The sequence below is a fragment of the Pseudomonas sp. SWRI179 genome, assembly GCF_014268705.1.
GTDB lineage: Bacteria > Pseudomonadota > Gammaproteobacteria > Pseudomonadales > Pseudomonadaceae > Aquipseudomonas > Aquipseudomonas zanjanensis.
The window spans coordinates 1-57,207 of record NZ_JABWRA010000042.1 but is presented as its reverse complement, the minus strand read 5'-3'; the positions used below and the strand labels follow the sequence as shown (position 1 = coordinate 57,207).

The window sequence follows — 57,207 nt, the reverse complement described above, 5'->3', positions numbered from 1 at the left end:
TGTGGTGGAGAAACTCAAGCCGTAGAGACGGATATCTTCGGGATACTCGACAAAATAATTCGAGTTGCCCGCGACCAGCAAAGGCGCCAACCTGGCGAACACAGGTGGCAAGCTTGCTGCAGCGTCATAAACAGACTGTGACGCGCCGGTGGCACTGAAAATTGGCGCGCGGCTGTGGTAGTTCATGAAGTACGCACCGAACTCGGTGTCCAGCGGCTCGAACATGTACTTCAACGACGCGCCCCACTGGCCGCTGTCGCGGGCGTCACGGTCCGGGCCACGCCGTACCAGTACACCTTCTTCGTTGATGTCGACGCCCTGACCTTCCAATATCGGGAGAACGACGCCCGGGAACGGAATGCTGGAGCGCTTGTTCAGCACCCGAAGGTTATCGCTGCACCCATCAGCAATCACATCCGGCTGGGAGAAGAACGTGCCGCAGTTATCCACCACGGTCTGGTCCCACTCCAACTGGTAGAACGCCTCGGCCGACAGGTTGTCGGTCAGGCTCTGGGAAACGTAGAACATGTTCACCGGGATCAGGCCTTCCTTGACCTCGGCGCCAGGACGACGGAACGCGGACACGTCGACCGGGTTGATGGAGTTGATGCCACCCTGGATGAAGGTACTTTCACCCCAGCTGACCACCTGCTTGCCCAGGCGGACCGAGCCCGGCTGATCGGCAATGGCGTAGTTGTGGTAGATGAATGCGTCGAGGATCTGCCCGCCGGAAGACTGGGCGCCTTCCTTGCGGTTGCTGTCGCTGATGTCCTTGTACAGGCGGTGTTCGTCCTTGAGTTCGAAGTCGTACCAGTACTTGCCGCGCACGAATACGCCGGTATCGCCGTACTTCAGTTCCAGGTCATGGATGCCCTTGAAGATCTTCGAGAAGGTTTCCCCGCGCTTGAAATTCAGGTGGCCGTCATCGGAGGTCTGCGACAAACCCTTGCCGCCATTGTTGACGCCGATCAGGTCCTTGTTGGCGTTGGCCGTGGACCAGCTCGCGCCGACGGACAGGGACGAGTCGAACTGGCCTTCGATTTCACCGATGTTGAAACTGACGCCGAATGCAGGCCCGGCGAGCGAAGAGGCGAGACTGACCGCCAGAGGCAGTTTTGCCCGGCGCCAGAACGTGGTTGCTGAGGTCATCGACGCTACTCCATGTGCATTATTGTTATGGCAATGGACATTTCAAGAACACTTCGGCGGCAGGGAGCGGCAGCGTCCCGACATCCGTCGAAGTCGCATCGCCCTTTCGTGCGTGCGCCCCGTTCTTGAGAATCCGTGAGCGGACTATAGCCAGCAGGTAGTACGGCTTGATCCCTCTAAAGTGTGATTTGCAGCCCTCAACCACTCTGGAACAGTCCTTTCGCCAGGCCGACAGATGCCGGCACGGCAAGGATGGCTGAAATTTTCGGTTTGACAAGGCAAGCGCTTGCTTGGTGGGGCTGCCGTGCCCTTTCGGGCACGGCAAAAAGGCCTAGAGCGTGGACAGGAAGGTACTGTTGTTGCGCTGCCATTCGGTGATGTCGACGCGAATACGCTTCTTGTCGAGCTTGCCGACGCTGGTCTTGGGAATTTCCGTAACAAGAGCGATCTGGCTCGGGATCGCCCACTTGCTCAAGTGCCCCAGCTCGACGAACGGCTTGAGGTGTTCCTTGAGCTCGCGAGCCCCGATCTCATGCCCTTCGCGAATCACCAGCAAGGCAAACGGCCGCTCGCCCCACTGCGGATCGGGAATGCCAACCACTGCTACTTCGCGTACCGCCGCGTGACGGCTGATGAGGTCTTCTAGGTCCAGGGAGGAGATCCATTCGCCACCGGTCTTGATCACGTCCTTGATGCGGTCGCGGATGTCAATGAAGCCCATGTTGTCCAGCGTGGCGACGTCACCGGTGTGCAGCCAGCCGCCGGCCCAGAGTTCGGCGCCCTTCTGCGGCTCGTTGAAATAGCCTTCGGTGAGCCACGGCGCGCGCAGCACCAGTTCGCCCTGGGTCTCGCCGTCGGCCGGCAGGAAATTCCCCTCGGTGTCGACGATCGCCGCTTCCACCAGTGGCCCCGGCACCCCGGCCTTGATCCGGTAGGTGGTGCGTTCGTCTTCGCTGCCGGCCATCAGTTCCGCGTTGAGGTGGGCGCAGGACACCAGCGGGCCGGTTTCCGACATGCCGTAGGCGGCGGTGAGCTGGATGCCCCGGGCCTTGGCCGCTTCGTACAGGCTGCGGTTCAGGGCGCTGCCGCCGATGACGATTTTCCAGCCGCCGAAGTCGGTGTCCTGGGCGCCCTTGGCGTTGAGGACCATTTGCAGGATGGTCGGTACGCAATGGGAAAAGGTCACCTTTTCCTTGCGCCACAACTCGACCAGGAATTCCGGATCGTAGCGGCCCGGGTAGACCTGCTTGAGCCCGAGCATGGTCGCCACGTAGGGCAGGCCCCAGGCGTGGACATGGAACATCGGCGTGATGGGCATGTACACGTCGTTGGTGCCCAGCAGCCGCACGCTGTCGATGGAGCCCATGATGGTCGCCACGCCCATGGTGTGCAGCACCAGTTGCCGATGGGTGAAGTACACGCCCTTGGGGTTGCCCGTGGTGCCGGTGGTATAGAACGTGGTGGCGACGGAGTTTTCGTCGAAATCCTGGAAATCGTAGGTGGGGGCGGCGGCGGCCAGCAATTGTTCGTATTCGCCCACCAGGTTCGGCAGGTCGGCGGTTTTTTCCGGCAGGTCGGTCAGCAGCAGGGTCTTGTCCACCGTGGTCAGGTGCCCGGCTATCGCCTGGTACAAGCCGACGAACTCGCTGTTGACCAGCACGAAGCGGTCCTCGGCGTGGTTCATGGTGTAGACGATCTGCTCTGGTGAAAGGCGCACGTTGATGGTGTGGATCACCGCGCCGATCATCGGGATCGCGAACATGCATTCCAGGTAGCGATGGCTGTCCCAGTCCATCACCGCCACGGTATCGCCGGCCTTGACCCCCGCCTCGGTCAACACGTTGGCCAGGCGCGCGACCCGCTCGATCAGCGTCGGATAGCTGTAGCGCAACTGGTCACGGTAGATGATCTCGCGGGTTTTCTCGTAACGCGTGCCGGACATCAGCAGCCGCTTGATCAGCAGCGGGTATTGATAGGCGCCTTCGGCGGGAGGAATAACGCGAGTCTGCAACATAAGAGTCCCTTTTCTGACTGCACGGTCTTGGCTGGAAGTAAGCACTCTAGAGCGCTTATACACGGATCAAATCAGCCAAAGGAATGATTTGATCAGCGCGCAAATACTAGCCTTGAGCCATACCTGGGACCGTAGGAGCTGCCGAGTGCAACGAGGCTGCGATCTTTCCCCTGCCAATTGAATCCAGAGCGAAAAAACAAAAGATCAAAAGATCGCAGCCTTCGGCAGCTCCTACACAAAGCGAGAGTGCGTGGATCAGTGCGACTCGGTAAACGCCAGCTTCACGCCAATGGCGACGAGCACCGCGCCCATGGTCCGGTCGAACCAGTGGCCCATGCGCGCGAAACCGGCGCGTACCCGTTGCTGGCTGAACAGCAGCGCCACCAGGCAGAACCAGACGGCCGTCGCCACCGCCAGGTACACGCCGTAACCGGCCTGGATCGCCAACGGTGTATGCGGGTTGATCACCACGGTGAACAGCGACAGGAAAAACAGCGTCGCCTTGGGGTTCAGGCCATTGGTGACAAAACCGGAAATGAACGCGCCGCGGGCGGTACGCTCACCGATCTCCTGGTGCAGGTTTTCCTCGGCCGGCTTGGCCGGTTGCGCCCGCAGTGCCTTGAAACCGATGTACAGCAGGTACGCGGCGGCGGCCCACTTCAGCGCGTTGAACAGTACGATCGATTGCGACACGATCAGGCCAATGCCCAGCAATGAATAGCCCACATGCAGGAAAATCGCCGTGCCGACACCCAGAGCCGTCCAGGTCCCGGCGCGCCGGCCATGGGTCACGCTTTCGCGCACCACCACGGCAAAATCCGGCCCGGGGCTGGCGACGGCCAGCAGGTGGATCAGGGCGACGGTGAGGAATTCGGTGAGGTACATGGAGGGGCTCCTTACGACAATCTTTTGTTGGATGACATCCCGTGGCGAGGGAGCTTGCTCCCGCTCGACTGCGCAGCAGTCGCTTGCCTTGTATCGGGGCCTGCTGTGCAGGCCAGCGGGAGCAAGCTCCCTCGCCACAGAAAGCCTGCTTGCCACGGGTGTTCGCCGCCATGGCTGTAACGCATCTGATAGGCTCGCCACATTACGCCTTCGGTTCTTGACATAAAAGGTACAGCTGATGACGAACACCGCCCGCGCCGTTTTCCTCGACCATCCTTCCCTGGACCTGGGCGACCTGGACCTGGGCCCGCTGCGCTGCTGCTTCAGCGAACTGCAACTGTTCGCCCGGACCACGCCAGACCAGGTGACCGAGCGGCTCAAGGGCGCCACCGTGGCAATCACCAACAAAGTCGTGATCGATGCCCAGGCGATGGCGGCCAGCCCGGACTTGAAGCTGATTTTGATCAGTGCCACCGGCACCAACAATGTCGACCTAGCGGCGGCCCGCAGCCACGGCATCACCGTGTGCAATTGCCAAGGCTACGGCACGCCATCGGTGGCCCAGCACACGATCATGTTGTTGCTGAACCTGGCGACGCGCCTGGCCGACTATCAAAAAGCGGTGGGTGAAGGCCGCTGGCAGCAAGCTTCGCAGTTCTGCCTGCTGGACTATCCGATTGTCGAACTGGAAGGCAAGACCCTGGGCCTGCTCGGCCATGGCGAGTTGGGCAGCGCCGTCGGGCGGCTGGCCGAAGCCTTTGGCATGCGTGTGCTGCTGGGGCAGATCCCCGGGCGCCCGGCCCGCCCCGACCGCTTGCCGCTGGAGCAATTGCTGCCACACGTCGATGCCCTGACCCTGCACTGCCCACTCAATGAGCACACCCGCCACTTCATCGGCGCCCGCGAACTGGCATTGCTCAAGCCCGGTGCTTTCGTGGTCAACACCGCCCGTGGCGGCCTGATCGACGAACAGGCGCTGGCCGAGGCCCTGCGCAGCGGCCACTTGGGCGGCGCCGCCACCGACGTGCTCAGCGTGGAGCCGCCGGTCCAAGGCAATCCGCTGCTGGCCGGCGATATTCCACGCTTGATCGTCACCCCCCACAACGCCTGGGGCAGCCGCGAGGCGCGGCAACGGATCGTTGGCCAAATGAGCGAAAACGCCCAAGGCTTTTTCAGCGGTACAGCGCGGCGTGTCGTCAGTTGATAAACTGCCGCACTTTTTTTCAAGGAGCAGACCATGGATCCGCGCAGTGAAGTACTGCTTCGTCAGGCCGAGTTATTCCAGGGTTCGGTGTTGTTGGCCGGCCTGCCCGCCGACGACCTGCTCGGCCGTTTGCCCGAGGCCCATGGCTGGTGCTGGCATGCCGGCGATCAGGCAGCGCTGGATGCTCGTTTCCCCGAGCGCAGCCACTTTGGCGTGAACGTCCCCGAGCATGGGTTCGACACCGCCGTGGTATTCCTGCCCAAGGCCAAGGACCTGACCGATTACATCCTCAATGCCGTGGCGGCGCGCCTGGCTGGTCGTGAGGTGTACCTGGTGGGGGAAAAACGCAGCGGCATCGAAGGGGCGTCCAAGCAGCTCAACCCGTTCGGCAAGCCGCGCAAGCTCGATAGCGCGCGGCATTGCCAGCTGTGGCAGGTCACGGTCGCGAATGCGCCCGAGGCCAAGCCGCTGGAAAGCCTGGCCCAGACCTACGAACTGCCCCTGGCCGAAGGCCCACTGACAGTCATCAGCCTGCCCGGGGTGTTCAGCCATGGCCGCCTGGATCGCGGCAGTGCGCTGCTGTTGGAACACCTGGATAAACTGCCCAGCGGCCATCTGCTGGACTTCGGCTGCGGTGCCGGGGTGCTGGGGGCGGCGGTCAAGCGACGCTACCCGCACAATACCGTCACCCTGCTGGACGTGGACGCCTTTGCCGCCGCCAGCAGCCGCCTGACTTTGGCCGCCAATGGCCTGGAAGCCGACGTGCTGACCGGTGATGGCATTGACGCCGCTCCGATGGGTTTGAGTGCGATCCTGAGCAACCCACCGTTCCATGTCGGCGTGCATACCGATTACCACGCCACGGAGAACCTGCTGCGAAAAGCGGCCAAACATCTGAAAAACGGCGGCGAACTTCGGCTGGTTGCCAATAGTTTCCTCAAGTACCAACCGTTGATCGAAGAGCATCTGGGCGTGTGCGCGATCAAGGCCGAAGGCCAGGGCTTTCGCATCTACCGGGCCAAGCGTGGCTGACATGTTTTAGGAAACAGCACTTGCCCAATCGGATTTGCCTAGGCAGAATCCGCTCCGTCCTAGGGGAGTAGTCTCCCGCGAGCGCCATGCTCGCCCGGCATACGTCAACATACTTGGTCAGCAGACCATGGCGTATGCGGCCCAAGCGTCCACGCAGATGGTCGCTGGGTTTGACAAGACCTATGACACGCACACCTTACCCGGGGCGGGAAGGCTGTACGTGTCATAGCCGTGTCGACCCGCCCCTTTAGGAATTCCCTGATGCTGGACTCACTCCTGGTACCCACGGCGATCGTTGCGCTGGCCGAAATCGGCGACAAGACGCAATTGCTCGCGCTCATCCTGGCGGCACGCTTTCGCAAACCCTGGCCGATCATCGCTGGCATCGTTGCCGCGACCCTGGCCAACCATGCGGCGGCCGGCGCGGTCGGCGCCTGGGTCAGCGGTTTTTTCTCCGACGCGGTCCTGCACTGGATACTGGCGGCCAGCTTCGCGGCCACGGCACTGTGGACCCTGGTCCCGGACAAACTGGACGATGAAGAAGCCAACACGGCCCGTAAGTTCGGACCGTTCCTGACCACGCTGATTGCGTTCTTCCTGGCGGAAATCGGCGACAAGACCCAGATCGCCACGGTGATGCTCGCCGCGCAATACCCGGAGCTGTGGCTGGTGATCATCGGCACCACCGTGGGCATGTTGATTGCCAACGTGCCAGTGGTCCTGGCGGGCAATTTCGCCGCCGAGAAGCTACCCCTGACCCTGATCCGCCGCCTGGCCGCCTCGGCGTTCTTCGTCCTGGCGATCGTGGCGGTGTACAAGGCGATGCAGAGCAGTGGGTGGGTTTGAGGCTGTTGTGGCGAGGGAGCTTGCTCCCGCTCGGTTGCGCAGCGACCGCAAGCTTTTGGGGCCGCTTCGCCCGAGGCGTCGGACCGGCCCAGCGGGAGCAAGCTCCCTCGCCACAAAAAACAGTTTCACCACATGACGGTGGTTACTTCTTGGCCTGCTGATACAGCGGCATCACCTTCGGAATCGCCGCCTGCAACGAAGCGATACGGCTGCCCGACGACGGGTGGGTGCTCATGAATTCCGGTGGCGCGCCTTCCGACGCCTTGGCCATCTTGTTCCACAAGGTGATCGCGGCGTTCGGGTTATAGCCGGCGCGGGCGGCCAGTTCGAGGCCGATCAGGTCGGCTTCGTTCTCGTTGCCACGGCTGTTGGGCAAGGTCATGCCGTAGTTGGCGACGGTGTCGGCCAAGGCCAGGCTGTCCTGGCCGAGGCCGAACAAGGCACCGGCGCCCTGCTTGGCCATTTCGATGCCGTAGGCCTTGGACATCGCTTCGCGCCCGTGCTCGCGCAGGGCGTGGGCGATTTCATGACCGATGATCGCGGCGATCTCATCGTCGGTGAGCTTCAGCTGATTGATCAAGCCGGTGTAGAAAATGATTTTCCCACCAGGGCCGCAGCTGGCGTTGAGCTCGTCGCTCTTGATCAGGTTCACTTCCCAGTTCCATTGCGCCGAATCCGGACGGAACACCGGCGCCTGGGCGATCAGTCGACTGGAGATGGCCTGGACGCGCTTGGCATCGCTGCTGGTCTTGTCCAACACGCCCTGGGCACTCGCCTCGCCCATCGTCTTTTGATAGGACTGGGCATACATCTGGTTGACCTGGTCGGTCGACAGCATGCTGAACATGTACTGCTTGCGCTCCACACCCACGGCTCCGCCGCTGGTGGTATTGACCGACTGGCAACCGGCGAGCAGCAGCGCCGCGCTCAGAGCACTCACCATCAATGTCTTGTTCATGTAAAAGAAGCTCCCTGGAAACGTGGGCGTATCCTAGGCCTTGATTTGTATCGGCGCCAGATACACAGCGAGGGGATTACGGTTTTTTTGGACAGAACCACCGCGCCCATTTGCGACACCCACCTAGCCAAAACAGTCACCCGACGAACAGCGCCTCATGCCGCGCCACGGAAACGCCGATAAAGATCCCAGACGTCATTTCCGCGTCCGGAGTCTTTATGAAATTCAGATCGATCCAGTTTTCCGTGGCCGCCCTGGCCGGTGCCATCGTGCTCAGCGTGGTCGGCGCCCTTGTGCTGTACGCGCTGTTTGCCGGTGCCCGCACCCAGGAGATGGTGCAACAGCGAACCAAGGCGCAGTTCGAACAACTCATCGAACAACGCCTCAGTGCCTTGGCGCGCACCCAGGCCAGCCTGATCCAGCGGGAACTGGAAGCCCCGCTGTTGCTCGCCCGCGGCCTGGCCACCCCGAATGCCTTGATGGGCATGAACGGCGCGGACGGCAACCCGCAACTGAAGGTGCCCCGCGAGCAGATGATCAGCCTGCTGCGCGAAACCGTCGTACGCAACCCGAAAATCCTCGGCGCCTACATCGCCTGGGAGCCGAATGCCATCGACCACGACGACGCCAATTACGTGGACAGCCCGGTGCTGGGCATGGAAACCAACGGGCGTTTCCTGCCTTGGTGGTTTCGCAACCAGGACGGCTCCCTGGGCCTGGAAAAGCTCGCCGATGTGACCGATCAAAAACTGCTCTCCACCGGCATTCGCGCCAGTGAGTACTACCTGTGCTCCCAGGACAGCAAGAAAGCCTGCGTGATCGACCCGGCGCCCTACCGCGTCGGCAGCACGATGACCATGCTCGCCTCGTTCATCGAACCGATCATGATCGAGGGCAAGTTCCAGGGCATCGTCGGTGCCGACCTGTCGGTGAATTTCATCCAGGACATGCTCGTGGCCGCCGATGGCAAGCTGTACGACGGCGCCGGGGAAATGGCCTTGCTCTCAAGCAACAACCGGCTGGTGGCCTTCACCAAGGACCCGAGCAAACTCGGGGAAAAGGCCAGCGACCTGCTGGACGCCAACGAACTGGATAACCTGACCAAACTGGGCGTCGGCGAAGTGCGCTACGACATCGACGAAGCCCATGGGCATATCGAGGTGTACATGCCGTTCGGCATCGGCGAGACCAACGCCCGCTGGACGCTGATGCTGCAACTGCCGCTGAGCGCGGTCATGGCCGACCTGCAAGCCTTGCAGCAAGACCTCGACCATCGGCGCCAGACCGATATCTTCGGCATGGCGATGGTGGGCCTGGTGATTGCCGGGATCGGTCTGCTGGTGATCTGGCTGGTGGGCCACGGCATCGCCCGGCCACTCAAGCAAATGGTGGCGATGCTCGATGACATCGCCCAGGGCGAAGGCGACCTGACCCGTCGCCTGGTGAGCGACCGCGCCGACGAACTGGGCGCGATCGCCAGGGGCTTCAACACCTTCCTGAGCAAGTTGCAGGGCATGATCACCCAGGTGGTGACCTCGGTGCAGAGTGTCAGCGATTCATCGGAGCACACCGCTGACATCGCGATCCGTACCAACCAGGGCGTGCACAAGCAGATGACGGAGATCGATCAGGTCGCCACGGCCGTGCACGAAATGACCGCCACTGCCCAGGACGTGGCCCGTAACGCGACCCAGGCGGCCCAGGCGGCCAGTCATGCGGACCAGGCCGCCAGCCAGGGCATGCAGATCGTGCGGGACACTTCCACCTCCATTGGCGCCCTGGCCGTGGAAATCGGCAAGGCGGTGGGTGTGGTGCAGACCCTGGCCAAGGACAGCGAGAACATCAATGCGATCCTCACCGCCATCCGCGGGATCGCCGAGCAGACCAACCTGTTGGCCCTCAACGCAGCCATCGAAGCCGCCCGGGCCGGTGAACAGGGCCGTGGTTTCGCGGTGGTCGCCGATGAAGTGCGCAACCTGGCGCAGAAGACCCAGCAGGCGACTGAAGAAATCCAGGCAATGATCCAGCAACTGCAACAAGGCACCCGGGATGTGGTTCGGGTGATGGAAGACAGCCAGCATCGTACCGATGAAAGCGTGCAGCATGCGGCGAAAGCGGCCCAGGCCTTGGAAACGATTACCCAGGCGGTGTCGGTGATCAACGACATGAACACCCAGATCGCCAGCGCTGCCGAGGAACAGAGCGCCGTGGCCGACGACATCAACCGCAACGTGATCAACATCGGGCAAGTGGCAAACGAAGTGGCCAGCGGTGCCGACGAATCCAGCGCGGCCAGCGCCGGCCTGACCAAACTGGCAGAGCAGCAGCGGCGGCTGATCAACCAGTTCAGGGTCTGATCCAAAGGCCCCATCGCGAGCAGGCTCGCTCCCACAAGGGATTTGCGGCGGTACGCAGATTTTGTGTACACCGCAAAACAACTGTAGGAGCGGGCTTGCTCGCGAAGGCGTCAGTTCAGCCTACATTGAAGTGCCTGACACTACGCCTTCGCGAGCAAGCCCGCTCCCACAGGAGGGATTTGCGGCGGTACGCAGATCCTGTGAACACCACAAAACAACTGTGGGAGCGGGCTTGCTCGCGAATGCGTCAGTTCAGCCAGCATCGAAGTGACTGACACTACGCCTTCGCGAGCAAGCCCGCTCCCACAGGAGGGATTTGCGGGGGAGTGCAGATCTTGTGTACACCGCAAAACAACTGTGGGAGCGAGCCTGCTCGCGAATGCGTCAGTTCAGCCTACATTGAAGTGCCTGACACTACGCCATCGCGAGCAAGCTTTGCTCCCACAGATTCCACAGGCTCAGCGCAGGGTTTCAGAGTTCGCCGAGGGCTTCGATCAGGGCCTGGTTCTGCTCCGGCGTGCCGATGCTGATCCGCAGGAATTGGGCAATCCGCTCCTGCTTGAAGTGCCGCACGATCACACCCTGCTCCCGCAATTTCGCCGCCAGCCCTGCCGCGTCGTGCCGGGGGTGGCGGGCGAAGATGAAGTTGGCCGCCGAGGGCAATACTTCGAAGCCCTTCGCTTCCAATTGATCCACCACCCACTCACGGTGTTCGATGACCCATCGGCAGGTCCGGTCGAAATGCTCGCGATCATCGAACGCCGCTGCGCCGCCGACATTCGCCAGGCGATCCAACGGGTAGGAGTTGAAGCTGTTCTTGATCCGCTCCAGCGCTTCGATCAGGTCCGGATGACCCACCGCCAGGCCCACGCGCAGCCCCGCCAGCGAGCGGGACTTGGAAAGGGTCTGGGTCACCAGCAGGTTCGGATAACGATCCACCAGGCTGATGGCCGTCTCGCCGCCGAAGTCGATATAAGCCTCGTCCACCACGACCACCGAATCCGGGCTGGCCTTGAGAATCCTCTCGATCGCCTCCAGCGCCAGCAGGCAGCCGGTCGGCGCGTTCGGGTTGGGGAAAATGATCCCGCCGTTGGGTTTGGCGTAGTCGGCCGGGTCGATCTGGAATTGCTCATCCAGCGGCACCGCCTCGAACTGAATACCGTACAGGCCGCAATACACCGGATAGAAGCTGTAGCTGATGTCCGGGAACAACAGCGGCTGGTCGTGCTGCAACAGGCCGTGAAAAATGTGCGCCAGCACTTCATCCGAGCCGTTACCCAGGAACACCTGGTTGCCCTGCACGCCGTAATAGCGGGCCACGGCGCCTTTCAGCAGGTCGCTGTTGGGATCCGGATACAGGCGCAGATTGTCGTTCAGCTCGGCCTGCATCGCCGCGAGGGCCTTGGGCGATGGGCCGTAGGGGTTCTCGTTGGTGTTGAGCTTGACCAATCGGGTCAGTTTCGGCTGCTCACCCGGCACGTAGGGCACCAGGTTCTTGACGAACGGGCTCCAGAATTTACTCATTTCAGTTCCCCTGCCGTTCAACGGATGGCTCATCAAGAATGCGGTACTCGGCGCTGCGGGCGTGGGCGCTCAGCGATTCGCCACGGGCCAGCACCGAAGCGGTCTTGCCCAGTTCGGAGGCACCCTGCTCGGAGCAGAAGATGATCGACGAACGTTTCTGGAAGTCATACACCCCCAGCGGCGACGAGAAGCGCGCGGTGCCGGACGTCGGCAATACATGGTTAGGGCCTGCGCAATAGTCACCCAGGGCCTCGCTGGTGTGGCGGCCCATGAAGATCGCACCGGCGTGGCGGATCTGCGGCAACCAGGCCTGCGGGTCGGCGACCGACAACTCCAGGTGTTCCGGCGCGATGCGGTTGGCGACTTCGATGGCCTGCGCCATGTCATCGACCTTGATCAGCGCCCCACGGCCATTGATCGACGTGTTGATGATCTCGGCGCGGTCCATGGTCGGCAGCAGCTTGTCGATGCTGGCGGCAACCTTGTCGAGGAACTCCGCGTCGGGGCTGACCAGGATCGCCTGGGCGTCTTCGTCGTGCTCGGCCTGGGAAAACAGGTCCATGGCGATCCAGTCCGGATCGGTCTGGCCGTCGCACACCACGAGGATTTCCGAAGGACCGGCGATCATGTCGATGCCAACCTGGCCAAACACGTGGCGCTTGGCGGTGGCGACGTAGATGTTGCCCGGGCCGACCACCTTGTCCACCCGTGGCACGCTTTCGGTGCCATAGGCCAGCGCCGCCACGGCCTGGGCACCGCCGATGGTGAACACCCGGTCCACGCCAGCGATGCAAGCGGCGGCCAGCACCAACTCGTTGATCTCACCCCGCGGGGTCGGGACGACCATGACCACTTCGGTCACGCCGGCGACCTTGGCCGGAATGGCGTTCATCAGCACCGAGGACGGATAGGACGCCTTGCCCCCCGGCACGTACAGGCCGGCGCGGTCCAGCGGCGTGACTTTCTGGCCCAGCACCGTGCCGTCCGCTTCGGTGTAGCTCCAGGAGTCCTGTTTCTGCCTTTCGTGATAATCGCGCACCCGAGCCGCAGCTTTTTCCAAGGCTTCGCGCTGGGGCACGGTGATCCGGGTCAAGGCCAGTTCCAGGCGCTCGCGCGGCAGGATCAGGTCGGCCATGGACGCCACTTGCAGGCCGTCGAATTTCTGGGTGAACTCCACCAGGGCGGCATCGCCACGCTCGCGCACGGCCTTGATGATGTCCAGCACCCGCTGATTGACCGAGTCGTCAGACACACTTTCCCAGCTCAGCAGATGATCCAGATGATGTGCGAAATCCGGGTCGGCAGCGTTGAGTCGGCGAATCGAAGTGGGAGCGGTCATAGCGAGGGCCTCATTAATGGCAAATGCTCAGGCGCCCTAAGCTACCAGTCCATTCGCGTGGGCACCTGAGAAAATTGGCTATGACACGGATAGACGGGCGCGACTCAAGGTCGCGCAGGTGAATCAGCCGCGGTGTCGCGATTCCACTGCCTTGCGCAGGGTATCGATCAGAGCCTGGATACGAGCATGTTGCATTTTCATCGACGCCTTGTTGACGACCAGCCGGGAGGTGATGTCAGCGATGAAGTCCTGGGGTTCCAGGCCGTTGGCCCGCAGGGTGTTACCGGTGTCGACCACGTCGATGATCTTGTCCGCCAGGCCGATCAGCGGCGCCAGCTCCATCGAACCGTACAGCTTGATGATATCGACCTGACGACCCTGCTCGGCGTAATAACGCTTGGCGATGTTGACGAACTTGGTCGCCACCCGCAGACGCCCCTTGGGCTCCGGCGCGCCGACTTTACCGGCGGTCATCAGCTTGCAGCGGGCGATCCGCAGGTCCAGGGGCTCGTACAGGCCCTGGCCGCCGTATTCCATCAGCACGTCCTTGCCGGCGACGCCCAGGTCGGCGGCGCCATGTTCCACGTAGGTCGGCACGTCGGTGGCACGCACGATCAGCAAGCGCACGTCGGCCTGGGTCGTGGGGATGATCAGCTTGCGGCTCTTGTCCGGATTCTCGGTCGGCACGATGCCCGCTTCAGCCAGAAGCGGCAGGGTGTCGTCAAGGATGCGGCCCTTGGACAGTGCGATGGTCAACATGGGAAACGTCAGTCCTTATCAAGGTACTCATGCCCGGTCGCAAGCGGCGCCGGACACACATCGAGGGTGCAAACACCCTCGACCTGAAACGAATTCAACGGGCACATCCGTGTGCCCATGCAGCCGGAACTAGCCCGGTACGCGGCGGATCTTGGCGCCGAGCATCTGCAGTTTTTCTTCGATGCACTCGTAGCCACGGTCGATGTGGTAGATGCGGTCGATCAGGGTATCGCCTTCGGCAACCAGGGCCGAGATGACCAGGCTGGCCGAAGCCCGCAGGTCGGTGGCCATGACTGGCGCACCCTTGAGCTTCTCGGTGCCCGTGACGATGGCGGTGTTGCCTTCGACCTGGATCTTGGCGCCCATGCGGTGCAGTTCATAGACGTGCATGAAGCGGTTTTCGAAGATCGTCTCGATCACCGCGCCGGTGCCTTCGGCAATGGCGTTGAGGGAGATGAACTGCGCCTGCATATCGGTGGGGAACGCCGGGTACGGCGCGGTCCGCACGTTGACGGCCTTGGGCCGCTTGCCGTGCATGTTCACTTCGATCCAGTCTTCGCCGCAGGTGACTTCGGCACCGGCTTCCTTGAGTTTTTCCAGGACGGCTTCGAGGATGGTCGGATCGGTGTCCTTGACCTTGACGCGGCCACCGGTGACGGCAGCGGCCACCAGGTAGGTGCCGGTTTCGATCCGGTCCGGCATCACCTTGTAGGTAGCCGAATGCAGGCGCTCGACGCCATCGATGGTGATGGTGTCGGTGCCGGCGCCGCTGATCTTGGCGCCCATGGCGATCAGGAAGTTCGCCAGGTCGACCACTTCAGGCTCCCGGGCGGCGTTCTGCAGCACGCTGCGGCCCTTGGCCAGTGCGGCAGCCATCATGATGTTCTCGGTACCGGTCACGCTGACGGTGTCGAAGAAGAAGTGTGCACCGCGCAAGCCACCTTCCGGCGCCTTGGCCTTGATGTAGCCGCCTTCGACGTCGATCACCGCGCCCATGGCTTCCAGGCCACGGATGTGCAGGTCCACCGGACGCGAGCCGATGGCGCAACCGCCAGGCAAGGCGACTTCGGCTTCACCGAAACGGGCGACCATCGGGCCCAATACCAGGATCGATGCGCGCATGGTTTTCACCAGCTCGTACGGGGCGATCAAGGTCTTGATGGTGCGTGGGTCGATCTCGACGCTGAGCTTCTCGTCGATCACCGGCTCGATGCCCATGCGGCCGAACAGCTCGATCATCGTGGTGATGTCGTGCAGGTGCGGCAGGTTGGCTACAGTCACAGGACCGTCGCACAGCAGGGTCGCGGCCAGGATTGGCAGGGCGGAGTTCTTTGCCCCGGAAATACGGATTTCGCCATCAAGACGAGCGCCGCCGGTAATAATCAGTTTATCCATAAGAATCTCGAGGCCCTTGGGCTCAGGTGCGCTCGGCCCAGGCCGCGCTGCTGAAAAATTTCATCGTGACCGCGTGGATGCTGCCATCGGCGATCCATGGGTTCAAATGGGCATAGATGCTCTGCTGACGCTTCACTGGACTCAACGCCGCCAGTTCATCGCTGATTACGTTCAGCTGGAAATTGCAGCCTTCGCCTTCAACCTCCACCTGCGTACCAGGCAGCTTTCCTTCAAGGAAGCTCTTCACTTCTACAGCCTGCATGCTCAACCTCAATCGGCGCCCTGTGCGCGCGGGTCGCACATCATACAAAAAAGCCCCGCGCCTGCGAACCCCGCGAAGCAGGACTCTGACAGAGGGGCTTTTCCAACAATGTGGGTCAGGGGTGCACCAACAGCTCGGTCAGCTCGCTGACCTGGGCTATTTCGCGCATGTCTTCGGGCATCCCACGGATGCTCCACGTTTTGCCGGCCGCCTTGGCGTCCCGCATGAAACACAGCAGCAGCGACAAGCCGACACTGCTGGACTTCTGCACCGCCGAGCAGTCAATGACCACCTCGGCGCCGCCAATGGACTTGATCAGCGCCTGGCCCTGCTTGCGCAGGGCCGGCCCAGAGCGGTAATCCAGCACGCCGCTGAGCAGCAGCTCACCGGCCCCGCCCAGACGAACGGCCGATTCACTCACCGACTCGATCATTGTTCCTGCTTCTCTTTGGCTTCTTCGGTCACTTCCTTGGCCTTGGCGACTTCACCGGCCCAACCGTCGATGGTCTTGTCCAGGTCGTTGCCATTGCGCTGCATGGCGTCGGCGAACTGATCGCGGAACAGCTTGCCGATGTTGATGCCGTTGATGATCACGTTGCGCACCTTCCACTCGCCGTTGATCTTCTCGAGCGTGTAGGACACCGGGTAGACCGCGCCGTTGTTGCCCTTGACCTGCATGTCGACGCTGGTGCGAGTGCCGCTTTCATCCTTGGCCGGGGAAACGGTGATGCCCTGGTTGTTGTACTCCAGCAAGGCGTTGCCATAGAACTGCATCAGGCTGCGCTTGAAGTTCTCCTGGAAGCGGGTCATCTGCGCCGGGGTGGCCTTGCGCGAGTACTTGACGGTCATGATGCTCTTGGAGATGCCATCGGCGTCCACCACAGGGCCGACGATGCCGTTCAGCGCGTCATAGAACGCGCTGGGGTCCTGCTTGTATTTCTCTTTGTTGGCGGCAAGGTCCGCCAGCAACCGGGTGGTCGTGTCCTGGATGATGTCATGGGCCGAAGGCGCGGCCACGGCGTTGGCCATCAACGGCAGTGCCGCGAGCAGCACCAACAGGCTACGTCGCAAGATAGAGATCATTCAAAAGCTCCTCATTTGGCGTCTTTGCTAACGGTATTGAGCAGGAATTTACCGATCAGGTCCTCGAGCACCAGGGACGACTGCGTGTCGTGGATGACGCCACCGTCCTTGAGCACGGTGTCCTCTCCACCCACGCTGATGCCAATGTACTTCTCGCCCAGCAGCCCAGCCGTGAGGATAGATGCAGTGGAGTCAGTCGGCAGGTTGTCCACGCGCTTTTCCAACTGCAGCGTCACCCGACCGGTGAAATCCTCGCGGTTCAGATCGATTGCCGTGACCTTGCCGATGGTCACACCGGCCATGGTCACCTTGGCTCTGACCGTCAAACCGGCGATATTGTCGAAGTTGGCATAAAGTTTATAAGTATCGGTGCTTGCCGTCGGCGCCAGTCCACTGACCCGCAGGGCCAGCAGCAACAAAGCCAGGATGCCAGCCAGCAAGAAAAGGCCGACACCGATTTCCAGGGTGCGGTTTTGCATCAGAAATCTCCAAACATCAAGGCGGTCAGAATAAAGTCAAGGCCCAGGACCGCCAGCGAGGCGTACACCACGGTCTTGGTTGTGGCACGGCTGATCCCCTCTGAAGTGGGCTCACAGTCATAGCCTTGAAACACGGCGATCCAGGTCACGACGAACGCGAACACGGCACTTTTGATCACGCCATTGAGGACATCGTCGAGGAAATCGACGCTGTTCTGCATGTTCGACCAGTAGGAACCCTCATAGACCCCCAGCCAGTCGACGGCCACCCAGGAGCCGCCCCAGATCCCCACGACGCTGAAGATCATCGCCAGCACCGGCAGGGAAATGAAGCCGGCCCACAGGCGCGGGGCAACGATGTACTTGAGCGGGTCGACACCGATCATTTCCAGGCTGGACAGCTGCTCGGTGGACTTCATGTTACCGATTTCAGCCGTCAGCGCCGAACCGGCCCGCCCGGCGAACAGCAGCGCGGTCACCACGGGGCCTAGCTCGCGCAGCAGCGTCAGGGCGACCATCTGCCCGACCGCCTGCTCCGAACCGTAGCTGGACAAAATGCTGAAGCCTTGCAGTGCCAGCACCATGCCGATGAAGATCCCGGAGACGACGATGATCACCAGGGACATCACGCCCACCGAGTGCAACTGCTTGACCAGCAGGCCAAAGCCGCCGCCCGTCGAGTTGCGACCGAGCAAGGCGTGCATCAAAAACAGCGAGGAACGGCCCAGCACCGCCACCACGTCGATGCCGGAGCGACCGAACAGGCGAATTCTTTCCAACAGTGATTTCTTGCGCATCAGCGCTTCCCCAGCAGATCGGTACGGTAATCCGTGGCCGGGAAATGGAACGCCACCGGCCCGTCCGGATCACCCTTCATGAATTGGCGAATGCGCGGGTTGTCCGAGTCCGCCAGTTCCTGCGGCGTGCCCTGCCCCAGCACCTGCCCATCGCCGACCACATAGATGTAGTCGGCAATGCTCGCGGTTTCGGCCAAATCGTGGGAGACCACGATACTGGTGATGCCCAGCGCATCATTAAGCAGGCGGATCAGGCGCACGAGCACACCCATGGCGATCGGATCCTGGCCGACGAAGGGCTCGTCGTACATGAGGATCTTCGGATCGAGGGCAATCGCCCGCGCCAGCGCTACACGACGCTTCATGCCACCGGACAGCTCGTCCGGCATCAGGTCGATGGCGCCGCGCAGCCCGACGGCCTGCAATTTGAGCAGGACGATGTCGCGGATCATTTCTTCCGGCAGGTCGGTATGGACCCGCAGCGGGAACGCCACGTTCTCGAACACATCGAGGTCGGTGAACAGCGCGCCGCTCTGGAACAACACCCCCATGTGCTTGCGCGCATCGAACAGGTCGCTGCGAGACAATTGGGGAAGATTCTGGCCATTGACCCAGACTTCGCCGGCGCTGGGACGCAGCTGCGCGCCCATCAGCCGCAGCAGCGTGGTCTTGCCACACCCGGAGGGCCCCATGATGCCGGTGACCTTGCCCCGTGGTATGCGAATATCGATGTCATTGAAAATGCTGCGCGTCCCTCGCTTGAAGGACAGTCCCTTCAGCTCGACCGCGTAGGCGTTGTCGGCACTCATCTAAACTCCTTGCGATGCAGCCTCACATTCGAATGCCTTGGGCAGCCGACAAGCGTCGCTACCGCCGGCAGCGAACCGGCGGCGAACTATATCACTGCAACAGCGAAGCGCCCAAGGCCAACGGCCCCGCCGTTAAGCCTGGCTTAAGGTAAAAAGTCTGATATTACGTCGAACCTTGCAGCCGCCAGCACAAAGCATGACGAACTTACGTGAGGGAATTGTTCATTGCCGCTATAATCGCCGCCTTTTCATCGGGCTATACGATTTCTGACATGAACCAATCCAGCGACCTGATTCAATCGGCACAACGTACCATCCGCCTCGAGCTTGAAGCCGTGCAAGGCTTGCTGGCCCATATCGACGCTGATTTCGTACGCGCCTGCGAGATGATTCTGGCCAGCAAGGGCCGCGTGGTCGTGGTCGGCATGGGCAAGTCCGGGCACATCGGCAACAAGATCGCCGCCACCCTCGCCAGCACCGGCACCACGGCCTTTTTTGTCCACCCGGCCGAGGCCAGCCACGGCGACATGGGCATGATCACCCGGGACGACGTCATCCTGGCCTTGTCCAACTCCGGCTCCACCAATGAAATCATCACGTTGCTGCCGTTGATCAAACGCCTGGGCATCCAGTTGATCAGCATGACCGGCAACCCGGACTCGCCGCTGGCCAAGGCCGCCGAAGTGAACCTCAATGTTCATGTCGAACACGAAGCCTGCCCGCTGAACCTGGCGCCGACCTCCTCCACCACCGCAGCCCTGGTCATGGGCGACGCCCTGGCCGTGGCGCTGCTGGAGGCCCGGGGCTTCACCGCGGAAGACTTCGCCTTTTCCCATCCCGGTGGTGCCCTTGGCCGTCGCCTGCTGCTGAAAGTCGAAAACGTGATGCACGCCGGCCAGGCATTGCCACAGGTTGTGCGCGGCACGCTGCTCAAGGACGCGCTCATGGAGATGACCCGCAAGGGACTGGGCATGACGGTAGTGCTGGAAGCCGACGGCAAGCTCGCCGGGATCTTTACCGACGGCGACCTGCGCCGCACCCTGGACCGCGCCATCGACATCCACAGCGCGACCATCGAGCAAGTCATGACGCCCCACGGCAAGACCGCCCGTGCCGAGATGCTCGCCGCCGAGGCCCTGAAAATCATGGAAGACCACAAAATCAGTGCCCTGGTCGTCGTCGATGGCGAAGACCGTCCGGTGGGCGCCCTGAACATGCACGATTTGCTGCGCGCGGGAGTCATGTAAATGAACACAGATTTGTTGCAACGGGGCCAAGCCATCAAGCTGGCCGTGTTCGATGTGGACGGCGTACTGACTGACGGTCGCCTGTATTTCCTCGAAGACGGCAGCGAGTTCAAGACCTTCAACACCCTCGACGGCCAAGGCATCAAGATGTTGATGGCCGCCGGCGTGCAGACCGCTATCATCAGTGGCCGAAAGACCCCGGTGGTCGAGCGGCGCGCGAAGAACCTCGGCATCCCGCACCTTTACCAGGGGCGCGAAGACAAACTGGTGGTGCTGGACGAACTCTTGGGCCAACTCAACCTAAGCTATGAACAAGTGGCCTATCTCGGTGACGACCTGCCGGACCTGCCGGTGATTCGCCGGGTCGGCCTGGGCATGGCCGTCGCCAACGCGGCCAGTTTCGTGCGCGAGCACGCCCACGGAATCACCACGGCACGAGGCGGCGAAGGTGCCGCCCGCGAATTCTGTGAACTGATCCTGCGCGCCCAGGGCCGTCTCGAAGCGGCCAACGCCGCGTACCTGTGAGCCATTTATGCTGAGCAAAAAGATTCGCACCGTTGTGGTGTTTGCCTGTATCGCGGCGATTTTCGCCGCGGTGGGCTATTGGAACATCAGCCCTGAACGGTTTCTCGACCAGCCTGCGGCCCAAGTCGAGGAAAAGATCGACTGGTACGCGACCAACACCCACACCCTGCAGTACCTGCCCGACGGCAAAGTGCAATATGAGATGACGTCCGACAAGGTCGACCACGTCAAGGCCACTGACATTACGCTGGTCACCAAGCCGGACTTGAACATATTCCGCGGCACCGATTTTCCCTGGCATGTGCAGAGCGAGCACGCCGAAGTCAATTCCGGTGGCACCGAAGTGGAACTGATCGACTCGGTACGCATCGCCCGGACCGACGAAAAAAACCGTGCGACCATCATCACCAGCACACGCATGACGGTATTCCCGCAGCAAGAATATGCGCAGACCGAGCAACCCGTTAGAATCGACGGCGCCGGGGGTGTATCGACCGGCACGGGAATGAAGGCGTATTTGAAGGAAAGCAGGATACACCTGCTATCGAACGTAAGAGGACAGTATGAAGCTCGCTAAAACCCTCCCTATTTTGCTCAGTCTGGGCGCAGCACTGGGAAGCGCGAGCGCCTGGGCTCTTCCCACCGACCGCGACCAGCCTATCCGCATCCAGGCCGACGACGCGCAACTCGACGACAAGAATGGCGTCGCCACCTATAAAGGCGACGTGATCATCACCCAAGGCTCGATGAAGGTCACCGGCAACACCGTGACCATCACCCGCACCCAGTCCGGCGATATCGACGTGGTGACCTCGGTGGGCAACCTGGCCTATTTCGAGCAGATGCAAACCGCGGGCGACACCAAGCCGGTACAAGGCTACGGCGTTACCATCCAATATCACGCCTCCCAGGATCGCGTGGTCCTGATCGACCGCGCCAAGGTCGTCGACAAGGACAACAACGTCACCCAAGGCGAGAAAATCGTCTACGACACCAACAAGAAACTCGCCAGCGCCGGTCGCGCCACCGGCAGCAAGGTGACCGAGCAGCGTCCGCGGATCGACATGGTGATCCAGCCTAAAAAGAAAACCGAGCAGAAGGCCCAGTAATGGCAACTCTGAAAGCTCAGCACTTGGCCAAGAGCTACAAGAGCCGTCAAGTCGTGCGTGATGTCAGCCTGTCCATCGACAGCGGCCAGATCGTCGGCCTGCTCGGCCCCAATGGCGCGGGCAAGACCACTTGCTTCTACATGATCGTCGGCCTGGTCCAGGCCGATCAGGGTCGCGTACTGATCGACGACCTGGATGTCAGCCACCAGCCGATGCACGGCCGCGCGAAGGCCGGTATCGGCTATTTGCCGCAAGAAGCGTCGATCTTCCGCAAACTGTCGGTAGCCGACAACATCATGGCGATCCTCGAGACCCGCAAGGAACTCGACAAGGCCGGCCGTCGCCAGGAGCTGGAAAGCCTGTTGCAGGAATTCCACATCAGCCACATTCGCGACAACCTGGGCATGAGCCTGTCTGGTGGTGAACGGCGTCGCGTGGAAATCGCCCGCGCCCTGGCCACCGCGCCGAAATTCATCCTGCTCGACGAACCGTTCGCCGGCGTGGACCCGATCTCGGTGGGGGACATCAAGCAGATCATCCATCACCTCAAGGCCAAGGGCATCGGCGTACTGATCACCGACCACAACGTGCGCGAGACGCTGGATATCTGCGAAACCGCCTACATTGTCAATGACGGCCAGTTGATCGCCGAAGGTGACTCCGCTGCGATCCTGGCCAACGACCTGGTCAAGGAAGTGTACCTGGGCCATGAGTTCCGCCTGTAAGCACACATGTCTGGCGAATTGCCGGGGCGTCGTTTAATTTTATTATGGCGACGCTCTAGGCAAACACTTCAGTTTCAGGCATATAATTTGCTTAAGTTTGGCGCTCCGGCGCCCTGTAGTGGATGGCGCATGTGCGCCGGCGAATAAGGTGTTAAGCCCCTGCCATGAAACCATCGCTAGTCTTGAGAATGGGCCAGCAGCTGACGATGACACCGCAGCTGCAACAGGCCATCCGCCTGCTCCAATTGTCGACCCTGGACCTGCAACAGGAAATCCAGGAGGCGCTGGAGTCCAATCCGATGCTCGAACGCCAGGAAGAAGGCGACGACTTCGATAACACCGATCCGCTGGCCGACAACGTCGAGCAGAAGACCAACACCGAAATCCCGGAACCGTCCTACCAGGAAGCCGCCCCGACGGTGGACAACCTCGAGGAAGGCGAATGGAACGAACGCATTCCCAACGAGCTGCCCGTGGACACGGCCTGGGAAGACGTCTACCAGACCAGCGCCAGCAACCTGCCAAGCAGCGATGACGACGAGTGGGACTTCACCACCCGCACCTCTGCCGGCGAGAGCCTGCAAAGCCACTTGTTGTGGCAACTGAACCTGGCGCCGATGTCCGACACCGATCGCCTGATCGCCGTGACCCTGATCGATTGCATCAACAACCAGGGCTACCTGGACGAGACCCTCGAGGAGATCCTCGAAGCCTTCGACCCCGAGCTCGACATCGAGCTGGACGAGATCGAAGCCGTCCTCCATCGCATCCAGCAGTTCGAGCCGGCCGGCATCGGCGCTCGCAACCTGGGCGAGTGCCTGTTGCTGCAATTGCGCCAGTTGTCCGCCAAGACACCGTGGCTGGCCGAAGCCAAGCGACTGGTCACCGATTACATCGACCTGCTGGGCGGTCGCGACTACAGCCAACTGATGCGCCGCATGAAGCTCAAGGAAGATGAGCTGCGCCAGGTCATCGAGCTGGTGCAGAGCCTCAACCCGCGCCCCGGCTCGCAGATCGAATCCACCGAGCCTGAGTACGTGGTGCCCGACGTGATCGTGCGCAAGCACAATGATCGCTGGCTGGTGGAGCTCAACCAGGAGTCGGTGCCCAAGCTGCGCGTCAACGCCCAGTACGCTGGCTTCGTCAAGCGTGCCGACACCAGCGCCGACAACACCTTCATGCGCAATCAGCTGCAGGAGGCCCGCTGGTTCATCAAGAGCCTGCAAAGCCGCAACGAAACATTGATGAAAGTTGCCACCCAGATCGTCGAGCATCAGCGCGGCTTCCTGGAGTACGGCGATGAAGCGATGAAACCGTTGGTCCTGCATGACATTGCCGAAGCCGTGGGCATGCACGAATCGACGATTTCCCGGGTGACCACCCAGAAATTCATGCATACCCCCCGGGGCATCTATGAATTGAAATACTTTTTCTCCAGCCACGTCAGCACCTCCGAAGGCGGCGAATGCTCGTCCACGGCCATCCGCGCGATCATCAAAAAACTGGTGGCTGCGGAAAATCAGAAAAAGCCGTTGAGTGACAGCAAGATCGCTGGTTTACTGGAGGCACAAGGCATTCAGGTGGCCCGCCGTACCGTCGCCAAGTACCGTGAATCCCTCGGGATCGCGCCTTCGAGCGAGCGCAAGCGGTTGATGTAACAAGGCCACGCCACAGCGTTCCAGTGGCAGGCATTTCTGCCTGCCGCTTTATGCACTGGCAACGAAGGAGAAGCTGTATGCAAGTCAACATCAGTGGACACCAACTGGAAGTGACCGAACCCCTGCGCACCTACATCGGCGAAAAACTCGACCGATTGGAGAGGCATTTCGACAAGATCACCAACGTGCAAGTCACGATGAACGTCGAGAAGCTGCTGCAGAAAATCGAAGCCACGCTGCATATTCCCGGCGGAGAAGTGGTTGCCAACGCAGAGCACACAGACATGTATGCCGCGATTGACCTGCTGACCGACAAGCTGGATCGCCAACTCAAAAAGCATAAGGAAAAGACCCAGAGCCTCCTCCAGGGCGCTACCGGTCGTTAACCCCCCCAATCCATGATCCGACTAGAAACCATCCTGACCCCCGGCCGTTCCCAAGTGAACGCGCCGGGCGGCAGTAAAAAGAAAGCCCTCGAACAAATTGCCAACCTGATCCACCGCGAGGTGCCTGATCTGGTGATGCAGGACGTCTTCGAGGCCCTGGTTGCCCGTGAAAAACTCGGTTCCACCGGTTTTGGCAACGGCATCGCCATTCCTCACTGCCGTCTCAAGGGGTGTGCCGCGCCGATCAGCGCATTGTTGCACCTTGATACGCCCATAGATTTCGACGCCATCGACGGCGCCCCGGTCGACCTGCTGTTTGTATTGCTGGTTCCGGAAGCGGCGACCGATGCGCACCTCGAGCTGCTGCGCCAGATTGCCAGCATGCTGGACCGCAAGGAAGTGCGCGAAAAACTGCGCAGCGCACCGAGTAACGAAGCTTTGTACCAGGTGGTCCTGGACGAGCAGAACGGTCATTAAACATGCGCATGATCATCGTCAGTGGCCGCTCCGGCTCCGGTAAAAGCACGGCCCTCAACGTGCTTGAGGACAGCGGCTACTATTGCATCGACAACCTGCCCGCCGGCCTGCTGCCAGAACTGGCCGAGCGCGCCCTGATCCACACGGAACTGGCGCAGTCGCTGGTGGCGGTGTCCATCGATGCGCGCAATCTGCCGAGCCACCTGTCGCGCTTCCCTGAACTGCTCGAGGAAGTGCGCAGCCGGCATATCCAGTGCGATGTGTTGTACCTGGATGCCGATGAGGAGACGCTGCTCAAGCGCTTTTCCGAAACCCGCCGGCGCCACCCCCTGAGCAACGCCAACCGCTCCCTGGCCGAAGCCATCGAGGATGAAAGCCAACTGCTGGGGCCGATTGCCGACCTGGCCGACCTGAAGGTCAACACCACGCACCTGAACCTGTATCAGCTACGTGACACGATCAAGCTGCGCCTGCTGAACCAGCCGGAGCCGGGCACGGCGTTCCTGGTGGAGTCGTTCGGTTTCAAGCGTGGCATGCCGGTGGACGCCGACCTGGTGTTCGATGTGCGCTGCCTGCCCAACCCCTATTGGAAGCCGGAATTGCGCGAGCAGTCCGGGCTTGACCAACCGGTGATCGACTACCTGGCCGCACAGCCGGACGTCGAGGAAATGTACCAGGACATCTCCAGCTACCTGCTCAAATGGCTACCCCGCTTTGCCGCGAGCAATCGCGCCTACGTCACGATTGCCATCGGCTGTACCGGCGGTCATCACCGCTCCGTCTACCTGACCGAACGCCTGGGTCAGCTCCTGCAACAATCCCTGAAGAATGTCCAGGTTCGCCACCGCGACCTCAGCTAAAGGATTCACATCGCGATGCCTGCTCGGGAAATTGAAATCATCAACAAGCTGGGTTTGCATGCCCGAGCGTCGGCAAAATTCGTCGGTGTGGCGGGAAAGTTTCCAGATACCACCATCAGGGTCGGACGTACGCCCGAGAGCACCGTCGACGGTAAAAGCATCATGGCGATGATGATGCTCGCCGCTGGCAAGGGCACGAAGATTCACCTGAGCACTGAAGGGGAGCAGGCGCAGGAAGCGATGGATGCGCTGGTGGCGCTGATCAACAACTACTTTGACGAAGGCGAATAACCGCCCCTGGACTCGAGCCGAGCTTAGTTGTGGCGAGGGAGCTTGCTCCCGCTCGGCTGCGAAGCAGCCGTAAATCCACAGCAGGAAAACACAACGGGGCCTGCTTCGCAGGCCAGCGGGAGCAAGCTCCCTCGCCACAACAGCACAAACGCATGGTCCCTGGATTGCATCAGGCCAACGCCGTATCCAACACCATCATCAGACAAAACCCCACCAGCAATCCCAGGCTCGCCAATTTCTCGTAACCATTGCGACGGGATTCGGGAATCACCTCATGGGTCACCACCAGCAGCATCGCCCCGGCCGCCAAGGCCAGACCCAGGGGCAAGAGCATCTCGGCCAGGCTCACCAACCAGGCGCACAACAGCGCGAACACGGGCTCGACCAGCCCGGACGCGGCGCCAATCAGGAACGCCTTCACCCGCGACATACCCGCCGCGGCCAGCACCAGCGCGATCACCAGCCCTTCGGGGACATCCTGCAAGGCGATGCCCATTGCCAGGCTGTCGGCATCCGGCATGCCGCCGCCTGCTGACACGCCCACCGCCATGCCTTCCGGAATGTTGTGGGCGATGATGGCGAACACGAACAACCAGATCCGCGGCGCAATGACCGGACGTCCTGGCGCTGCGACCAGCCGTTCGGGGCTGGCTGAGACCTTGCGGTCCACCAGGTACAGCCCGAACGCCCCCGACATGATGCCAAAACAGATAAGACCGCTGGCGGCCCAAGGCGTGAGTCCCAGTTGCTCGGCCGCGGCAATGCCCGGCACGATCAGCGAAAACGCCGTGGCGGCGAGCATTACCCCGGCCCCGAAGCCTAGCAGCGAATCGCTCACGGCCTGGGGCATGCGTCGAATGACCAGCACCGGCACGGCCCCCAGCGCGGTGCCCAAAGCGCACAACCCTCCGCCTTGAAGTGCCCGCAACAGCTTGGGCTCCAGGTCCAGCCACGCCAGGCCCTGGGCCGCCAACAACGTCATGCCGGCCAACAGCAACAGCGACCCCAAGGCATAGCGGAACATCCGTCCGCCGCCAATCGCCAGTGTTTGAGTGTCCATGATCAGCCTTGGGTTGTGTTCATGAAGGACTTGAAGCCAGCGCTGCCTGATAGCGTCGGGCAACTTCAGGCCAATTGATCACGTTGTAGAAGGCGTTGATGTATTCAGGTCGACGGTTCTGGTAGCGCAAGTAATAGGCGTGCTCCCAAACGTCGAGACCAAGAATCGGCGTGTTGCCATTCATCAAGGGACTGTCCTGGTTGCCGCTGCTTTCCACCACCAGGGTCTTTTGCGGGGTCACGCTCAACCAGGCCCAGCCGCTGCCAAACCGGGTCAACGCCGCTTTGGTGAAGGCTTCCTTGAAACGCTCGATGCCGCCCAGTTGCGCGTCGATCGCCGCCGCCAGGGCGCCCTCGGGCTGGCCGCCGCCCTGGGGCGTCATCACCTCCCAGAACAACGAATGGTTGGCGTGACCACCGCCCTGGTTGATCACCGCGGCCTTCAGGCTTTGTGGCAACTGCTCCACGCTGGCCACCAGTTTTTCGACGGGCCATTCGGCGTATTCGGTGCCATCCACCGCCGCGTTGAGGTTATTGATGTAGGTCTGGTGGTGCTTGGTGTAGTGGATCTCCATGGTTTGCGCATCGATGTGCGGTTCCAGGGCGTCGTAGGCGTAAGGCAATGCAGGCAAGGTAAAAGCCATGTTCAATGAACTCCATGATGAAGAGGGGCATAGCGCGGCCGGGGCGTGGTGGCATTGCAGTGCAGCAGACGTTGGGTACGCGGGTACTCACCGTGCTCGCTGATGAAATTCAGCAGTTCGACATAGGTCTTGTGGCTCTGGCGTTGCGCAGCGGCGCGCAGGGCCGGTGCCAGGCGTTCGTCCTGCATTGTCCGCAACAACCGCTGGTGGATCGCGCATAAGTATTCGGCGCTCTCCTCCGGCTGGTTCAAGCGCAGGTGAAGGTCCGCCAGGTTGTGGTGGGAGACGACGCAGGCAGCCACGGCTTCGTCGGCGTCCGCCCAACGCTCGAACAACACTTGGGCCAGCGCCAGGGCTTGCAGGTAGGCTTCGCGGGCATCCACCAGCTCGCCTTGCATGAAACAGCGATTGGCCCGTTCGATCGTACGTTTCCAATGTTCCATGATGAGTCCTCCACACAGGTGTCGGGGGTTACACGCCGCCAGCGGTGAGCTTCTCCGGGTCCAGCAGGACTTCGAGTTCGCTGCGCGTCAGGTCGGTGTGTTCCAGGGCGACATCGATGACCGGCCGGCCTTGCTGGTAAGCCTTCTTGGCGATTTCAGCGGCCTTCTGGTAACCGATGATCGGGTTCAGCGCGGTCACCAGGATCGGGTTGCGCGACAACGCTTCCTTGAGCCTGGCTTCGTTGACCTTGAACGTGGCGATGGCCTTGTCCGCCAGCAAGCGGCTGGCGCTGGACATCAGGGTGATGCTGCTCAGCAGGTTCTGGGCAATGATCGGCAGCATCACGTTCAATTCGAAATTGCCCGATTGACCGGCGATGGTGATCACCGTGTCGTTGCCGATCACCTGGGCCGCCACCATCGCGGTGGCTTCAGGAATGACCGGGTTGACCTTGCCGGGCATGATCGAGGAACCCGGCTGCAAGCCCTCGAGTTCGATCTCGCCCAGGCCTGCCAGCGGCCCGGAATTCATCCAGCGCAGGTCGTTGGCGATTTTCATCAGCGACACGGCCGTGGTCTTGAGCTGCCCGGAAACCGCCACGGCGGTGTCTTGGGAGCCGATCAAGGCGAACAGGTTCTTGCCTGGGGTGAATTGCACCTGGGTCAATTGCGTCAGTTGCTGGCTGAACAACTCGGCGAAGCGCGGATGGGCATTGACCCCAGTGCCCACCGCCGTACCCCCCTGGGCCAGGGATTGCAGGCTCGGCAGCAGGTCCTGCAAGTGGCCGATATTGGCCTTGAGTTGCTGGGCCCAACCGTCGAGCACCTGGCTCAGGCGCACCGGCATGGCATCCATCAGATGGGTGCGGCCGGTCTTGATGAACGGGTGGACTTCTTTCGCCTTGCGCTCGATCACCTGCACCAGGTGCAACAGCGCCGGTAGCAGTTGCTCATGCAAGGCCAGCGCGGCGCTGACATGAATGCTGGTGGGAATGATGTCGTTGCTGCTCTGGCCGCAGTTGACGTGGTCGTTCGGGTTGACCGTCTCTCCCAGCAGGCCGCTGGCGAGGGTGGCGATCACTTCGTTGGCGTTCATGTTGGAACTGGTGCCGGAGCCGGTCTGGAAGATATCCACCGGGAAATGGTCCATGTAACGACCTTCGAGCAGTCCCAGGGCGGCATCGACGATGGCCTTGCCCTGGGCCGCGCTGATCTGCTCCAGCTCTACGTTGGCCCGTGCGGCCGCGGCCTTGGCCAGGATCAGGGCTCGGATGAATTGCGTCGGCATCCGCTGGCCGCTGACCGGGAAGTTTTCCACGGCACGCTGGGTCTGGGCGCCATAGAGAGCGTCCACCGGGACGTGCAACTCGCCCATGCTGTCGCGTTCGATACGGGTATTACTCATCGGGAGATCCTTGCACCAATTCAATAAGGGGAATCGACGGCGCCAGGGCACAGGTGGCCAGCGCCCAGGCGTGACGCTGCCAACGCTTGAGGCGGCAGCGGCACAGTGATTGTCGTTCGAGGTCACGCAATGGTCGCCAGGCCTGGTCAAGGCAGAGGCTGCGCCAATGCCAGGGCAGCGCGACGTCCGAGGCGGTGTCGAGCAGCAAACGGAAGGCAGTTTCGGAAATCATCCACGGCGAGGTGGCGGTACAACCCGCCAGGTAGCGGCCCTCGGCCAGGTAATGCTCGATCAGCCGCGGCTCGTCCGGGTTCATCGCGCAACGGATCTGGCGACTCATCCAGCGCCAGCTTTCAAGGTAGGGTTGTTCGTGCAGGGCAGAACTCATGACCGGGGCTCACTCGGCGAATGAGATTCATTATTAGATGATAATAAGAAGCAACACAACCGCAAGCGATACAAATTCATCGTGGCGAGGGAGCTTGCTCCCGCTCGGTTGCGCAGCGACCGCAAGATTTTTGGGTCGCTTCGCGGCCCAGCGGGAGCAAGCTCCCTCGCCACAAAAGCGCTCTCGCCACAGGATCGTCGGGCACAAAAAAGGCGCGTCACCCCCAGTGGATGACGCGCCTTTTTTACACGGTGAGGCGTTAGCTCCCCGCCACCATCATCCGCTCGATCAGCACCGAGCCGGTGCGGATGTTGCTGCGCAATTCCAGATCGTTGCCCACGGCCACGATCTGTTTGAACATGTCGCGCATGTTCCCGGCGATGGTCACTTCCTGGACCGGGAACTGGATCTCGCCGTTCTCGACCCAGAAACCCGCCGCGCCACGGGAATAATCCCCGGTGACCATGTTCAGGCCGTGGCCCATCAGTTCCGTCACCAGCAGGCCCCGACCCATGCGGCGCAGCAAGGCAGCCTGGTCTTCTTCGCCATGGGTCACGAACAGGTTATGCACGCCACCGGCATTGGCGGTGCTCGGCATGCCGAGCTTACGGCCCGAATAGGTGCCGAGGATGTAGGACACCAGTTCGCCGTTTTCCACGAACGGCTTGGCATAGGTGGCCAGGCCATCGCCATCGAACGCCGAACTGCCCATGGCCTGCATCAGGTGCGGACGCTCGTCGATGGTCATCCATTCCGGGAACAGCTTCTGGCCCAGCGCGCCCTCGAGGAACGACGACTTGCGGTACAAGTTGCCGCCGGACACCGCTGACAAGAAGCTGCCGAACAGTCCACCGGCCAACTCGGCCGAAAACAGCACCGGCACTTCGCAGGTCGGCACCGGCCGCGCGCCCAGGCGGCTGGCCGCCCGTTGCGCGGCTTTGCGGCCGATGCTCACCGGGTCCGCCAGCAAGGTGCCCTGGCGGCTCACGTCGTACCAGTAGTCGCGCTGCATCTGGCCGTCGGCTTCGGCGATCATCACGCAACTGAGGCTGTGACGGGTCGATGCATAACCGCCGATGAAACCGTGGCTGTTGCCGTAGACCCGGCAGCCCTGGTGGGTATTGAGCGTCGTGCCGTCGGCGTTCTTGATCCGGCTGTCGGCCTCGAATGCCGCCGCTTCGCAACGCAGTGCCTGCTCGATGGCCTGCTCTGGGGTGATGTCCCAGGCGTGGAACAGGTCGAAATCCTTCAGTTCCTTGCACATCAGCGCAGCATCGGCCAGGCCCGAAGCTTCGTCTTCGGAGGTGTGCTGGGCAATCGCCAGCGCGGCGGCGACGGTTTCGCGGATGGCGTCCGGGCCGCTGGCCGAGGTGCTGGCCGAGCCCTTGCGCTGGCCCACGTACAAGGTGATGCCAAACCCCTGGTCGCGATTGAACTCGACGGTTTCCACCTCGCGCTGGCGTACCGACGTCGACAGGCCCTGCTCCAGGGACACCGCCACTTCGCATGCACTGGCACCCTGGCGCTTGGCCTCGGCGAGGATCTGCTCGACCTGTTCCTGCAGTGCCGGCAATGCTTGCGGGCCGACGCTTTGAACTGCACTCATGGTGTTCTCCACTCAAATTCTGTTTTCGGTGATGGCCATCGAGCGACCGGGCCGGACAAGCGGCCCCCGACTGGTTATCATGGCGGCGTTTCTTTGCGGACTGCCACCATGGTTGATTCTTACGACGACTCCCTCTACGAGGGTGAAAAAAGCAAATCCCAGGTCAAACGCGAGCTGCATGCTCTGGTTGACCTCGGCGAGCGCCTGACAACACTCAAGCCTGACTTGCTGGCCAAACTGCCTTTGACCGACGCCTTGCGCCGGGCCCTGGCCGATGCGCCCAAGCACACCGCGAATATCGCGCGTAAACGGCACCTGCAATTCATCGGCAAACTGATGCGCGATCAGGACACTGACGCCATCCTGGTGCTGCTCGATCAACTCGATGCCTCCACCCGACAGTACAACGAACGTTTCCACAACCTGGAACGCTGGCGCGATCGCTTGATCGCAGGCGACGACGGCACCCTGGAAAAGTTCGTCATCGACTACCCGGAGGCCGATCGCCAGCAACTGCGCTCCCTGATCCGTCAGGCCCAGCACGAACTGGCGCAGAACAAGCCACCGGCCTCGAGCCGTAAAATCTTCAAGTACATTCGTGAGCTGGACGAGACTCAACGCGGCCTGCGTTGAACTTCACCCGCTTCACGCCCCTCCACGGGGTGACTGTTACCGTGGCGAGGGAGCTTGCTCCCGCTGGGCTACGCAGTAGCCCAAATGCGGTTGCTACGCAACCGAGCGGGAGCAAGCGCCCTCGCCACGACTCAAGCAAGTCCCCGAATGTCCTCAAGCGCCCGTGCCACCCACGGTAATCGCATCGATCTTCAGGGTCGGCTGGCCGACGCCCACCGGCACCGATTGCCCGTCCTTGCCGCACGTACCCACCCCGCTGTCCAGCGACAGGTCGTTACCCACCATCGACACCTTGCTCATCGCCTCCGGCCCGTTGCCGATCAGGGTCGCGCCCTTGACCGGTGCGGTGATCTTGCCGTCTTCGATCAGGTAGGCCTCGCTGGTGGAGAACACGAATTTGCCGCTGGTGATGTCCACTTGGCCACCGCCGAGGTTGGCGCAATAAATACCTTTTTTCACCGAGGCGATGATCTCCGCCGGATCGCTCTGGCCACCCAGCATGTAGGTGTTGGTCATGCGCGGCATCGGCAGGTGTGCGTAAGACTCACGGCGACCGTTGCCGGTGCGGGCCACACCCATCAATCGGGCGTTGAGCTTGTCCTGCATGTAGCCCTTGAGCACACCGTTTTCGATCAGCGTGGTGCATTCGGTCGGCGTGCCTTCATCGTCGACGCTCAGGGAGCCACGACGCCCGGCCAGGGTGCCGTCATCGACAATGGTGCAGAGCTTCGAGGCGACCATTTCCCCCATGCGCCCACTGTAGGCCGAGCTGCCCTTGCGGTTGAAGTCGCCTTCCAGGCCGTGGCCCACCGCTTCGTGCAGCAGCACGCCGGACCAGCCGGAGCCGAGCACCACGGGTAATGTACCGGCCGGGGCCGGGATGGCTTCGAGGTTGACCAACGCCTGGCGCAGTGCTTCGCGGGCATAGCCCATGGCGCGGTCTTCACTGAGGAAATAACGGTAGTCGGTGCGCCCGCCGCCGCCATGGCCGCCGCGCTCGCGACGGCCGTTCTGCTCGACGATCACGCTGACGTTGAAACGCACCAATGGCCGCACGTCCGCCGCCAGGCCACCGTCGGTGGAGGCCACCAGGATCCGTTCCCAGACCCCGGCCATGCTGACCGACACTTGCTGGATACGCGGGTCGAGGGCGCGGGTGGCGACGTCGATGCGCTTGAGCAGCTCGACTTTTTCGGCGCGGCTCATGACTTCCAGCGGGTTGTCCGGGGCATAGAGCTGCGCCACGTCCTGGCTGCTGAATGCCTGGACCGTGCCGTTCTGCCCGGCCCGGGAGATCGAGCGGGCCGCACGGGCCGCTGCGCCGAGGGCTTCGAGGGTGATGGCGTTGCTGTAGGCAAAACCGGTTTTTTCGCCGGACTGGGCACGCACGCCCACGCCCTGGTCGAGGTTGAAACTGCCCTCCTTGACGATGCCGTCTTCCAGCGACCAGGACTCGGAGATCTGGCCTTGGAAATACAGGTCGGCGGCATCGATACCCGGGCCGGCCAGGTCGCCCAGCACGCCTTGCAGGCTTTCGAGGGTCACGCCGCCGGGGGCTAAAAGGTGTTCACTGACTGAGGACAACAACCCGCTCATATGTTTTACGCCTTGAATTCGTCGTCTTGGACAGGCCGCTGTCGAGCGCCCTGCGAGAAAAAGCGCCGATGGCTGGCCACCGGCATGCGCGCCCTGATGGACGCCTGTTCGCTGCTGTCGCGCTCGGCCACCAGCACGGCCTCGCCTTGATCCTGTTGTGCCAGCACGCGGCCCCACGGGTCGACAATCGCGGCATGGCCAAAGGTTTCCCGAGGCCCCGGATGCACGCCACCCTGGGCGGCCGCCAGCACATAGCACTGGGTCTCGATGGCCCGGGCGCGGATCAGCACGTCCCAATGGGCCGCACCGGTCACCGCGGTAAACGCCGACGGTGCCGTGATCAGCTCGGCCCCGGCAGCGCGTAGTTCGCTGTAGAGCTCCGGGAACCGCAAGTCATAACAGACCGTCAGGCCAACGCGGCCGACGGGGGTATCGGCCACCACCACGTTGGCACCATAAGCATAGTCATCCGACTCCCGATAGCGCCCGCGATTGTCCGCCACGTCCACATCGAACAGGTGCAGCTTGTCGTAGCGCGCCACGACCTGGCCCTGGTCATCGACCAGCAACGAACAGGCATGGGACCGGCCCTCGGGCTGGTCCTTGGGTGGCAACGGCAGCGTGCCGGCCACAATCCATAACTTGAGGTCACGGGCGGCCTGTTTCAACCAGGGCAGGATCGGTCCCTGACCAAAGGATTCGGCACGCCCGATGTCGGCCACGTCCCGCCGCCCCATCGCCGCGAAATTCTCCGGCAGCACCGCCAGCCTCGCACCGCCAGCGGCAGCCTGCTCCAGCAGCACCCAGGCACGGGCCAGGTTCGCGAGCACATCGCTTTGGCTGACCATTTGAATCACGGCGACTGGCATGGTACTTCCCTCACTTCTCGTATCACTCACCTGTGGGAGCGGGCTTGCTCGCGAAGGCGGTATGTCTGTCACATCAATATTGACTGTGCCGACGCTTTCGCGAGCAAGCCCGCTCCCACAGGGGATTCGCGCCAACTCGTCAAAACGGCTTGTCAAAGGTGATCTTCGGCTCTTTCCACGGCCCCTTGACGTCGTATCTTACGCTGGCAAAGCGCGCCACGCGGTCACCGATCAGCTTGTCGATCAGAAACAGCGCCCCACCCACCGCCGGCGCGCCAACGATCAGCGCGGCAATCGGCAGGTTGTTGGTCACCGGAAGCGTCACCAACAGCTTGGCATCGACCCGGTCGGCCACCATGTCCAGCGTGCCGTTGAGTTCCAGGTTGCTCGACGGCCCGGTCAGGGTAATGGGTTCGCGGGTCACGTACACCCCGTCGCTCGCCACCAGCAGCCCCTTGACCCGGTCGTAGCTCAAGCCCTTGCCGAACAGGTCGGAGAAGTCCAGGCGCAAGCGTCGACCGATGGAGTTGAAGTTCAGCAGGCCAAACACCCGTAATGCCCGGGCGCTGCCTTCGACTTCGACGAACTGGCCCTTGCTCAACGACGCGTCGAGGCTGCCGGAAAAGCGCTTGGTGGCGACCCAGGCTGGCGAGCCCGGCCAACGGCCATCGACATCCAGGCGGAACGCCTGGCTGGTCACGCTTGGCGCAAACCCCCAGCCCTTGAGCACATCGCCCAGGTTCTTGCCGCTGATCCGGCCCTTGTACCAACTGCTAGTGGAACCGGGCACGCCTTCCCAGCCGCCACTGCCGTTCAACACCATGCCCTTGAGGCCCATGTCCAAGTTGTTCAGCGCGATACCCTTGGCGGTCGGTCGCACTTTCAACGACCACGCGCCGATCAGATCGGGGCCTTGGAACAGTTGGTCGATGGCGATATCCATGGCCGGGATCTTGCCGGGATCGATCGACGCCAGCGGGTCCGGCGCATTTTCATCCGCCTGGACCGTCGGGTCTGTGGCCGGCAGGCGAACGTAATCAAGCTTGATACCAATCGGTGCGGCCTTGGCGTCCGGCAGGTTGACGTTGCCCTTGGCCTGCTGGCTGGCGAGCTGCAAGGCCCAGGAGTCCGGCTTGCGGTCCAGTTGCACCGAGGCTTGGTCGAGGGTAGTGCCCATGGCCGTGAGTTTGCCGACGGTCAGGTCGACGCTGCTGAGCAGTTGCTTGGCACTGCCGCCTGGGTCGTGGCCGGCGTACTTGTTCACCAGGTCCTGCCAGGGGCTGACGTCCAGTTCCGACAACGTGCCACGCAGCCGCAGGCCCTTGGCGCCCGGCAACACCGCGTCGCCGGCGCCCAGCAACAATTCGCCGCGACCGTCAGCGACTTTCCCGCTTGGCGCGGCGTACGTGAAGCTGGCGAGGTCGCCATAGTCGGCCCAATAACGCCGCTCCGGCCCTTGCAAGGTCATGCGAAACACCGTGTCACGCCCGACGTCGGCGGCCATGCCGAAGGGGGCCGGCAGGTCGATGGCCACGCCCTTGAGGCTGGAACTGACCGACAACTGGCTGTCGGCGCCGTCGAGGATCACTTGTAACTGGTAGGGCACGACGCCGGAGACCGGCAGCGGTTGGGTGACATTCAGCCAACTGGTGAGTTTCTTGACCTCCACTTGCCCAGACGCGGTGACCCGCGTATTGAGCGCACCAGCACGGCCCTCGGCGAAAATCTGCGCGGTCACGGGGCGGTCGAATGCCCGGGCACTGATGCCCTTGCCGCTCAGGCCCTTGTGGCTGTCGAAGCGGAAATCACCCTTGAGCTGGGTCAGCTCCAACGCCGGTTCGCTGAGTTTGAGCCGGGCCTTGTCGGTGGCGAAATCCACCTGGATCTTCGGCTGCTCGCCTTTGACCAGCGGGATATCGAGCTTCACGCTGCCGTTCAGGTCGCCCTCGCCTTCCCAGCCGGCGAACGTCTCGGCCGTGCCGATCGGCGCGGTCTGGAGGATTTTCAGGCCGTCGCCCAGCCCGCCGGCGAACCCGCCGTCCAGCAGCAGATGGGAACTCTGCCCGGTCGGTACGTGGGGAATGTTCACCGAAATATCCCTGACCTGAGTATCGAGCAACTGCCCTTGGCTGGCGAAGATGCGCACGCCGCTGTCTTCGACGAAGACATCGCCGCTGACCTTGCTGACCGAAGGCCAGCCCGGCTGGAACGCCAGCTCGGCGTCATGCACCTTGAAAAACAGACTGATGCTGCGGTCCGCGTCCCCGGCACCTTTGTTCAACGAGCCTTGGTACTGGAAAAAACCCTCGTCCACCGCGCCCTTGACGATGGCCGTGCGCAGCCACTCATCCAGCGCCGGGCTGAGCACAGCCGGCAGGTACTTGGCGGTGTAGCGCCCATCGCCGTCCACCAGGCCGACCCGCAGGTCCATGTAGTCCTCCTGGCTATGGTCGAAATGCAGGCGGATCAGGAAGTCGCCAGCAATCCGGCCCTCCTCGCCCAGCACTTTCAGGTACGGCGCGATCAGGGTGAAGCCTTGCTTGTCGAGCTTCCAGGTCAGCCGGGCGTTGGCTTGCAGGTACTGCCAGGGCTTGGCGAAGATCGGGTCCAGGTGCAGGGAAAAGTCCTTGCTGTCCATGCGCAGCTCGCCGCCGCCCAGGTCGCCGCTCAGGCTCCCGGAAACGTTACGCGCCGCCGGGGCGCCGCGATAGGCATTGAAACCGACAGTGTCCAGGTTGGTGGCGAAGCTGATTTTCTGGGCGCCGGTGTTCTGCGGCCGATAGTCCAACAGCACGTTGCGCAGGGCGCCGGTCACCTTGAGCCGGTCAATCGTCGTGGCCAGGCCTTCGGGCAAAGGCGCCAGGGCGTTGAGCAACGGCGTGAGCGGAGTCAGGTCCAGGCGATCGGCCTGCAGGTGCCAACGCTCCTCGGCTTGCTCGGTGGCGGCGCTTTGTTGCAGTTGCAGGTGCGATTCCCAGCGGGTTTCGCCCAGGTTCATCGCCAGGGAGTCGAAGGTCGCGGTGAACCCTTGGCTGCCGCGCTGGAAGTACGCATTGAGGGCCAGGTTGTGGATCTGCACCGGCTTGCGCTCGCCATAGGCGCCGTCGAGCTGCGGCGCGTTCAGGCGCATGGCCGCGCTTTGCACCGTGCCCTCGCCCCAACTGAGCCAGAATTCGCCGCCGGCCTGGATCCGGGAAAAATTCCATTGCTGGGTCAGGCGCTTCGGCAGCCATTTGGACCAGTCGCTTTGCGGCAGGCTCAAGTAGGCGTCGGCCTGGCCATTCTTCCAGTCGCTGGCGCGCAGGCGAGTGCGCAGGTTGATCGCCACCGGCTGGCCGTCGGGCAGGGTCAGGCGTGCGTCCAAGCGCTGGCGGGAGACGCCGGTGCGCAGGCTCAAGCCGACGTAGGTCAGGGTCAGTGGGGGTTGCTCGACGGGTTGCAAGGTCACCTGGCTATCGAGCACCGAGAGCCTTGAAACCATTTGCATGCGTTCGAGCAATTGCTGCGGATCGAGGGGCTGATCGTCCTTCACCGGCAGGCCTTCCAGGGCCCACTTGCCGTCGGCGCCTTCCTTGAGGCTGATCTTCAGGCCGCTGACTTCCAGGTGGGCGATGCGCACCTGCCGCGCCAACACGCTGTCCCACAGGTCGGGCACGGCCCGCACCTGATCCAGGTGCAAGGCGTTGGGGCCCTCGCCAACCACCACGTCGCGCGCCGCCACGATCGGCGCCAGGGCGTCCCAACTGCCGTCGAGACTGCCGATGTGCACGGGCATGCCCATGGCCGCGCCGGCGCGGGCCTCGACCTCGGCGCGGTATTCGGCCACCAGCGGGACCAGCTCGCGACCGAGGCTGACGTACAACGCCAGCAGCACCAGCAGCAGCGCGCAAAGCCCCAAGCCCCAACGAGTCAGCGTCGCGATCAAGCGTGTCAGACACTCCATGTCAGTGGGCTCCCCTGGCAAAGACAATCAAATCCGCGGGCCCGCCGCTTCCCAAGCTCTTCAGAGCAACACCACGTCGTATTGTTCCTGGGAGTACATGGTTTCGACCTGGAAGCGAATCGTGCGTCCGATAAACGCTTCCAGCTCCGCGACATTGCCTGACTCCTCATCGAGCAGACGGTCCACCACTTTCTGGTTCGCCAACACTCTATAACCGGTCGCCTGGTAGGCGCGCGCCTCCCGGAGGATTTCCCGGAAGATTTCGTAACACACGGTTTCCGGGGTCTTCAGCTTGCCGCGCCCCTGGCAACTGCTGCACGGCTCGCACAGCACCTGCTCGAGGCTTTCGCGGGTACGCTTGCGGGTCATCTGCACCAGGCCCAGTTCGGTGATGCCGATGATGTTGGTCTTGGCGTGATCGCGTTCGAGTTGTTTTTCCAGGGTCCGCAGTACCTGGCGCTGATGCTCTTCATCTTCCATGTCGATGAAGTCGATGATGATGATCCCCCCCAGGTTGCGCAGGCGCAGTTGCCGGGCGATGGCCGTGGCGGCTTCCAGGTTGGTCTTGAAGATGGTTTCTTCCAGGTTGCGGTGGCCGACGAACGCCCCGGTGTTGACGTCGATGGTGCTCATGGCTTCGGCTGGATCGACCACCAGGTACCCGCCCGACTTGAGCGGCACCTTGCGCTCCAGGGCCTTCTGGATTTCGTCCTCGACGCCGTACAGATCGAAAATCGGCCGCTCGCCAGGGTAATGCTCGAGACGGTCGGCGATTTCCGGCATCAGTTCGGCGACGAACTGGGTGGTTTTCTGGAAGGTTTCCCGGGAATCGATGCGGATCTTCTCGATCTTGGGGCTGACCAGGTCACGCAAGGTTCGCAGCGCCAGGCCCAGGTCTTCGTAGATCACGCTGGGGGTGGCGATGGTCTTGATCTGCGCGGCGATCTGGTCCCAGAGCCTTCGCAGGTAGCGGATGTCCATGAGGATTTCATCGGCCCCGGCCCCTTCGGCGGCGGTGCGCAGGATGAAGCCTCCGGTTTCCTTGATGCCCTCTTTTTCCACGCAGTCGCTGACCACCTGCTTGAGGCGCTCGCGCTCGGCTTCGTCTTCGATCTTCAGGGAAATGCCCACATGGGCGGTACGCGGCATGTACACCAGGTAGCGCGACGGGATCGACAGTTGCGTGGTCAGGCGCGCGCCCTTGGAGCCAATGGGGTCCTTGGTGACCTGCACCACCAGGCTCTGGCCTTCGTGCACCAGGGCGCTGATGCTCTCCACGGCCGGCCCTTCGCGCATGGATATTTCCGAGGCGTGGATAAATGCCGCGCGGTCCAGGCCGATGTCGACGAAGGCCGCCTGCATGCCCGGCAGCACCCGCACGACCTTGCCCTTGTAGATGTTGCCGACGATGCCACGTTTTTGCGTGCGCTCGACGTGAACCTCTTGCAACACGCCGTTTTCAACCACCGCCACGCGCGATTCCATCGGCGTGATGTTGATCAGGATCTCTTCACTCATGGCAGGGTCTCGTTCAGGCATGTTCACGATAATGGCCGCATCAAGTCGGACGGCGCTCAGCGCACGCTCAAGGTTTGCCAACAGGGTATGCCGAAATGGCCCAGCAGTTCTGCGGTTTCGCACAGCGGCAGGCCGACCACGGCCGAATAACTGCCTTCCAGCCCGGCGACGAACACCGCGCCCAGCCCTTGGATACCATAGCCGCCCGCCTTGTCCCGGGGTTCGCCGCTGGCCCAATAGGCCAGCGCTTCCTGCTCGGTAATGGGTCGGAAACGCACCCGGCTGCGCACCACCCGGGGCTCGCAGCGCAAGCCGTCCAGCACGGCAATGGCGGTCAGCACCTCATGCTCGCGACCGGACAGGCTCAGCAGCATGGACAAGGCGTCGGCCTGGTCCATGGGCTTGCCGAGAATCCGCCCCTCCAGCACCACGGCGGTGTCCGCCCCGAGCACGCAGCCATCCACACCGGGTTGCAGCGCACGTAGCCCAGCCTCGGCCTTGCCACGCGCCAGACGCTCGACATAGGCCGATGGGGTTTCGTGGTCCAGGGGAGTTTCGTCGATGTCCGCGCCGACGGCGGTAAAGGGCACGCCAATCTGCGTGAGCAGCTCACGCCGACGCGGCGAGCCTGAGGCGAGGTAAAGCGGTTTCATCAAGACATCTCCCTAACGCGACCGGCTTTTGTGGCGAGGGAGCTTGCTCCCGCTGGGCTGCGTAGCGGCCCCAATCCTACGGTCGCTACGCAACCGAGCGGGAGCAAGCTCCCTCGCCACAGGGATGTAAGTCATCAAAAAAAGTGTCGATATCCTGCGCGAATCAGTTGATTTTGAAACGCAGGCGCAGGCCACGCAAACCGAAGCTGACCCATGGCCAGAGCAAGGCACTGACCAGGGCTGGCAAGACCAGCGCCAGGGTCGGCTGGCGATTGCCGGTCAGTGCGCTGAGCCACAGCTGCACCAGTTGCGCCAGGCCGAAGATCACCAGGATCACCAGGCATTGCTGCCACATGGGGAACATCCGCAGGCGTTGTTGCAGCGACAGCACCAGGAACGTGATCAGCGTCAGGATCAATGCGTTCTGCCCCAGCAACGTGCCGTAGAGCACGTCCTCGGCCAGGCCCAGGCACCAGGCGGTGACCATGCCGACCTTGTGGGGCAAGGCCAGCGCCCAGAAGGCCAGCAACAAGGCCAGCCACAGGGGACGCAGGATTTCCATGAACTGCGGCAGCGGCGAAACGCTGAGCAACAGGCCGATGGCGAAGGTCATCCAGACCATCCAGCCGTTACCGGATTGGGTACTGCTCATTCTTCTCGTGCTCCCCTGGGCGCCGGTGAAGCGGCGGGTGTCGAGGCCGGTGGTCGAGCCGCAGGTCTGGCAGGCTGGGACGCCGGGGCGTGGGCTGGCCTGGCGGGTGCCGCGGCAGGCGTGGCGGGTGCGGTCGACGGTGTGGTGGCCGGTGCGCTCGTAGCGGGTGTTGCCGCTTGAGGCTTGGGCACCGTGGCCGGCGCAGCGGGTGCAGGCGCGGGCGCAGCCGGCGTAACCGGCGTAACCGACTCGCCGCCCTGCCGGTCCTGGGCTTCCTGGGCCACGGCGGCGTCGTTGGCGCGCTCTTCGGGCGTACGGTTGTCGCTGAAGACCAGCAGCAGATAGCGGCTGCGATTCAATGCTGCCGTCGGCACCGCGCGGACGATCGCGAACGGCTGGCCGGAGTCATGGATGACTTCCTTGACCGTCGCCACCGGGTACCCGGCCGGGAAACGCTGGCCGAGGCCGGAACTGACCAGCAGGTCGCCTTCCTTGATGTCGGCGGTGTCGGCTACGTGCCGCAGCTCCAGGCGTTCCGGGTTGCCAGTACCACTGGCAATCGCCCGCAGGCCGTTGCGGTTGACCTGTACTGGGATGCTGTGGGTAGTGTCGGTCAGCAGCAGCACCCGCGAGGTGTAGGGCATCAACTCCACCACCTGGCCCATCAGGCCCCGGGCATCGAGCACCGGCTGGCCGAGGACCACGCCGTCGCGCTCGCCTTTATTGATCAGGATGCGGTGGGTGAACGGATTGGGGTCCATGCCGATCAACTCGGCCACTTCGACCTTTTCGTTGACCAGCGCGGAGGAGTTGAGCAACTCGCGCAGCCGCACGTTCTGCTCGGTGAGGGCCGCCAGTTTCTGCATGCGCCCCTGCAACAGCAGGTTTTCGGTCTTGAGTTTTTCGTTTTCGGCGACCAGTTCGGTCCGGCTGCCAAACTGGCTGGCGACACCTTGCCACAAGCGCTGCGGCAGGTCGGTGATCCAATAGGATTCCATCAACACCAGCGACATCTGGCTGCGTACAGGCTTGAGCAGCGTGAAGCGGGCATCGACCACCATCAGCGCGACCGATAGCACGGTCAGCACCAGCAGGCGCACGCCCAATGAGGGGCCTTTGGCGAAAAGCGGTTTAATAGGCCGCTCCTCCCAGGCAAATGTTTTCTTTATTCATACGGCATCAAACCGGCCTGGATACGAATGACAGAAGATAAACGCCAACGGGCAGCACTGCAAAGTGCTGCCCGGGCGCAAACAACATAGACCACTCAGCCAGACTTATTCGCTGGAGAGCAGGTCCATGGTGTGCTTGTCCATCATTTCCAGCGCACGGCCACCGCCGCGGGCAACGCAGGTCAACGGGTCTTCGGCAACGATCACCGGCAGGCCGGTTTCCTGGGCCAGCAGCTTGTCGAGGTCACGCAACAGCGCGCCACCACCGGTCAGCACCAGGCCGCGCTCGGCGATGTCCGAGGCCAGCTCCGGCGGCGACTGCTCCAGGGCGCTCTTGACGGCCTGGACGATGGTCGCCAACGACTCTTGCAGCGCTTCGAGCACTTCGTTGGAATTGAGGGTGAAGGCCCGTGGAACGCCTTCGGCCAGGTTGCGACCGCGTACGTCGACTTCACGCACTTCACCGCCCGGGTAGGCCGTGCCGATTTCCTGCTTGATGCGTTCGGCGGTGGATTCGCCGATCAGGCTGCCGTAGTTGCGACGCACATAGGTGATGATCGCTTCGTCGAAACGGTCGCCGCCCACACGTACGGATTCGGCGTAGACCACACCGTTGAGGGAGATCAGCGCGATTTCAGTGGTACCGCCACCGATGTCGACGACCATCGAGCCGCGAGCTTCTTCCACCGGCAGGCCGGCACCGATGGCAGCGGCCATCGGTTCTTCGATCAGGAACACTTCGCGAGCACCGGCACCGAGGGCCGATTCACGGATGGCACGACGCTCTACCTGGGTGGACTTGCATGGCACGCAGATCAGCACACGAGGGCTGGGCTGCAGGAAACTGTTTTCGTGAACCTTGTTGATGAAGTACTGCAGCATCTTTTCGCAGACGCTGAAGTCGGCGATCACGCCGTCCTTCATGGGGCGAATGGCTGCGATGTTGCCCGGTGTACGGCCCAGCATGCGCTTGGCTTCCGTACCGACAGCCACGACACTCTTCTGGTTACCGTGGGTGCGGATGGCCACGACCGAGGGTTCATTCAGGACGATACCGCGCTCGCGCACGTAAATAAGGGTGTTGGCAGTGCCCAGGTCGATGGAAAGATCGCTGGAAAACATGCCACGCAGTTTCTTGAACATGGGAAAGGGACCCTAGGCAACGCGTGGGTAAAAAAGTGCGGCAAACTCTAACAACGACAGGGATTTTGGGCAAGGCGCCAATATGTTAAATTGGCCGCTTTTCTGTGCACCAAACACCGAGATCGCGGCCGTAGGACCGTAGAAATGCGGTAGTGTTCCGACAATCTAACACACGGACAGACTGCGTCCGTTTTGTTTTCCACTGGAGAATCCCATGGCGCTTGAACGCTCCGACGTGGAAAAAATCGCTCATCTGGCCTGTCTGGGCCTCAATGAAGCCGATCTTCCACACATCACTTCTGCCCTGAACAGCATTCTAGGGCTGGTCGACGAGATGCAGGCGGTCGATACCGACGGCATAGAACCGCTGGCCCACCCACTGGAAGCCAGTCAGCGCCTGCGCGCCGACGTCGTGACCGAGTCCAATAATCGCGAGGCCTACCAGTCCATCGCGCCAGCGGTCGAAAACGGCCTGTACCTGGTTCCGAAAGTCATCGACTAAAGGGAAAGAGCCTCTCATGCATCACATGACCCTGGCCGAGATCGCCCGCGGACTCGCCGATAAAAAGTTTTCCTCTGAAGAGCTGACCCAAGTCCTGCTGGCGCGCATCGCCCAGCTCGACCCGCAGCTCAACAGTTTCATCAGCCTCACCGAAGAACTGGCCCTGAGCCAGGCCAAGGCCGCCGACGCCCGGCGCGCCAACGGTGAGGCCGGTGCCCTGCTCGGTGCGCCGATTGCCCACAAGGACTTGTTCTGCACCCAAGGCATCCGCACCAGCTGCGGCTCGAAGATGCTCGACAATTTCAAGGCCCCGTACGATGCCACCGTGGTCGCCAAGCTGGCCGCCGCCGGCACCGTGACCCTGGGCAAGACCAACATGGACGAATTCGCCATGGGCTCGGCCAACGAGTCGAGCTACTACGGCGCGGTGAAGAACCCGTGGAACCTGGAGCACGTACCGGGCGGCTCGTCCGGCGGTTCCGCCGCCGCCGTGGCCGCGCGCCTGTTGCCAGCCGCCACCGCCACCGACACCGGCGGCTCGATCCGCCAGCCGGCGGCGTTCACCAACCTCACCGGCCTGAAGCCGACCTACGGTCGCGTTTCGCGCTGGGGCATGATCGCCTACGCCTCCAGCCTCGACCAGGGCGGCCCACTGGCGCGCACCGCCGAAGACTGCGCGATCCTGCTGCAAGGCATGGCCGGCTTCGACCCGAACGACTCCACCAGCATCGATGAGCCCGTGCCGGACTACAGCGCCAGCCTCAACGGCTCGCTGCAGGGCCTGCGCATCGGCGTGCCGAAGGAATACTTCAGCGCCGGTCTCGACCCACGCATCGCCGAGCTGGTCCACAACAGCGTCAAGGAGCTGGAGAAGCTCGGCGCGGTCATCAAGGAGATCAGCCTGCCGAACATGCAGCACGCCATTCCGGCGTACTACGTGATCGCCCCGGCGGAAGCGTCCTCGAACCTGTCGCGTTTCGACGGCGTGCGCTTCGGCCATCGCTGCGAGAACCCGGAAAACCTGATCGACCTGTACAAGCGCTCCCGTGGCGAAGGCTTCGGCGCCGAAGTGCAACGCCGGATCATGGTCGGCGCCTACGCGTTGTCCGCCGGCTACTACGATGCCTATTACCTCAAGGCGCAGAAAATCCGCCGCCTGGTGAAGAACGACTTCATGGCCGCCTTCAACGAGGTCGACATCATCCTCGGCCCGACCACGCCGAACCCGGCCTGGAAGCTCGGCGCCAAGAACAGCGACCCGGTCGCCGAGTACCTGGAAGACGTCTACACCATCACCGCCAACCTCGCCGGCTTGCCGGGCCTGTCCATGCCGGCCGGTTTCGTCGATGGCCTGCCGGTGGGCGTGCAGTTGCTCGCGCCGTATTTCCAGGAAGGCCGCCTGTTGAATGTTGCCCACCAGTATCAAATGAATACTGACTGGCACACCCGCACCCCAACCGGCTTCTGAGGAGAAACACATGCAATGGGAAGTCGTGATCGGGCTGGAGATTCATACCCAGCTCACCACCCGGTCGAAAATCTTTTCCGGTAGCTCCACCACATTCGGTTCCGAGCCCAATACCCAGGCCAGCCTGGTGGACCTGGGCATGCCCGGCGTACTGCCGGTGCTCAACGCCGAAGCGGTGCGCATGGCGGTGATGTTCGGCCTGGCGATTGACGCCGAGATCGGCCAGCACAACGTGTTCGCCCGCAAGAACTACTTCTACCCGGACCTGCCCAAGGGCTACCAGATCAGCCAGATGGAGCTGCCGATCGTCGGCAAGGGCCACCTGGACATCGCCCTGGAAGATGGCACGGTCAAGCGCGTCGGTATCACCCGGGCGCACCTGGAAGAAGACGCCGGCAAGAGCCTGCACGAAGAATTCAACGGTGCTACCGGCATCGACCTGAACCGTGCCGGCACGCCGCTGCTGGAAATCGTCTCCGAGCCGGACATGCGCAGCGCCAAGGAAGCCGTGGCCTACGTCAAGGCGATCCATGCCCTGGTGCGCTACTTGGGCATCTGCGATGGCAACATGGCCGAGGGCTCGCTGCGCTGCGATTGCAACGTGTCGATCCGTCCAAAAGGCCAGGCCGAATTCGGCACCCGCTGCGAGATCAAGAACGTCAACTCGTTCCGCTTCATCGAGAAGGCGATCAACAGCGAGATCCAGCGCCAGATCGAACTGATCGAGGACGGCGGCAAGGTCATCCAGCAGACCCGCCTGTACGACCCGAACAAGGACGAGACCCGTCCGATGCGCAGCAAGGAAGAAGCCAACGACTACCGTTACTTCCCCGACCCGGACCTGCTGCCGGTGGTCATCGAGGATTCGTTCCTCAATGAAGTGCGCGCCACACTGCCGGAGCTGCCGCCGCAGAAACGCGAGCGCTTCCAGGCGCAGTTCGGGCTGTCGAGCTATGACGCCAACGTCCTGGCCACCAGCCGCGAACAGGCCGATTACTTCGAAAAAGTCGTGAGCATCGGTGGCGACGCCAAGCTGGCGGCCAACTGGGTGATGGTCGAGTTGGGCAGCCTGTTGAACAAGCAGGGCCTGGAAATCGATGAGTCGCCGGTCTCCGCCGAGCAATTGGGCGGCATGCTGGTGCGGATCAAGGACAACACCATTTCCGGCAAGATCGCCAAGATGGTGTTCGAAGCCATGGCCAATGGTGAAGGCAGCGCCGACGAGATCATCGAGAAGCGCGGCTTGAAGCAGGTCACCGACACCGGCGCGATTTCCGCCGTGCTCGATGAAATGCTCGCGGCCAACGCCGAGCAGGTCGAACAGTACCGCGCGGCAGACGAAGCCAAGCGCGGCAAGATGTTCGGCTTCTTCGTCGGCCAGGCCATGAAAGCCTCCAAGGGCAAGGCCAACCCGCAACAGGTCAACGAACTGCTCAAAAGCAAGCTCGAAGGCTGATGGCCATGGAGCCAGTCTTCCAATCTGGCTCAATCCCCTGTGGCGAGGGAGCTTGCTCCCGCTGGGTCGCGAAGCGGCCCCCAACAATCTGCTGCCAGATTCAGGGGGCTGCTGCGCAGCCCAGCGGGAGCAAGCTCCCTCGCCACAATAATTTTCACAACCACACTGATGTGGAATCCCTCACATGAAGCGTCTCCTCGGCGCCTGCGCCCTGCTGTCCCTGTTGGCCGGTTGCGCCAGCCAGAGCGGGACGGTCGATCCACACGGCTACGACCAGACCGGCGTCGCTTCTTATTACGGCGCCCGGCACCATGGCAAGCGCACCGCCAGCGGCGAGCGTTTCAACCAGCATGGCCTGACCGCTGCCCATCGCCAGTTGCCGTTCGGCACCCGGGTGAAAGTCACCAACCTGAAAAACAACGACAGCGTCGTGGTCCGCATCAACGACCGCGGCCCGTATACTCGTGGCCGTTTGATCGACGTGTCCCGCGAAGCCGCCGAGCAACTGGGCATGTTGCGCAGCGGCACTGCCCGGGTGCGTGTGCAAGCCCTCGACGACTGATAGACGGAGCCCGGCCATTTCCCTACTCACCGCCCTACCGCTGCTCAGCCTGATCGAGTTGTTCGGCGCCCTGCTATTGCTGATCGGCGGCGCCGAACTGTTGGTGCGCGCCGCCGTGGGCCTGGCGGCACGCCTGCAGGTACGGCCGCTGATCATCGGCCTGACCGTCGTCGCGTTCGGCAGCAGCGCGCCACAAATGGCCGTCAGCCTGCAGGCGACCCTGGCGCAAAACGCCGACATCGCCGTGGGCAGTGTGATCGGCAGCAGCATCTTCAACATCCTCGTCACGCTGGGGCTGTCGGCGCTGATCATTCCGTTGCGCGTCTCGCGCCAGTTGGTGCGCCTGGACATCCCGTTGATGATCGGCGCCAGCCTGCTGGTGTTCGTGCTGGCATTGAATGAAGAACTGACCCGTCTGGATGGCGCCTGGCTGCTGCTGGCCCTGGCGGTGTACCTCGGGCTGTTGTTGCGCCAGTCCCGGCATTCGGCGCGGCCGCACCCGGTGGGCGGCGACGTGGCCCACATGTCCTGGGTCAAGAGTGTGCTGATGATTACAGCGGGCCTGACCATGCTGATCTTCGCCGGCCACCTGTTGCTGGGCGCGGCGGTGGAAGTGGCGACGGACCTCGGCCTTTCGGAGCGCATCATCGGCCTGACCATCGTCGCCGTCAGCACCTCGCTGCCGGAGCTCGCCACCTCGCTGATTGCCGCCCTGCGCGGCCAGCGGGACATTGCGGTGGGCAACGTGATCGGCAGCAACCTGTTCAACCTGCTGGGTGTGCTCGGCGTGACCGCCCTGGCCGCGCCCACGCCACTGTCGGTGTCGCCGAATGCCCTGGATTTCGACCTGCCGGTGATGCTCGGCGTGGCGGTGCTGTGCCTGCCGGTGTTCTATTCCGGCTACCGCGTCACCCGTGCCGAAGGCTTGCTGTTGCTGGGCTTGTACGCGGTCTACGGGCTGCACGTGGTGTCGTTCACCACCGGCATGCCCCTGGCCGGCCAACTGGAACGACTGATGCTGTTCTACGTGCTGCCGGCCCTGCTCGCGTTTTTGCTGTTCACCTCCCTGCGCGCCTGGCGCCGCCAACACCACAAGAGGGATTTGCCATGACCGACACTCCAAAGACCGGCCTCGACATGCGCCGCCAAGTGATGGGCGATGCGTTCGTCGACCGCGCCCTGGGCAATGCCACCGACTTCACCCAGCCTCTGCAGGATTTCGTCAATGAGCACGCCTGGGGCAGCGTCTGGAGCCGCGAAGGCCTGCCGCTGAAAACCCGCAGCCTGATCACCCTCGCCGCCCTCACTGCCCTCAAGTGCCCGCAGGAACTCAAGGGCCACGTGCGCGGCGCGCTGAACAATGGCTGCACCGTGGAAGAGATCCGCGAGGCGTTGCTGCATTGCGCGGTGTACGCGGGCGTGCCGGCGGCGATCGATGCGTTTCGGGCGGCGCAGGAAGTGATCGATAGCTACCAGAAACCTGAGTGAAGGCCCAAGCCTTGCGGTGACAGGCCAGGCCTCTTCGCGAGCAAGCCCGCTCCCACATTGACTGCGTTCTTCCATGGAAATGCGATCGAATGTGGGAGCGGGCTTGCTCGCGAATGGAACGAAAGAGCGCTGCAAATCCGAGGCTAGATCCACCCACCCCACTGCAACACAAAGATCCCCAGGTTGGTGGTAATCGCCGCCATCAAGGTGGTGATGACGATGATCGCCGCCGCCAGCTCATGGTTGCCATCGGCCGCCCGGGCCATGACGAAACTGGCCGCCGCGGTGGGGCTGCCGAAGTACAGGAAGAGAATCCCCAGTTCCGCCCCGCGAAAGCCCCAGAGCCACGCACCGAGGGTGGTCACCAGCGGCAGGCCGACCATTTTCACCAGGCTCGAACTCAGGGCCATCTTGCCGCTCTTGCGCAGGGCCGCCAGGGACAGCGTGCCGCCGATGCAGATCAGCGCCAGGGGCAAGGTCATTTGTGACAGGTATTTGGCCGAGGTCTCGAACCAGTTCGGCAGGCCGATCTGCCAATAGGCGAACGGCGCGGCGGCGATCACGCTGATGATCAGCGGGTTGCTGATCACGCTTTTGCAGATGCTCCACGGATCGGACTTGATCACCGGGCTGTAGACCGCCAGCACGATGGTCGACAAGGTGTTGTAGAACAAGATCACCAGCGCCGCGAGAATCGACCCCAGGGAAATCCCGTAGTCGCCATACATGCTCGCCGCCAGCGCCAGGCCGATCACACCGTTGTTGCCGCGAAACGCGCCCTGGGTGTAGATGCCGCGGTCTTCGCGCGGGCAACGCCAGATAGCCCAGCCCCAGGCCATTGCAAAGCTCACCAGGGTGGCGATGGAGAAATAAATCAGCAGGTCAGGCTGCAACGCCGCATGCAGATCGGCATGCAGGATGCCGAGGAACAACAGCGCTGGCATGGTGACGTTGAACACCAGCGACGAGGCGATGTGGATGAAGTTGTCGTTGATCCAGTCGATGCGCTTGAGCAGCGTCCCCAGAAACAGCATGGCGAACACCGGCGCGGTGACGTTCAGGGTTTCGAGGAAAATTGCCAGCATGCCGGGGACCTTGAGAAGGGTGTCGTTAGGTGGCTAATGATAAGCCACTCACGGCATTGGCGTCTGGTCGAGCCTCTTCGCGAGCAGGCTCGCTCCCACATTTATTCTGCGCTGAACACAAAATCCACATTCACTCCACATCCCCCTGTGGGAGCGGGCTTGCTCGCGAAGACGGCAGCACATCCAACATCAATGCCAACTGAACCACCGCTTTCGCGAGCAAGCCCGCTCCCACACTGGTTCTCCTGCGATCGCAAAACCCACACTCCCCCCACATCCCTGTGGGAGCGGGCTTGCTCGCGAAGGCGGCGGCACATCCACCACCAATGCCAGCTGAACCACCGCTTTCGCGAGCAAGCCCGCTCCCACACTGGATCGGCGGCGGGCACAGAATCCACTTCACCCCACATCCCTGTGGGAGCGAGCCTGCTCGCGATCAGCGTCGGATCAGGTAATCGGCGCCGGGTTGAACAACGTGATGTCGTTGTACAGCTTGTGCCGCTCGGCCCAGGTCTGTTTCTTGCCGCTGGCCACGTCCAGGTAGTAGTGAAACAACTCCCAACCCAGTTCCTCGATGGTCGCCCGTCCAGTGGCGATGCGGCCGGCGTCGATGTCGATCAGGTCCGGCCAGCGCTGGGCCAGTTCGGTACGGGTCGAGACTTTCACCACCGGCGCCATCGCCAGGCCATAAGGCGTGCCCCGGCCGGTGGTGAACACATGCAAGTTCATCCCCGCCGCCAGTTGCAACGTGCCGCAGACAAAATCGCTGGCCGGTGTGGCGCAGAAAATCAGGCCCTTTTGCTTGAAGCGCTCGCCCGGGCCAAGCACGCCGTTGATTGCGCTGCTGCCGGACTTGACGATCGAGCCCAGGGACTTCTCGACGATGTTCGACAGCCCGCCCTTCTTGTTGCCCGGCGTGGTGTTGGCACTGCGATCGGCTTCGCCCTTGGCCAGGTAACGGTCGTACCAGTCCATTTCCCGTACCAGCTCCTGGGCGACTTCCTCGGTTTGCGCCCGGGAAGTCAGCAGGTAGATCGCGTCGCGCACTTCGGTGACTTCGGAAAACATCACCGTCGCGCCAGCCCGCAGCAACAGGTCCGAGGCATAACCCAGGGCCGGGTTGGCGGTGATACCGGAAAACGCATCGCTGCCGCCGCACTGCATGCCCAGGATCAGCTCGGAGGCGGGCACGGTTTCGCGACGACGCTGGTCGAGTTTCTTCAGGCGGGTCTCGGCCAATTCCATGATCTGCTCGATCATTTCCGTGAAGCCGTGACTGGAATCCTGCAAGCGATACAACCACGGCTCGCTGAGGTCCACCGAGCTGTCGCCTTCATGCATCACCTGCCCGGCCTGCAATTTCTCGCAGCCCAGGCTGATCACCAGTGCCTCGCCCCCCAGGTTCGGGTTGCGCGCCAGGTTGCGCACGGTGCGAATCGGGATGTAGGCATCGGTGGCGGTGATCGCCACGCCACAGCCATAGCTGTGGGTCAGCGCCACCACGTCATCGACGTTCGGGTACTTGGGCAACAGTTCGTCCTTGATGCGCTTGACCGCATGGTCCAGCACACCGGTCACGCACTGCACCGTGGTGGTGATGCCCAGGATGTTGCGCGTGCCGACGGTGCCGTCGGCGTTGCGGTAACCTTCGAAGGTGTAGCCCTCCAGCGGCGCATCGGCCGCCGGCACGTCGGTGGACAGCGGCAAGCTGTCCAGCGGCGGTGCGGTGGGCATGCGCAACTGGTCTTCCTTGACCCAGCTGCCACGAGGGATCGGTTGCAGCGCGTAGCCGATGACCTGGCCGTAGCGAGTCACCTCGCCGCCCTCGGGAATGTCCACCAAGGTGACTTTGTGGCTCTGCGGCACGAAGTCGACGGTGACCAGGCCGTCCGGGAATTCGGTCCCGGCCGGTACGCCCTGGTCGTTGACAACAATCACCACGTTGTCGCGCTCGTGCAGGCGGATGTAACGGGGCGAATCGGCATGTTCAATCAGATTCATGGACGCCATTCCTCAGGATTTGGCTTCAGACAGGCTGGAGAGGTCGGCTTCCTTGGCCGCTGGCTCCTTGAGCACCACACGCTTGATCGGGCCCACGATGACCAAGTAGCTGAACACCGCCATCAACGCGTTGCAACCGACGAACACCAGTGCCCATTTGAACGAGCCTGTGGAGCTGATGATGTAGCCAATGACAATCGGCGTGGTGATCGACGCCAGGTTGCCGAAGGTGTTGAACAGGCCGCCGCTCAAGCCGGCAATCTGTTTCGGCGAGGTGTCGGACACCACCGCCCAGCCCAAGGCACCGACGCCTTTACCGAAGAACGCCAGGGCCATGAAGCCCACCACCATCCATTCGATGTCGACGTAGTTGCACGCCACGATGCTGCTCGATACCAGCAAACCGGCGATGATCGGCGCCTTGCGGGCAAAGGTCAGCGAGTGGCCCTTGCGCAGCAGGTAGTCGGAAATCACCCCGCCGAGGACGCCACCGATAAACCCGCAGATGGCCGGCAAGGAGGCGATGAAACCGGCCTTGAGGATGGTCATGCCGCGTTCCTGGACCAGGTACACCGGGAACCAGGTCAGGAAGAAGTAGGTAATACCGTTGATGCAGTATTGGCCCAGGTATACGCCGAGCATCATGCGGTTGGTCAGCAGTTGGCGAATGTAATCCCACTTCGGACCGTCGGCTTTCTTTTCCTTGCCCTTGTCCTGGTCCATGTCGACCATCGCGCCGTTGGACGCGATGTGATTGAACTCGGCCTCGTTGATCATCGGGTGTTGGCGCGGACTGTAGATCACTTTCAGCCAGACCAGCGAGAACACGATGCCGATCACGCCCATCACGATGAACACGTGCTGCCAGCCGAAGCGGTAGACGATCCAGCCCATCAGCGGTGCGAACAACACGGTGGCGAAATATTGCGCCGAGTTGAAGATCGCCGAGGCGGTACCGCGTTCAGCGGTGGGGAACCAGGCGGCGACGATCCGGGCGTTGCCCGGGAACGAAGGCGCTTCGGCCAGCCCGACCAGAAAGCGCAGCATGAACAGCGCAACCACGGCCGTGGACATGCCGAATTCACCGACATAACCCTGCAGCACGGTGAACAGCGACCAGGTGAAAATGCTCAAGGCATAGATTTTCTTCGACCCGAAACGGTCGAGCAACCAGCCGCCAGGAATCTGCCCGGCCACGTAGGCCCAGCCGAAGGCGGAGAAGATATAACCGAGGGTGACGGCGTCGATGCCGAGGTCTTTTTGCAGGCTGGAACCCGCGATCGCGATGGTGGCACGGTCGGCGTAGTTGATCGTTGTCACCAAAAACAGCATGAGCAGGATCAAATAGCGGACGTGCGTCGGCTTGGTCTCTTGCATGTAATCTACTTCCACTATTTATTTTTATGCGGGAAATCAAATTGTACGGTCGGCGCCGGAGCCCGGCGCCGACCGGTGTTGCGTATTACGAGCCGATGTAGGAGGTCTTCACCACGGTGTAGAACTCTTGCGCGTAGCGGCCTTGCTCACGTGAACCGTAGGACGAACCTTTGCGCCCGCCGAACGGCACGTGGTAATCCACGCCGGCGGTCGGCAGGTTAACCATCACCATGCCCGCCTGGGAATGGCGCTTGAAGTGGTTGGCGTATTTCAACGAGGTGGTGGCGATACCGGCCGACAAACCGAACTCGGTGTCGTTGGCCATCGCCAGCGCCGCCTCGTAGTCGGCCACGCGCACGACGTTGGCCACCGGGCCGAAGATCTCCTCGCGGCTGATGCGCATCGAGGCTTCGCTGTCGGCAAACAGGGTCGGCGCCAGGAAATAACCTTCGGTGTCGCACGTCACCAGGCCGCCACCGCTGACCAGCCGCGCACCTTCGCTCTGGCCAATGTCGATGTACTTCAAATCCTGGCTGAGCTGGGCTTCGGAAACCACCGGGCCGATGTCAGTGCCGGCCTTCAACGCATGACCGACCTTGATCGACTGCATGCGCTCGGCCATGGCCGCGACGAACTTGTCATGGATGCCGGCGGTGACGATCAGGCGGCTCGACGCGGTGCAACGCTGGCCGGTGGAGTAGAACGCGCTCTGCACCGCCAGTTCGACGGCCTGCTTGAGGTCGGCGTCGTCGAGGATGATCTGCGGGTTCTTGCCGCCCATTTCCAACTGCACCTTGGCCTGGCGCGCCACGCAGTTGACGGCGATCTGCCGGCCTACGCCCACGGAACCGGTGAAGCTGATGCCGTCGACTTTCGGGCTGTTGACCAGGATGTCACCGACCACACGGCCGCTGCCCATCACCAGGTTGAACGCACCGGCCGGGAAACCGGCGCGGGAAATGATCTCGGCAAGGGCCCAGGCGCAGCCCGGTACCAATTCGGCGGGCTTGATCACCACGCAGTTGCCGTAGGCCAGGGCCGGGGCGATTTTCCACGCGGGAATGGCGATCGGGAAGTTCCACGGGGTGATCAGGCCAACCACGCCGAGGGCTTCGCGGGTCACTTCGACGTTGACGCCCGGGCGCACCGATGGCACGTAGTCGCCAGACAGACGCAGGCATTCACCGGCGAAGAATTTGAAAATGTTGCCGGCGCGGGTCACTTCGCCGATGGCTTCGGGCAGGGTCTTGCCCTCTTCCCGGGCCAGCAGTTGGCCGAGTTCTTCACGGCGGGCGAGGATCTCGGTGCCGACTTTGTCCAGCGCATCATGGCGGGCCTGGATGCCCGAGGTCGACCAGGCCGGGAACGCGGCGCGGGCGGCTTCGATGGCGGCGTTGACTTGCGCTGCGTCAGCCTTGGCGTATTCACCGATGACATCGGACAAGTCAGACGGGTTGATGTTGGTGCAATAGTCAGCACCGGCCACCCACTCACCGTTGATGTAGTTATCGAAACGCTTTGCATCTGCCACGGAGCTTCTCCTCTCACAAAAGCTGTCTAGGAACGCAGTGCGTCCCTGGCTGCGTTCCCACGCAGAGCGTAGGAACGATCAAGCCTTACGCAAAAAGCCGCTGATTGCTCAGCGGCCTTGTCGGGTCTGTTACTGCTTGCCTTGCTTGTCGATCAGCGCGGCCAGGGCTTCGTATTCTTCTGGCAGCAGGTCGGTCAACGGCGTGCGCACAGGGCCCGCGTCATAGCCAACGATCTTCGCGCCGGCCTTGACGATGCTCACTGCGTAACCGGCCTTGCGGTTGCGGATGTCCAGGTAAGGCAGGAAGAAGTCGTCGATGATCTTGCCGACGGTGTCGTGATCGTCACGGGCAATGGCGTGGTAGAAGTCCATCGCGGTTTTCGGGATGAAGTTGAACACCGCCGAGGAGTAGACCGGCACGCCCAGGGCCTTGTAGGCCGCGGCGTAGACTTCAGCGGTCGGCAGGCCGCCCAGGTAGCTGAAACGATCGCCGAGGCGACGACGGATCGACACCATCAGTTCGATGTCGCCCAGGCCGTCCTTGTAGCCGATCAGGTTCGGGCAGCGCTCGGCCAGTTGTTCCAACTGAGTGGCATTCAGGCGGCAGACGTTGCGGTTGTACACCACCACGCCGATTTTTACCGATTTGCACACGGCTTCAACGTGGGCGGCAACGCCGTCCTGGCTGGCTTCGGTCAGGTAGTGCGGCAGCAGCAACAGGCCCTTGGCGCCCAGGCGCTCGGCTTCTTGAGCGTACTCGATGGCCTGGCGGGTGGCACCGCCGACGCCGGCGAGGATCGGCACGCTGGTGGCGCAGGTATCGACGGCCGTCTTGATGACTTGCGAGTACTCGCTGGCGGCCAGGGAGAAGAATTCACCGGTGCCGCCCGCTGCGAACAATGCAGAGGCGCCGTACGGGGCCAGCCACTCAAGGCGCTTGATGTAGCTGTCGCGATTGAAATCGCCATTGGCAGTGAAATCGGTGACCGGGAACGACAGCAGGCCAGACGAGAGGATGGACTTCAGTTCTTGTGGATTCATTATTCGAACACCCTGGACGCAAATGTTGTGTTGTAGGAAACGGTTCAGCTTCATGTGAAGTTGTAGGTCATCGTACAACTTAAAATGTGAACGTCAACTGCATTTCGTCTTTTGTCGGGTGTCGGGACTTGGAGGTTTGGCGCGGGGCCTTGTAGATCGGGGCTTCTGGGGGATGGGGAGACGGATGAAAACTTGCCGACCTGGCCACCACGACCGCTCGTCGCCACTGTCAACTCTGCCAGTAGGCGCCGTTACGGCGAGGGGGCATAACCCAGGCATGGCTGTGCTGCGCACGGCCGTAGTCCCTTTCACAATCTTTTAAGTGAGCCGCCCGTACGCGATGATCGGGGCTGCCTCACAGGGAGTGACATCATGAAGACGTATGCGAAGCCCGCGCTCAGAGATCTTCCACTTGCTGAGGAAATCACGGTCGACTTGTCAGAAAGAAAGACATTGACCGTGGAGATTCCGGATGCAGATTTCGACCCGTACTCGAATGCCCGACTGATTCTGGACGAGGGCTCGCCGGTAGGCGCGTTTACACCTCTGACCGAGGGCGAGGAAGGTACGCCACGTAAAGATGTAACGGTGACTATAACCAACTTTGAGCTGGCAGATTACATCGACAAATTGGTTGAGCTTCGTTACGAGGTTACTTACGAGAGCAGCGGGGATATCGATAGATCCGAGCCGCAAAAGTTGCGGATCGAGGCGTCGCGCTAAGCGCCTACGATTCGTCAGACGGGCACACAGATACAAAGCCAGTCACCACTTCCCTGTGGCGAGGGAGCTTGCTCCCGCT

General features: G+C 62.4%; 55 protein-coding genes and 1 riboswitch (1 of these 56 only partly in view). Of the genes, 22 read left to right on the top strand and 33 right to left on the bottom strand.

Annotated features, from left to right (window positions below; all coding sequences use genetic code 11):
• The 3 genes from HU767_RS21635 to HU767_RS21625 form a co-directional block, all read right to left on the bottom strand.
• Positions 1-1,149, bottom strand: partial view of a DUF1302 domain-containing protein gene (locus HU767_RS21635; protein WP_186730425.1) — the 5' portion only. The gene continues 732 nt to the left of window position 1, outside the view; 1,149 of the gene's 1,881 nt are visible here — the first part of the coding sequence; its start codon is at positions 1,147-1,149; its stop codon lies off the left edge, out of view.
• Between the two features lie 331 nt (positions 1,150-1,480).
• Positions 1,481-3,163, bottom strand: coding sequence for a fatty acid--CoA ligase (locus HU767_RS21630; protein WP_186730424.1), 1,683 nt, complete (start codon positions 3,161-3,163; stop codon positions 1,481-1,483).
• Between the two features lie 255 nt (positions 3,164-3,418).
• Complete coding sequence (locus HU767_RS21625; protein ID WP_186708896.1) at positions 3,419-4,048, bottom strand: LysE family transporter; 630 nt, start codon at positions 4,046-4,048, stop codon at positions 3,419-3,421.
• Between the two features lie 238 nt (positions 4,049-4,286).
• Here HU767_RS21625 and HU767_RS21620 point away from each other — a divergent pair, with 238 nt between their 5' ends.
• The 3 genes from HU767_RS21620 to HU767_RS21610 all read left to right on the top strand — a co-directional run bounded on the left by HU767_RS21620 (position 4,287) and on the right by HU767_RS21610 (position 7,130).
• On the top strand, positions 4,287-5,252 hold the full coding sequence (locus HU767_RS21620; RefSeq protein ID WP_186730423.1) for a 2-hydroxyacid dehydrogenase: 966 nt from the start codon (positions 4,287-4,289) through the stop codon (positions 5,250-5,252).
• A 33-nt stretch (positions 5,253-5,285) separates the two neighbouring features.
• A complete protein-coding gene (locus tag HU767_RS21615) occupies positions 5,286-6,284 on the top strand; it encodes a class I SAM-dependent methyltransferase (RefSeq protein ID WP_186730422.1) in 999 nt (332 codons plus the stop codon).
• A 50-nt stretch (positions 6,285-6,334) separates the two neighbouring features.
• A riboswitch (yybP-ykoY riboswitch) is annotated at positions 6,335-6,455 on the top strand.
• A gap of 90 nt (positions 6,456-6,545) precedes the next feature.
• Entirely contained in the window at positions 6,546-7,130 is a 585-nt protein-coding gene (locus tag HU767_RS21610; protein WP_186708873.1) for a TMEM165/GDT1 family protein, read from the top strand.
• A gap of 142 nt (positions 7,131-7,272) precedes the next feature.
• Here HU767_RS21610 and HU767_RS21605 read toward each other — a convergent pair whose 3' ends face one another.
• A complete protein-coding gene (locus HU767_RS21605) occupies positions 7,273-8,088 on the bottom strand; it encodes a M48 family metallopeptidase (protein ID WP_186730421.1) in 816 nt (271 codons plus the stop codon).
• 218 nt (positions 8,089-8,306) lie between these two features.
• Between HU767_RS21605 and HU767_RS21600 the strand changes: the two genes are divergently transcribed.
• Positions 8,307-10,445: a methyl-accepting chemotaxis protein gene (locus HU767_RS21600; RefSeq protein WP_186730420.1), complete on the top strand. Its 2,139-nt coding sequence runs from the start codon at positions 8,307-8,309 to the stop codon at positions 10,443-10,445.
• Positions 10,446-10,916: 471 nt separating this feature from the next.
• On the opposite strand, the gene hisC is transcribed toward HU767_RS21600, so the two are convergent.
• The 10 genes from hisC to HU767_RS21550 all read right to left on the bottom strand — a co-directional run bounded on the left by hisC (position 10,917) and on the right by HU767_RS21550 (position 18,892).
• The gene (gene hisC / locus HU767_RS21595; RefSeq protein ID WP_186730419.1) at positions 10,917-11,969 is read right to left on the bottom strand and encodes a histidinol-phosphate transaminase; all 1,053 of its coding nucleotides are present in this window, start codon (positions 11,967-11,969) and stop codon (positions 10,917-10,919) included.
• A gap of 1 nt (position 11,970) precedes the next feature.
• Entirely contained in the window at positions 11,971-13,308 is a 1,338-nt protein-coding gene (gene hisD / locus HU767_RS21590; protein WP_186708860.1) for a histidinol dehydrogenase, read from the bottom strand.
• A gap of 123 nt (positions 13,309-13,431) precedes the next feature.
• Complete coding sequence (gene hisG, locus HU767_RS21585) at positions 13,432-14,067, bottom strand: ATP phosphoribosyltransferase (protein WP_053118502.1); 636 nt, start codon at positions 14,065-14,067, stop codon at positions 13,432-13,434.
• Between the two features lie 129 nt (positions 14,068-14,196).
• Positions 14,197-15,462 (bottom strand): UDP-N-acetylglucosamine 1-carboxyvinyltransferase, encoded by a 1,266-nt coding sequence (murA, locus tag HU767_RS21580; protein ID WP_186708857.1) that lies wholly within the window; start codon positions 15,460-15,462, stop codon positions 14,197-14,199.
• Between the two features lie 22 nt (positions 15,463-15,484).
• Positions 15,485-15,724, bottom strand: coding sequence for a BolA family protein (locus tag HU767_RS21575; protein ID WP_007953556.1), 240 nt, complete (start codon positions 15,722-15,724; stop codon positions 15,485-15,487).
• 115 nt (positions 15,725-15,839) lie between these two features.
• Positions 15,840-16,145: an STAS domain-containing protein gene (locus tag HU767_RS21570; protein WP_186730418.1), complete on the bottom strand. Its 306-nt coding sequence runs from the start codon at positions 16,143-16,145 to the stop codon at positions 15,840-15,842.
• A gap of 8 nt (positions 16,146-16,153) precedes the next feature.
• A complete protein-coding gene (locus HU767_RS21565) occupies positions 16,154-16,807 on the bottom strand; it encodes an ABC transporter substrate-binding protein (protein ID WP_092333293.1) in 654 nt (217 codons plus the stop codon).
• 11 nt (positions 16,808-16,818) lie between these two features.
• Complete coding sequence (gene mlaD / locus HU767_RS21560; RefSeq protein ID WP_003178020.1) at positions 16,819-17,286, bottom strand: outer membrane lipid asymmetry maintenance protein MlaD; 468 nt, start codon at positions 17,284-17,286, stop codon at positions 16,819-16,821.
• Complete coding sequence (gene mlaE, locus HU767_RS21555) at positions 17,286-18,083, bottom strand: lipid asymmetry maintenance ABC transporter permease subunit MlaE (RefSeq protein WP_186708834.1); 798 nt, start codon at positions 18,081-18,083, stop codon at positions 17,286-17,288. Before mlaE ends, mlaD begins: the two co-directional genes overlap by 1 nt.
• Positions 18,083-18,892, bottom strand: coding sequence for an ATP-binding cassette domain-containing protein (locus tag HU767_RS21550; RefSeq protein WP_092205009.1), 810 nt, complete (start codon positions 18,890-18,892; stop codon positions 18,083-18,085). Before HU767_RS21550 ends, mlaE begins: the two co-directional genes overlap by 1 nt.
• A gap of 272 nt (positions 18,893-19,164) precedes the next feature.
• On the opposite strand from HU767_RS21550, the gene HU767_RS21545 reads away from it, so the two are divergent.
• From HU767_RS21545 to HU767_RS21500, 10 genes are all read left to right on the top strand, one after another.
• Positions 19,165-20,139 (top strand): KpsF/GutQ family sugar-phosphate isomerase, encoded by a 975-nt coding sequence (locus tag HU767_RS21545; RefSeq protein ID WP_186708801.1) that lies wholly within the window; start codon positions 19,165-19,167, stop codon positions 20,137-20,139.
• Positions 20,140-20,664, top strand: coding sequence for an HAD family hydrolase (locus HU767_RS21540; RefSeq protein WP_186708798.1), 525 nt, complete (start codon positions 20,140-20,142; stop codon positions 20,662-20,664). It begins immediately after the preceding gene.
• 7 nt (positions 20,665-20,671) lie between these two features.
• Positions 20,672-21,241: an LPS export ABC transporter periplasmic protein LptC gene (gene lptC, locus HU767_RS21535; protein ID WP_186730417.1), complete on the top strand. Its 570-nt coding sequence runs from the start codon at positions 20,672-20,674 to the stop codon at positions 21,239-21,241.
• Positions 21,228-21,773 (top strand): lipopolysaccharide transport periplasmic protein LptA, encoded by a 546-nt coding sequence (lptA, locus tag HU767_RS21530; protein ID WP_186708793.1) that lies wholly within the window; start codon positions 21,228-21,230, stop codon positions 21,771-21,773. The genes lptC and lptA overlap by 14 nt, the downstream gene beginning before the upstream one ends.
• The gene (gene lptB, locus HU767_RS21525; RefSeq protein ID WP_018614004.1) at positions 21,773-22,498 is read left to right on the top strand and encodes an LPS export ABC transporter ATP-binding protein; all 726 of its coding nucleotides are present in this window, start codon (positions 21,773-21,775) and stop codon (positions 22,496-22,498) included. The genes lptA and lptB overlap by 1 nt, the downstream gene beginning before the upstream one ends.
• Positions 22,499-22,662: 164 nt before the next feature.
• Complete coding sequence (locus tag HU767_RS21520) at positions 22,663-24,156, top strand: RNA polymerase factor sigma-54 (protein ID WP_186708766.1); 1,494 nt, start codon at positions 22,663-22,665, stop codon at positions 24,154-24,156.
• A 77-nt stretch (positions 24,157-24,233) separates the two neighbouring features.
• Positions 24,234-24,542, top strand: coding sequence for a ribosome-associated translation inhibitor RaiA (gene raiA / locus HU767_RS21515; protein ID WP_003178005.1), 309 nt, complete (start codon positions 24,234-24,236; stop codon positions 24,540-24,542).
• A gap of 12 nt (positions 24,543-24,554) precedes the next feature.
• Positions 24,555-25,019, top strand: a complete 465-nt coding sequence (gene ptsN, locus HU767_RS21510; protein WP_186708763.1) for a PTS IIA-like nitrogen regulatory protein PtsN — start codon at positions 24,555-24,557, stop codon at positions 25,017-25,019.
• Between the two features lie 2 nt (positions 25,020-25,021).
• Positions 25,022-25,879, top strand: coding sequence for an RNase adapter RapZ (gene rapZ / locus HU767_RS21505; protein WP_186708760.1), 858 nt, complete (start codon positions 25,022-25,024; stop codon positions 25,877-25,879).
• Positions 25,880-25,894: 15 nt separating this feature from the next.
• Positions 25,895-26,170, top strand: a complete 276-nt coding sequence (locus HU767_RS21500; RefSeq protein WP_186708757.1) for an HPr family phosphocarrier protein — start codon at positions 25,895-25,897, stop codon at positions 26,168-26,170.
• A gap of 169 nt (positions 26,171-26,339) precedes the next feature.
• On the opposite strand, the gene HU767_RS21495 is transcribed toward HU767_RS21500, so the two are convergent.
• The 6 genes from HU767_RS21495 to pmbA form a co-directional block, all read right to left on the bottom strand.
• A complete protein-coding gene (locus tag HU767_RS21495; protein ID WP_186708755.1) occupies positions 26,340-27,230 on the bottom strand; it encodes a ZIP family metal transporter in 891 nt (296 codons plus the stop codon).
• 19 nt (positions 27,231-27,249) lie between these two features.
• Positions 27,250-27,873, bottom strand: coding sequence for a superoxide dismutase (locus HU767_RS21490; protein ID WP_186708752.1), 624 nt, complete (start codon positions 27,871-27,873; stop codon positions 27,250-27,252).
• A gap of 2 nt (positions 27,874-27,875) precedes the next feature.
• Entirely contained in the window at positions 27,876-28,316 is a 441-nt protein-coding gene (locus tag HU767_RS21485) for a hypothetical protein (RefSeq protein ID WP_186730416.1), read from the bottom strand.
• Positions 28,317-28,344: 28 nt separating this feature from the next.
• Entirely contained in the window at positions 28,345-29,721 is a 1,377-nt protein-coding gene (locus HU767_RS21480) for a class II fumarate hydratase (RefSeq protein WP_186730415.1), read from the bottom strand.
• Positions 29,714-30,109, bottom strand: coding sequence for a FagA protein (locus tag HU767_RS21475; RefSeq protein ID WP_186730414.1), 396 nt, complete (start codon positions 30,107-30,109; stop codon positions 29,714-29,716). Before HU767_RS21475 ends, HU767_RS21480 begins: the two co-directional genes overlap by 8 nt.
• A 259-nt stretch (positions 30,110-30,368) precedes the next feature.
• Positions 30,369-31,715 carry a metalloprotease PmbA gene (gene pmbA, locus HU767_RS21470; RefSeq protein ID WP_186710683.1) on the bottom strand — a complete coding sequence of 449 codons (1,347 nt, stop codon included), beginning with the start codon at positions 31,713-31,715 and terminating at the stop codon, positions 30,369-30,371.
• Between the two features lie 108 nt (positions 31,716-31,823).
• On the opposite strand from pmbA, the gene yjgA reads away from it, so the two are divergent.
• Entirely contained in the window at positions 31,824-32,348 is a 525-nt protein-coding gene (gene yjgA / locus HU767_RS21465) for a ribosome biogenesis factor YjgA (RefSeq protein ID WP_014336624.1), read from the top strand.
• 153 nt (positions 32,349-32,501) lie between these two features.
• On the opposite strand, the gene tldD is transcribed toward yjgA, so the two are convergent.
• The 8 genes from tldD to mreB form a co-directional block, all read right to left on the bottom strand.
• On the bottom strand, positions 32,502-33,944 hold the full coding sequence (gene tldD, locus HU767_RS21460; RefSeq protein ID WP_186710681.1) for a metalloprotease TldD: 1,443 nt from the start codon (positions 33,942-33,944) through the stop codon (positions 32,502-32,504).
• A gap of 5 nt (positions 33,945-33,949) precedes the next feature.
• Positions 33,950-34,813 (bottom strand): carbon-nitrogen hydrolase family protein, encoded by an 864-nt coding sequence (locus HU767_RS21455; RefSeq protein ID WP_186730413.1) that lies wholly within the window; start codon positions 34,811-34,813, stop codon positions 33,950-33,952.
• A 139-nt stretch (positions 34,814-34,952) separates the two neighbouring features.
• Positions 34,953-38,756, bottom strand: a complete 3,804-nt coding sequence (locus HU767_RS21450) for a YhdP family protein (RefSeq protein ID WP_186730412.1) — start codon at positions 38,754-38,756, stop codon at positions 34,953-34,955.
• A gap of 60 nt (positions 38,757-38,816) precedes the next feature.
• Positions 38,817-40,274 carry a ribonuclease G gene (gene rng, locus HU767_RS21445; RefSeq protein WP_053118461.1) on the bottom strand — a complete coding sequence of 486 codons (1,458 nt, stop codon included), beginning with the start codon at positions 40,272-40,274 and terminating at the stop codon, positions 38,817-38,819.
• Positions 40,275-40,330: 56 nt separating this feature from the next.
• Positions 40,331-40,927: a Maf family protein gene (locus HU767_RS21440; RefSeq protein WP_186730411.1), complete on the bottom strand. Its 597-nt coding sequence runs from the start codon at positions 40,925-40,927 to the stop codon at positions 40,331-40,333.
• Between the two features lie 163 nt (positions 40,928-41,090).
• On the bottom strand, positions 41,091-41,579 hold the full coding sequence (mreD, locus tag HU767_RS21435; protein WP_186730410.1) for a rod shape-determining protein MreD: 489 nt from the start codon (positions 41,577-41,579) through the stop codon (positions 41,091-41,093).
• A complete protein-coding gene (gene mreC, locus HU767_RS21430; protein WP_186730427.1) occupies positions 41,576-42,715 on the bottom strand; it encodes a rod shape-determining protein MreC in 1,140 nt (379 codons plus the stop codon). The genes mreD and mreC overlap by 4 nt, the downstream gene beginning before the upstream one ends.
• Positions 42,716-42,856: 141 nt before the next feature.
• Positions 42,857-43,894, bottom strand: a complete 1,038-nt coding sequence (mreB, locus tag HU767_RS21425) for a rod shape-determining protein MreB (protein ID WP_002555108.1) — start codon at positions 43,892-43,894, stop codon at positions 42,857-42,859.
• Between the two features lie 214 nt (positions 43,895-44,108).
• Between mreB and gatC the strand changes: the two genes are divergently transcribed.
• The 6 genes from gatC (at position 44,109) to HU767_RS21395 (ending at position 49,370) form a co-directional block, all read left to right on the top strand.
• Complete coding sequence (gene gatC / locus HU767_RS21420) at positions 44,109-44,396, top strand: Asp-tRNA(Asn)/Glu-tRNA(Gln) amidotransferase subunit GatC (RefSeq protein ID WP_039592252.1); 288 nt, start codon at positions 44,109-44,111, stop codon at positions 44,394-44,396.
• A gap of 16 nt (positions 44,397-44,412) precedes the next feature.
• Positions 44,413-45,864 carry an Asp-tRNA(Asn)/Glu-tRNA(Gln) amidotransferase subunit GatA gene (gatA, locus tag HU767_RS21415; RefSeq protein ID WP_186730409.1) on the top strand — a complete coding sequence of 484 codons (1,452 nt, stop codon included), beginning with the start codon at positions 44,413-44,415 and terminating at the stop codon, positions 45,862-45,864.
• A gap of 10 nt (positions 45,865-45,874) precedes the next feature.
• Positions 45,875-47,320 (top strand): Asp-tRNA(Asn)/Glu-tRNA(Gln) amidotransferase subunit GatB, encoded by a 1,446-nt coding sequence (gatB, locus tag HU767_RS21410; RefSeq protein ID WP_186710671.1) that lies wholly within the window; start codon positions 45,875-45,877, stop codon positions 47,318-47,320.
• Positions 47,321-47,504: 184 nt separating this feature from the next.
• Positions 47,505-47,882: a septal ring lytic transglycosylase RlpA family protein gene (locus HU767_RS21405; protein ID WP_122568889.1), complete on the top strand. Its 378-nt coding sequence runs from the start codon at positions 47,505-47,507 to the stop codon at positions 47,880-47,882.
• A 49-nt stretch (positions 47,883-47,931) separates the two neighbouring features.
• Positions 47,932-48,993 carry a calcium/sodium antiporter gene (locus tag HU767_RS21400; protein WP_186730426.1) on the top strand — a complete coding sequence of 354 codons (1,062 nt, stop codon included), beginning with the start codon at positions 47,932-47,934 and terminating at the stop codon, positions 48,991-48,993.
• Entirely contained in the window at positions 48,990-49,370 is a 381-nt protein-coding gene (locus HU767_RS21395) for a carboxymuconolactone decarboxylase family protein (protein WP_186710669.1), read from the top strand. The genes HU767_RS21400 and HU767_RS21395 overlap by 4 nt, the downstream gene beginning before the upstream one ends.
• Positions 49,371-49,513: 143 nt before the next feature.
• Here the strand turns inward: HU767_RS21395 and HU767_RS21390 are convergent, their stop codons facing one another.
• The 5 genes from HU767_RS21390 to kdgD form a co-directional block, all read right to left on the bottom strand.
• Positions 49,514-50,455: an AEC family transporter gene (locus HU767_RS21390; RefSeq protein WP_186710660.1), complete on the bottom strand. Its 942-nt coding sequence runs from the start codon at positions 50,453-50,455 to the stop codon at positions 49,514-49,516.
• Between the two features lie 447 nt (positions 50,456-50,902).
• Entirely contained in the window at positions 50,903-52,456 is a 1,554-nt protein-coding gene (gene garD / locus HU767_RS21385) for a galactarate dehydratase (RefSeq protein WP_186730408.1), read from the bottom strand.
• 12 nt (positions 52,457-52,468) lie between these two features.
• A complete protein-coding gene (locus HU767_RS21380; RefSeq protein WP_039592259.1) occupies positions 52,469-53,833 on the bottom strand; it encodes an MFS transporter in 1,365 nt (454 codons plus the stop codon).
• Between the two features lie 85 nt (positions 53,834-53,918).
• Positions 53,919-55,364, bottom strand: a complete 1,446-nt coding sequence (locus HU767_RS21375; RefSeq protein ID WP_186710801.1) for an aldehyde dehydrogenase family protein — start codon at positions 55,362-55,364, stop codon at positions 53,919-53,921.
• 129 nt (positions 55,365-55,493) lie between these two features.
• Positions 55,494-56,405 carry a 5-dehydro-4-deoxyglucarate dehydratase gene (kdgD, locus tag HU767_RS21370; RefSeq protein WP_186710799.1) on the bottom strand — a complete coding sequence of 304 codons (912 nt, stop codon included), beginning with the start codon at positions 56,403-56,405 and terminating at the stop codon, positions 55,494-55,496.
• Between the two features lie 372 nt (positions 56,406-56,777).
• Between kdgD and HU767_RS21365 the strand changes: the two genes are divergently transcribed.
• Positions 56,778-57,128 (top strand): hypothetical protein, encoded by a 351-nt coding sequence (locus HU767_RS21365; protein ID WP_186710797.1) that lies wholly within the window; start codon positions 56,778-56,780, stop codon positions 57,126-57,128.
• Positions 57,129-57,207: the final 79 nt, after the last annotated feature.

Coding starts and splice junctions, on each gene's coding strand:
- HU767_RS21630 (WP_186730424.1), bottom strand. CDS start 3,163: ATGTTGCAGACTCGCGTTATTCCTCCCGCCGAAGGCGCCTATCAATAC.
- HU767_RS21625 (WP_186708896.1), bottom strand. CDS start 4,048: ATGTACCTCACCGAATTCCTCACCGTCGCCCTGATCCACCTGCTGGCC.
- HU767_RS21620 (WP_186730423.1), top strand. CDS start 4,287: ATGACGAACACCGCCCGCGCCGTTTTCCTCGACCATCCTTCCCTGGAC.
- HU767_RS21615 (WP_186730422.1), top strand. CDS start 5,286: ATGGATCCGCGCAGTGAAGTACTGCTTCGTCAGGCCGAGTTATTCCAG.
- HU767_RS21610 (WP_186708873.1), top strand. CDS start 6,546: ATGCTGGACTCACTCCTGGTACCCACGGCGATCGTTGCGCTGGCCGAA.
- HU767_RS21605 (WP_186730421.1), bottom strand. CDS start 8,088: ATGAACAAGACATTGATGGTGAGTGCTCTGAGCGCGGCGCTGCTGCTC.
- HU767_RS21600 (WP_186730420.1), top strand. CDS start 8,307: ATGAAATTCAGATCGATCCAGTTTTCCGTGGCCGCCCTGGCCGGTGCC.
- hisC (WP_186730419.1), bottom strand. CDS start 11,969: ATGAGTAAATTCTGGAGCCCGTTCGTCAAGAACCTGGTGCCCTACGTG.
- hisD (WP_186708860.1), bottom strand. CDS start 13,308: ATGACCGCTCCCACTTCGATTCGCCGACTCAACGCTGCCGACCCGGAT.
- hisG (WP_053118502.1), bottom strand. CDS start 14,067: ATGTTGACCATCGCACTGTCCAAGGGCCGCATCCTTGACGACACCCTG.
- murA (WP_186708857.1), bottom strand. CDS start 15,462: ATGGATAAACTGATTATTACCGGCGGCGCTCGTCTTGATGGCGAAATC.
- HU767_RS21575 (WP_007953556.1), bottom strand. CDS start 15,724: ATGCAGGCTGTAGAAGTGAAGAGCTTCCTTGAAGGAAAGCTGCCTGGT.
- HU767_RS21565 (WP_092333293.1), bottom strand. CDS start 16,807: ATGATCTCTATCTTGCGACGTAGCCTGTTGGTGCTGCTCGCGGCACTG.
- mlaD (WP_003178020.1), bottom strand. CDS start 17,286: ATGCAAAACCGCACCCTGGAAATCGGTGTCGGCCTTTTCTTGCTGGCT.
- mlaE (WP_186708834.1), bottom strand. CDS start 18,083: ATGCGCAAGAAATCACTGTTGGAAAGAATTCGCCTGTTCGGTCGCTCC.
- HU767_RS21550 (WP_092205009.1), bottom strand. CDS start 18,892: ATGAGTGCCGACAACGCCTACGCGGTCGAGCTGAAGGGACTGTCCTTC.
- HU767_RS21545 (WP_186708801.1), top strand. CDS start 19,165: ATGAACCAATCCAGCGACCTGATTCAATCGGCACAACGTACCATCCGC.
- HU767_RS21540 (WP_186708798.1), top strand. CDS start 20,140: ATGAACACAGATTTGTTGCAACGGGGCCAAGCCATCAAGCTGGCCGTG.
- lptC (WP_186730417.1), top strand. CDS start 20,672: ATGCTGAGCAAAAAGATTCGCACCGTTGTGGTGTTTGCCTGTATCGCG.
- lptA (WP_186708793.1), top strand. CDS start 21,228: ATGAAGCTCGCTAAAACCCTCCCTATTTTGCTCAGTCTGGGCGCAGCA.
- lptB (WP_018614004.1), top strand. CDS start 21,773: ATGGCAACTCTGAAAGCTCAGCACTTGGCCAAGAGCTACAAGAGCCGT.
- HU767_RS21520 (WP_186708766.1), top strand. CDS start 22,663: ATGAAACCATCGCTAGTCTTGAGAATGGGCCAGCAGCTGACGATGACA.
- raiA (WP_003178005.1), top strand. CDS start 24,234: ATGCAAGTCAACATCAGTGGACACCAACTGGAAGTGACCGAACCCCTG.
- ptsN (WP_186708763.1), top strand. CDS start 24,555: ATGATCCGACTAGAAACCATCCTGACCCCCGGCCGTTCCCAAGTGAAC.
- rapZ (WP_186708760.1), top strand. CDS start 25,022: ATGCGCATGATCATCGTCAGTGGCCGCTCCGGCTCCGGTAAAAGCACG.
- HU767_RS21500 (WP_186708757.1), top strand. CDS start 25,895: ATGCCTGCTCGGGAAATTGAAATCATCAACAAGCTGGGTTTGCATGCC.
- HU767_RS21495 (WP_186708755.1), bottom strand. CDS start 27,230: ATGGACACTCAAACACTGGCGATTGGCGGCGGACGGATGTTCCGCTAT.
- HU767_RS21490 (WP_186708752.1), bottom strand. CDS start 27,873: ATGGCTTTTACCTTGCCTGCATTGCCTTACGCCTACGACGCCCTGGAA.
- HU767_RS21485 (WP_186730416.1), bottom strand. CDS start 28,316: ATGGAACATTGGAAACGTACGATCGAACGGGCCAATCGCTGTTTCATG.
- HU767_RS21480 (WP_186730415.1), bottom strand. CDS start 29,721: ATGAGTAATACCCGTATCGAACGCGACAGCATGGGCGAGTTGCACGTC.
- HU767_RS21475 (WP_186730414.1), bottom strand. CDS start 30,109: ATGAGTTCTGCCCTGCACGAACAACCCTACCTTGAAAGCTGGCGCTGG.
- pmbA (WP_186710683.1), bottom strand. CDS start 31,715: ATGAGTGCAGTTCAAAGCGTCGGCCCGCAAGCATTGCCGGCACTGCAG.
- yjgA (WP_014336624.1), top strand. CDS start 31,824: ATGGTTGATTCTTACGACGACTCCCTCTACGAGGGTGAAAAAAGCAAA.
- tldD (WP_186710681.1), bottom strand. CDS start 33,944: ATGAGCGGGTTGTTGTCCTCAGTCAGTGAACACCTTTTAGCCCCCGGC.
- HU767_RS21455 (WP_186730413.1), bottom strand. CDS start 34,813: ATGCCAGTCGCCGTGATTCAAATGGTCAGCCAAAGCGATGTGCTCGCG.
- HU767_RS21450 (WP_186730412.1), bottom strand. CDS start 38,756: ATGGAGTGTCTGACACGCTTGATCGCGACGCTGACTCGTTGGGGCTTG.
- rng (WP_053118461.1), bottom strand. CDS start 40,274: ATGAGTGAAGAGATCCTGATCAACATCACGCCGATGGAATCGCGCGTG.
- HU767_RS21440 (WP_186730411.1), bottom strand. CDS start 40,927: ATGAAACCGCTTTACCTCGCCTCAGGCTCGCCGCGTCGGCGTGAGCTG.
- mreD (WP_186730410.1), bottom strand. CDS start 41,579: ATGAGCAGTACCCAATCCGGTAACGGCTGGATGGTCTGGATGACCTTC.
- mreB (WP_002555108.1), bottom strand. CDS start 43,894: ATGTTCAAGAAACTGCGTGGCATGTTTTCCAGCGATCTTTCCATCGAC.
- gatC (WP_039592252.1), top strand. CDS start 44,109: ATGGCGCTTGAACGCTCCGACGTGGAAAAAATCGCTCATCTGGCCTGT.
- gatA (WP_186730409.1), top strand. CDS start 44,413: ATGCATCACATGACCCTGGCCGAGATCGCCCGCGGACTCGCCGATAAA.
- gatB (WP_186710671.1), top strand. CDS start 45,875: ATGCAATGGGAAGTCGTGATCGGGCTGGAGATTCATACCCAGCTCACC.
- HU767_RS21405 (WP_122568889.1), top strand. CDS start 47,505: ATGAAGCGTCTCCTCGGCGCCTGCGCCCTGCTGTCCCTGTTGGCCGGT.
- HU767_RS21395 (WP_186710669.1), top strand. CDS start 48,990: ATGACCGACACTCCAAAGACCGGCCTCGACATGCGCCGCCAAGTGATG.
- HU767_RS21390 (WP_186710660.1), bottom strand. CDS start 50,455: ATGCTGGCAATTTTCCTCGAAACCCTGAACGTCACCGCGCCGGTGTTC.
- garD (WP_186730408.1), bottom strand. CDS start 52,456: ATGAATCTGATTGAACATGCCGATTCGCCCCGTTACATCCGCCTGCAC.
- HU767_RS21380 (WP_039592259.1), bottom strand. CDS start 53,833: ATGCAAGAGACCAAGCCGACGCACGTCCGCTATTTGATCCTGCTCATG.
- kdgD (WP_186710799.1), bottom strand. CDS start 56,405: ATGAATCCACAAGAACTGAAGTCCATCCTCTCGTCTGGCCTGCTGTCG.
- HU767_RS21365 (WP_186710797.1), top strand. CDS start 56,778: ATGAAGACGTATGCGAAGCCCGCGCTCAGAGATCTTCCACTTGCTGAG.